This is a genomic window from Vibrio sp. Sgm 5, assembly GCF_026241575.1.
GTDB classification, from domain to species: domain Bacteria; phylum Pseudomonadota; class Gammaproteobacteria; order Enterobacterales; family Vibrionaceae; genus Vibrio; species Vibrio jasicida.
This window is the reverse complement of the sequence record NZ_JAPHPY010000025.1, coordinates 1-57,377: the sequence shown is the minus strand read 5'-3', so window position 1 is coordinate 57,377 and position 57,377 is coordinate 1. Positions and strand designations below refer to the sequence as shown.

At 45.6% G+C, this 57,377-nt stretch carries 58 protein-coding genes; 29 read left to right on the top strand and 29 right to left on the bottom strand.

Annotated elements, in window-relative coordinates; translation table 11 throughout:
- Positions 1–285: 285 nt before the first annotated feature.
- Entirely contained in the window at positions 286–1,425 is a 1,140-nt protein-coding gene (gene lldD / locus OQJ86_RS14960; RefSeq protein ID WP_005439035.1) for an FMN-dependent L-lactate dehydrogenase LldD, read from the top strand.
- A gap of 74 nt (positions 1,426–1,499) precedes the next feature.
- Here the strand turns inward: lldD and OQJ86_RS14955 are convergent, their stop codons facing one another.
- Both OQJ86_RS14955 and OQJ86_RS14950 read right to left on the bottom strand, forming a co-directional pair.
- A complete protein-coding gene (locus OQJ86_RS14955; protein ID WP_265988255.1) occupies positions 1,500–2,555 on the bottom strand; it encodes a glycosyltransferase family 9 protein in 1,056 nt (351 codons plus the stop codon).
- Positions 2,556–2,646: 91 nt separating this feature from the next.
- Positions 2,647–2,994, bottom strand: a complete 348-nt coding sequence (locus OQJ86_RS14950; protein ID WP_005439037.1) for a helix-turn-helix domain-containing protein — start codon at positions 2,992–2,994, stop codon at positions 2,647–2,649.
- 351 nt (positions 2,995–3,345) lie between these two features.
- On the opposite strand from OQJ86_RS14950, the gene OQJ86_RS14945 reads away from it, so the two are divergent.
- On the top strand, positions 3,346–4,443 hold the full coding sequence (locus OQJ86_RS14945; protein ID WP_042601212.1) for a mechanosensitive ion channel family protein: 1,098 nt from the start codon (positions 3,346–3,348) through the stop codon (positions 4,441–4,443).
- A gap of 70 nt (positions 4,444–4,513) precedes the next feature.
- Here OQJ86_RS14945 and OQJ86_RS14940 read toward each other — a convergent pair whose 3' ends face one another.
- Positions 4,514–5,233 (bottom strand): carbonic anhydrase, encoded by a 720-nt coding sequence (locus OQJ86_RS14940; RefSeq protein ID WP_038868445.1) that lies wholly within the window; start codon positions 5,231–5,233, stop codon positions 4,514–4,516.
- A gap of 574 nt (positions 5,234–5,807) precedes the next feature.
- On the opposite strand from OQJ86_RS14940, the gene OQJ86_RS14935 reads away from it, so the two are divergent.
- Positions 5,808–6,788, top strand: a complete 981-nt coding sequence (locus OQJ86_RS14935; RefSeq protein WP_265988254.1) for a cytotoxin — start codon at positions 5,808–5,810, stop codon at positions 6,786–6,788.
- Positions 6,789–6,918: 130 nt separating this feature from the next.
- Here OQJ86_RS14935 and tdh read toward each other — a convergent pair whose 3' ends face one another.
- The 9 genes from tdh to OQJ86_RS14890 form a co-directional block, all read right to left on the bottom strand.
- The gene (gene tdh / locus OQJ86_RS14930; RefSeq protein ID WP_265988253.1) at positions 6,919–7,950 is read right to left on the bottom strand and encodes an L-threonine 3-dehydrogenase; all 1,032 of its coding nucleotides are present in this window, start codon (positions 7,948–7,950) and stop codon (positions 6,919–6,921) included.
- Positions 7,951–8,154: 204 nt separating this feature from the next.
- The gene (locus OQJ86_RS14925; RefSeq protein ID WP_038868427.1) at positions 8,155–9,348 is read right to left on the bottom strand and encodes a glycine C-acetyltransferase; all 1,194 of its coding nucleotides are present in this window, start codon (positions 9,346–9,348) and stop codon (positions 8,155–8,157) included.
- Positions 9,349–9,560: 212 nt separating this feature from the next.
- The gene (locus OQJ86_RS14920) at positions 9,561–11,888 is read right to left on the bottom strand and encodes a putative bifunctional diguanylate cyclase/phosphodiesterase (protein WP_265988252.1); all 2,328 of its coding nucleotides are present in this window, start codon (positions 11,886–11,888) and stop codon (positions 9,561–9,563) included.
- Entirely contained in the window at positions 11,885–12,817 is a 933-nt protein-coding gene (locus OQJ86_RS14915) for a transporter substrate-binding domain-containing protein (RefSeq protein ID WP_038868423.1), read from the bottom strand. Before OQJ86_RS14915 ends, OQJ86_RS14920 begins: the two co-directional genes overlap by 4 nt.
- A gap of 63 nt (positions 12,818–12,880) precedes the next feature.
- Positions 12,881–14,287: an aminotransferase class V-fold PLP-dependent enzyme gene (locus OQJ86_RS14910; RefSeq protein ID WP_039975774.1), complete on the bottom strand. Its 1,407-nt coding sequence runs from the start codon at positions 14,285–14,287 to the stop codon at positions 12,881–12,883.
- Between the two features lie 491 nt (positions 14,288–14,778).
- A complete protein-coding gene (locus OQJ86_RS14905; protein WP_265988251.1) occupies positions 14,779–16,173 on the bottom strand; it encodes a sensor histidine kinase in 1,395 nt (464 codons plus the stop codon).
- A gap of 43 nt (positions 16,174–16,216) precedes the next feature.
- On the bottom strand, positions 16,217–16,948 hold the full coding sequence (locus OQJ86_RS14900; protein WP_045423064.1) for a response regulator transcription factor: 732 nt from the start codon (positions 16,946–16,948) through the stop codon (positions 16,217–16,219).
- A 146-nt stretch (positions 16,949–17,094) separates the two neighbouring features.
- Positions 17,095–17,790: a spondin domain-containing protein gene (locus tag OQJ86_RS14895; RefSeq protein WP_265988250.1), complete on the bottom strand. Its 696-nt coding sequence runs from the start codon at positions 17,788–17,790 to the stop codon at positions 17,095–17,097.
- 9 nt (positions 17,791–17,799) lie between these two features.
- Positions 17,800–18,483: a spondin domain-containing protein gene (locus OQJ86_RS14890; RefSeq protein ID WP_151515308.1), complete on the bottom strand. Its 684-nt coding sequence runs from the start codon at positions 18,481–18,483 to the stop codon at positions 17,800–17,802.
- Between the two features lie 288 nt (positions 18,484–18,771).
- On the opposite strand from OQJ86_RS14890, the gene OQJ86_RS14885 reads away from it, so the two are divergent.
- From OQJ86_RS14885 to OQJ86_RS14875, 3 genes are all read left to right on the top strand, one after another.
- Positions 18,772–19,245 carry a hypothetical protein gene (locus OQJ86_RS14885; RefSeq protein WP_265988249.1) on the top strand — a complete coding sequence of 158 codons (474 nt, stop codon included), beginning with the start codon at positions 18,772–18,774 and terminating at the stop codon, positions 19,243–19,245.
- Positions 19,246–19,322: 77 nt separating this feature from the next.
- On the top strand, positions 19,323–20,252 hold the full coding sequence (locus OQJ86_RS14880) for a LysR family transcriptional regulator (protein WP_265988248.1): 930 nt from the start codon (positions 19,323–19,325) through the stop codon (positions 20,250–20,252).
- Positions 20,245–20,628, top strand: a complete 384-nt coding sequence (locus tag OQJ86_RS14875; protein ID WP_265988247.1) for a VOC family protein — start codon at positions 20,245–20,247, stop codon at positions 20,626–20,628. The genes OQJ86_RS14880 and OQJ86_RS14875 overlap by 8 nt, the downstream gene beginning before the upstream one ends.
- Positions 20,629–20,679: 51 nt before the next feature.
- On the opposite strand, the gene OQJ86_RS14870 is transcribed toward OQJ86_RS14875, so the two are convergent.
- The 5 genes from OQJ86_RS14870 to OQJ86_RS14850 all read right to left on the bottom strand — a co-directional run bounded on the left by OQJ86_RS14870 (position 20,680) and on the right by OQJ86_RS14850 (position 24,578).
- Positions 20,680–22,119: a PepSY-associated TM helix domain-containing protein gene (locus OQJ86_RS14870; RefSeq protein ID WP_104034069.1), complete on the bottom strand. Its 1,440-nt coding sequence runs from the start codon at positions 22,117–22,119 to the stop codon at positions 20,680–20,682.
- A gap of 155 nt (positions 22,120–22,274) precedes the next feature.
- The gene (locus OQJ86_RS14865; RefSeq protein WP_104034070.1) at positions 22,275–22,634 is read right to left on the bottom strand and encodes a hypothetical protein; all 360 of its coding nucleotides are present in this window, start codon (positions 22,632–22,634) and stop codon (positions 22,275–22,277) included.
- Positions 22,635–22,807: 173 nt separating this feature from the next.
- Positions 22,808–23,197 (bottom strand): cytochrome b562, encoded by a 390-nt coding sequence (locus OQJ86_RS14860; RefSeq protein WP_005436021.1) that lies wholly within the window; start codon positions 23,195–23,197, stop codon positions 22,808–22,810.
- Between the two features lie 100 nt (positions 23,198–23,297).
- Complete coding sequence (locus OQJ86_RS14855) at positions 23,298–24,050, bottom strand: phosphatase (RefSeq protein ID WP_265988261.1); 753 nt, start codon at positions 24,048–24,050, stop codon at positions 23,298–23,300.
- Positions 24,051–24,137: 87 nt separating this feature from the next.
- Complete coding sequence (locus tag OQJ86_RS14850) at positions 24,138–24,578, bottom strand: SRPBCC family protein (RefSeq protein WP_038868406.1); 441 nt, start codon at positions 24,576–24,578, stop codon at positions 24,138–24,140.
- Between the two features lie 256 nt (positions 24,579–24,834).
- On the opposite strand from OQJ86_RS14850, the gene OQJ86_RS14845 reads away from it, so the two are divergent.
- Positions 24,835–25,020, top strand: coding sequence for a hypothetical protein (locus OQJ86_RS14845; RefSeq protein ID WP_038876398.1), 186 nt, complete (start codon positions 24,835–24,837; stop codon positions 25,018–25,020).
- 7 nt (positions 25,021–25,027) lie between these two features.
- Positions 25,028–25,738: an EAL domain-containing protein gene (locus OQJ86_RS14840; protein ID WP_038876399.1), complete on the top strand. Its 711-nt coding sequence runs from the start codon at positions 25,028–25,030 to the stop codon at positions 25,736–25,738.
- A 6-nt stretch (positions 25,739–25,744) separates the two neighbouring features.
- Here the strand turns inward: OQJ86_RS14840 and OQJ86_RS14835 are convergent, their stop codons facing one another.
- Together OQJ86_RS14835 and OQJ86_RS14830 are read right to left on the bottom strand one after the other, a co-directional pair.
- Positions 25,745–26,695, bottom strand: coding sequence for an XRE family transcriptional regulator (locus OQJ86_RS14835; RefSeq protein ID WP_265988246.1), 951 nt, complete (start codon positions 26,693–26,695; stop codon positions 25,745–25,747).
- A 356-nt stretch (positions 26,696–27,051) separates the two neighbouring features.
- Positions 27,052–27,990 carry a DMT family transporter gene (locus OQJ86_RS14830; protein WP_265988245.1) on the bottom strand — a complete coding sequence of 313 codons (939 nt, stop codon included), beginning with the start codon at positions 27,988–27,990 and terminating at the stop codon, positions 27,052–27,054.
- A 143-nt stretch (positions 27,991–28,133) separates the two neighbouring features.
- Here OQJ86_RS14830 and OQJ86_RS14825 point away from each other — a divergent pair, with 143 nt between their 5' ends.
- From OQJ86_RS14825 to OQJ86_RS14815, 3 genes are all read left to right on the top strand, one after another.
- Positions 28,134–29,024 carry a LysR substrate-binding domain-containing protein gene (locus OQJ86_RS14825; protein ID WP_038876406.1) on the top strand — a complete coding sequence of 297 codons (891 nt, stop codon included), beginning with the start codon at positions 28,134–28,136 and terminating at the stop codon, positions 29,022–29,024.
- A gap of 127 nt (positions 29,025–29,151) precedes the next feature.
- A complete protein-coding gene (locus tag OQJ86_RS14820; protein ID WP_265988244.1) occupies positions 29,152–30,192 on the top strand; it encodes a S1 family peptidase in 1,041 nt (346 codons plus the stop codon).
- A 123-nt stretch (positions 30,193–30,315) separates the two neighbouring features.
- Positions 30,316–32,541, top strand: a complete 2,226-nt coding sequence (locus OQJ86_RS14815; protein WP_265988243.1) for an EAL domain-containing protein — start codon at positions 30,316–30,318, stop codon at positions 32,539–32,541.
- Positions 32,542–32,564: 23 nt separating this feature from the next.
- Here the strand turns inward: OQJ86_RS14815 and fliJ are convergent, their stop codons facing one another.
- Genes fliJ through OQJ86_RS14775 form a run of 8 tightly spaced genes read right to left on the bottom strand, consistent with a single transcriptional unit; the run spans position 32,565 to position 40,595 of the window.
- Positions 32,565–33,005 (bottom strand): flagellar export protein FliJ, encoded by a 441-nt coding sequence (fliJ, locus tag OQJ86_RS14810; protein WP_265988242.1) that lies wholly within the window; start codon positions 33,003–33,005, stop codon positions 32,565–32,567.
- An 8-nt stretch (positions 33,006–33,013) separates the two neighbouring features.
- On the bottom strand, positions 33,014–34,366 hold the full coding sequence (fliI, locus tag OQJ86_RS14805) for a flagellar protein export ATPase FliI (protein ID WP_045398758.1): 1,353 nt from the start codon (positions 34,364–34,366) through the stop codon (positions 33,014–33,016).
- Entirely contained in the window at positions 34,359–35,114 is a 756-nt protein-coding gene (fliH, locus tag OQJ86_RS14800; RefSeq protein WP_265988240.1) for a flagellar assembly protein FliH, read from the bottom strand. The genes fliI and fliH overlap by 8 nt, the downstream gene beginning before the upstream one ends.
- A gap of 4 nt (positions 35,115–35,118) precedes the next feature.
- Positions 35,119–36,138: a flagellar motor switch protein FliG gene (locus OQJ86_RS14795; protein ID WP_038868389.1), complete on the bottom strand. Its 1,020-nt coding sequence runs from the start codon at positions 36,136–36,138 to the stop codon at positions 35,119–35,121.
- Entirely contained in the window at positions 36,101–37,852 is a 1,752-nt protein-coding gene (fliF, locus tag OQJ86_RS14790; protein WP_038868387.1) for a flagellar basal-body MS-ring/collar protein FliF, read from the bottom strand. The genes OQJ86_RS14795 and fliF overlap by 38 nt, the downstream gene beginning before the upstream one ends.
- Positions 37,853–37,855: 3 nt before the next feature.
- The gene (fliE, locus tag OQJ86_RS14785) at positions 37,856–38,212 is read right to left on the bottom strand and encodes a flagellar hook-basal body complex protein FliE (RefSeq protein WP_265988239.1); all 357 of its coding nucleotides are present in this window, start codon (positions 38,210–38,212) and stop codon (positions 37,856–37,858) included.
- A 14-nt stretch (positions 38,213–38,226) separates the two neighbouring features.
- Positions 38,227–39,558, bottom strand: coding sequence for a sigma-54-dependent transcriptional regulator (locus tag OQJ86_RS14780; protein WP_265988260.1), 1,332 nt, complete (start codon positions 39,556–39,558; stop codon positions 38,227–38,229).
- Positions 39,558–40,595, bottom strand: coding sequence for an OmpA family protein (locus OQJ86_RS14775; RefSeq protein WP_265988238.1), 1,038 nt, complete (start codon positions 40,593–40,595; stop codon positions 39,558–39,560). The genes OQJ86_RS14780 and OQJ86_RS14775 overlap by 1 nt, the downstream gene beginning before the upstream one ends.
- A gap of 386 nt (positions 40,596–40,981) precedes the next feature.
- Between OQJ86_RS14775 and OQJ86_RS14770 the strand changes: the two genes are divergently transcribed.
- From OQJ86_RS14770 to lafA, 9 genes are all read left to right on the top strand, one after another.
- Positions 40,982–41,800, top strand: a complete 819-nt coding sequence (locus OQJ86_RS14770) for a FliM/FliN family flagellar motor switch protein (protein WP_045499022.1) — start codon at positions 40,982–40,984, stop codon at positions 41,798–41,800.
- Positions 41,797–42,165: a flagellar motor switch protein FliN gene (fliN, locus tag OQJ86_RS14765; protein WP_265988237.1), complete on the top strand. Its 369-nt coding sequence runs from the start codon at positions 41,797–41,799 to the stop codon at positions 42,163–42,165. The genes OQJ86_RS14770 and fliN overlap by 4 nt, the downstream gene beginning before the upstream one ends.
- Before the next feature lie 18 nt (positions 42,166–42,183).
- Positions 42,184–42,951, top strand: a complete 768-nt coding sequence (gene fliP, locus OQJ86_RS14760) for a flagellar type III secretion system pore protein FliP (protein WP_265988236.1) — start codon at positions 42,184–42,186, stop codon at positions 42,949–42,951.
- Positions 42,952–42,962: 11 nt separating this feature from the next.
- Positions 42,963–43,232, top strand: coding sequence for a flagellar biosynthesis protein FliQ (gene fliQ, locus OQJ86_RS14755; RefSeq protein WP_038868373.1), 270 nt, complete (start codon positions 42,963–42,965; stop codon positions 43,230–43,232).
- Entirely contained in the window at positions 43,232–44,008 is a 777-nt protein-coding gene (fliR, locus tag OQJ86_RS14750; RefSeq protein WP_038868371.1) for a flagellar biosynthetic protein FliR, read from the top strand. Before fliQ ends, fliR begins: the two co-directional genes overlap by 1 nt.
- Positions 44,005–45,132 carry a flagellar biosynthesis protein FlhB gene (gene flhB, locus OQJ86_RS14745; RefSeq protein ID WP_265988235.1) on the top strand — a complete coding sequence of 376 codons (1,128 nt, stop codon included), beginning with the start codon at positions 44,005–44,007 and terminating at the stop codon, positions 45,130–45,132. The genes fliR and flhB overlap by 4 nt, the downstream gene beginning before the upstream one ends.
- 31 nt (positions 45,133–45,163) lie before the next feature.
- Positions 45,164–47,254 carry a flagellar biosynthesis protein FlhA gene (gene flhA, locus OQJ86_RS14740; protein ID WP_038868367.1) on the top strand — a complete coding sequence of 697 codons (2,091 nt, stop codon included), beginning with the start codon at positions 45,164–45,166 and terminating at the stop codon, positions 47,252–47,254.
- A gap of 19 nt (positions 47,255–47,273) precedes the next feature.
- Positions 47,274–48,044 carry an EAL domain-containing protein gene (locus OQJ86_RS14735; protein ID WP_265988233.1) on the top strand — a complete coding sequence of 257 codons (771 nt, stop codon included), beginning with the start codon at positions 47,274–47,276 and terminating at the stop codon, positions 48,042–48,044.
- 236 nt (positions 48,045–48,280) lie between these two features.
- Positions 48,281–49,150 (top strand): lateral flagellin LafA, encoded by an 870-nt coding sequence (gene lafA, locus OQJ86_RS14730; RefSeq protein ID WP_038868362.1) that lies wholly within the window; start codon positions 48,281–48,283, stop codon positions 49,148–49,150.
- Positions 49,151–49,259: 109 nt separating this feature from the next.
- On the opposite strand, the gene OQJ86_RS14725 is transcribed toward lafA, so the two are convergent.
- Complete coding sequence (locus tag OQJ86_RS14725) at positions 49,260–49,550, bottom strand: hypothetical protein (RefSeq protein WP_265988232.1); 291 nt, start codon at positions 49,548–49,550, stop codon at positions 49,260–49,262.
- Positions 49,551–49,965: 415 nt separating this feature from the next.
- Between OQJ86_RS14725 and fliD the strand changes: the two genes are divergently transcribed.
- The 9 genes from fliD (at position 49,966) to OQJ86_RS14680 (ending at position 56,588) form a co-directional block, all read left to right on the top strand.
- Positions 49,966–51,303, top strand: a complete 1,338-nt coding sequence (gene fliD / locus OQJ86_RS14720) for a flagellar filament capping protein FliD (RefSeq protein ID WP_042604860.1) — start codon at positions 49,966–49,968, stop codon at positions 51,301–51,303.
- Positions 51,304–51,322: 19 nt separating this feature from the next.
- Positions 51,323–51,709: a flagellar export chaperone FliS gene (gene fliS / locus OQJ86_RS14715; RefSeq protein ID WP_038876432.1), complete on the top strand. Its 387-nt coding sequence runs from the start codon at positions 51,323–51,325 to the stop codon at positions 51,707–51,709.
- Positions 51,693–52,013: a hypothetical protein gene (locus tag OQJ86_RS14710; protein ID WP_038876435.1), complete on the top strand. Its 321-nt coding sequence runs from the start codon at positions 51,693–51,695 to the stop codon at positions 52,011–52,013. Before fliS ends, OQJ86_RS14710 begins: the two co-directional genes overlap by 17 nt.
- The gene (locus OQJ86_RS14705; RefSeq protein WP_265988231.1) at positions 52,010–53,068 is read left to right on the top strand and encodes a flagellar hook-length control protein FliK; all 1,059 of its coding nucleotides are present in this window, start codon (positions 52,010–52,012) and stop codon (positions 53,066–53,068) included. Before OQJ86_RS14710 ends, OQJ86_RS14705 begins: the two co-directional genes overlap by 4 nt.
- Before the next feature lie 22 nt (positions 53,069–53,090).
- Complete coding sequence (locus OQJ86_RS14700; protein ID WP_038868346.1) at positions 53,091–53,600, top strand: flagellar basal body-associated FliL family protein; 510 nt, start codon at positions 53,091–53,093, stop codon at positions 53,598–53,600.
- Positions 53,601–53,612: 12 nt separating this feature from the next.
- Positions 53,613–54,341, top strand: a complete 729-nt coding sequence (locus OQJ86_RS14695; protein ID WP_038876441.1) for a FliA/WhiG family RNA polymerase sigma factor — start codon at positions 53,613–53,615, stop codon at positions 54,339–54,341.
- A 9-nt stretch (positions 54,342–54,350) separates the two neighbouring features.
- The gene (gene motA, locus OQJ86_RS14690; RefSeq protein ID WP_038876444.1) at positions 54,351–55,208 is read left to right on the top strand and encodes a flagellar motor stator protein MotA; all 858 of its coding nucleotides are present in this window, start codon (positions 54,351–54,353) and stop codon (positions 55,206–55,208) included.
- Positions 55,208–56,200, top strand: a complete 993-nt coding sequence (locus tag OQJ86_RS14685) for a flagellar motor protein MotB (RefSeq protein ID WP_265988230.1) — start codon at positions 55,208–55,210, stop codon at positions 56,198–56,200. Before motA ends, OQJ86_RS14685 begins: the two co-directional genes overlap by 1 nt.
- A gap of 100 nt (positions 56,201–56,300) precedes the next feature.
- Positions 56,301–56,588, top strand: a complete 288-nt coding sequence (locus OQJ86_RS14680; protein WP_038868338.1) for a hypothetical protein — start codon at positions 56,301–56,303, stop codon at positions 56,586–56,588.
- 27 nt (positions 56,589–56,615) lie between these two features.
- On the opposite strand, the gene OQJ86_RS14675 is transcribed toward OQJ86_RS14680, so the two are convergent.
- Complete coding sequence (locus OQJ86_RS14675) at positions 56,616–57,188, bottom strand: hypothetical protein (RefSeq protein ID WP_038876446.1); 573 nt, start codon at positions 57,186–57,188, stop codon at positions 56,616–56,618.
- Positions 57,189–57,377 lie beyond the last annotated feature (189 nt).

The following is a 57,377-nucleotide window of genomic DNA, read 5'->3' as shown; positions in this document are numbered from 1 at the left end:
TACGCAGGGTTTCCCCGCCCTGCACTTTCTCTGGCACAGCGGTCAGCACTACTACCCCGACACTTTTGATGTGGCTTGCTGCATCAATCCCCCGACCGATGTGCCAGTCTTTTTCAGTGCAGATAATTGATTGTTCTGTGTATGGAATGTCTCACAGCTCAATCACTTATCTATACTCTATTCTGATGTCGACTGCCGAAAGGATGGCAGCCAGTGAAACACTGACAGAGCAGGTGCTCATTGACTCAGGACGCAATCTTAGAATAACAGCCAGGACACACGAATATGATTATCTCTGCTTCTACAGATTATCGCGCTGCTGCGAAAGCCAAGCTGCCTCCATTCCTTTTTCATTACATTGATGGCGGTTCATACGATGAGCGCACGCTAAAGCGCAACACTGATGACCTGGGTGACGTTGCATTGCGTCAACGTGTTCTGCGCGATATGAGCGATCTAAGCCTAGAAACGGAAATCTTCGGCGAGAAGTTGGCAATGCCAATCGCGCTAGCGCCTGTTGGTCTGACCGGCATGTACGCGCGACGTGGTGAGGTTCAAGCAGCAAAAGCGGCAGAAAAGAAAGGTATTCCTTTTACCATGTCGACCGTATCCGTTTGTCCAATTGAGGAAGTGGCACCTGCGATTGAACGCCCAATGTGGTTCCAGCTGTATGTTCTAAAAGATCGTGGCTTTATGAAGAACGTACTTGAGCGCGCTAAAGCCGCTGGTGTAACAACGCTGGTCTTCACGGTCGATATGCCAGTACCGGGAGCGCGTTACCGTGACATGCATTCTGGTATGAGTGGCCCTAATGCGGCGATGCGCCGCGTATTCCAAGCGATGCGTCACCCAAGTTGGGCGTTGGATGTCGGCGTATTAGGTAAACCTCACGACTTAGGTAACATCTCAACTTACCGGGGCGAACCAACCAAGTTGGAAGACTATATTGGCTGGTTGGGCGCAAACTTCGATCCTTCTATCTCTTGGAAAGACCTAGAGTGGATTCGTGACTTTTGGGACGGCCCGATGGTCATCAAAGGTATTTTGGATGAAGAAGATGCAAAAGACGCGGTTCGCTTCGGTGCTGATGGTATTGTTGTCTCGAATCACGGCGGTCGCCAACTTGATGGTGTCCTTTCAACAGCAAAAGCGCTGCCAAGCATTGCAGATGCCGTAAAAGGTGACCTGAAAATTTTCGTCGATTCAGGTATTCGTACTGGTTTGGATGTCGTTCGTATGTTGGCACTTGGCGCAGACTGTACGCTGCTTGGTCGCTCTTTTGTATACGCACTCGCAGCCCAAGGCGGTGCTGGCGTAGAGAACTTGCTTGACCTTTACGACAAGGAAATGCGCGTAGCAATGACGCTTACAGGAGCGAAAACCATCTCTGACTTATCGCGTGATTCTTTGGTGAAGATTCCTTAGGCAAATCGCCCTAAACCATGTTCATACAAAAAGTGACAGCCTATTGTGCTGTCACTTTTTCATTTCATCCGACGTTACGCCATTCTTAACACAGGCTCAAACTCGGCTTGTTCCTCCGAAAGAAACAATCGAATCGCATGGCATTTCTCTCCCATCAATCCGAATCGCTGTGGGCACGTCTCTGTATAAAAACCAAAGCAAGTCGCACCTGCGGCATCCGCTAAATGCAGCGGCCCCGTATCACAGCAAAGAAAGCCATCAAGATAACGCAACGTTGCACCCAATTGACGCAGGTCCTTGCATGCCAAAGTGCGGGAGTCTTTTAATAGTGGCTGCTGGATATCTGGGCTTAATACCTCCACCCAATTCACACTTTGACCTTGCTTGCGTTCAAATTCGGCCAGAATGGTTAACCAAGCATGATCACTGAGTTTTTTCTTGCCTCGCGCACCACGGAAGAAAGCAAATGTTGGCTTGCCTTCTTCGCGTAATTTACGTGCTTGCTGAATACCAGAGGAAAGCTCTTTTGAATCAAACACAATATGATGGTCTAAGGTGTTATCAAGTTCATGTCCCATCGCTTCAAGGATAGAAAGTGGCTTGTAGGCACCGTGACGAAAAGGCGAATCGGCGACCGAGGAGTGAGTAAATACTTGCTCTGTTTTAACTTTCTTAAAAGCGATCTTGTTCTTCGCCGGAATCAAAGCGGAAAGAAAAGTGTCACACGCGCCCGCCGTTGGAGCGAACAACAAGTCATATCTCTCTCGCTTTAACAAACGGATAGTCGCAAGTACTTTATCTGGCGATTTGAATGACAAGTTGGAGTAATTAATCTGATTGATGCCAAGATTCTTGAAGACTTCCCCTTGCCAAGGCGAATTCAACAATAGATCAACTTTCGCATCTGGATATAAACGCAGAACCTGATGAACAAAGGGAAGCAGGAAGTACATATTTCCGATACGACTATTGTTTCTCACGATCAAAATACGTTTCACCTGATCGTGGGGCATTGGGTCGTGAACAGTGAGAGAGTCGTCATTCAACCAACCTGCAAGTTTAGGCTCAAGTTGGTGCGTCAAACGACGACGTTGTTTATCGAAATTACGGAGAAAAGTCTTCACAGCCATTCCTTTCATTCAAAGGGACATCATGGCTGCTAGTTTTATCAGTAGAGATGTGAATAAATTGTCTACGACAAAAAATACACGGATGGATCGGTTAGTTCACCGTGTGTTCGTATTCGATCACAACTTGGTTGCCTTCAATGAAGACATTACGGATTTCACCATCTACGGTGATACGGTTTTGTAGGTACACGGAGCCCGAAGAAGAAATATCGCGTTTGCTCATAGATGGAATCACTTGACCAGGACGAACGTGCAATTGTTCGCAAAGTTGCTTCACGAAGCCAAGTGTTAGCGGAGCATTCCCACGTAACAATGCAGAGAACTCATGCAAGCTTAAACCTAGGCGCTTTGCCATCTCCATTTGGGTGAGGTGCATTTTTGCTTTTTGCGACATCCAAATGTCGTAGAGCGCATTTCTATCTAGCTCTGTGAATTCCATGGTTTATCTCCGTATGTCAAAGTGACACTAAAGTCTCATATTTGAGCTTGATAAATGTTAGCGATGAGTCAAAGAACCTACAATTGATGGTTCGAATGATAGCGCTTATCTTTCAAAGTTCGAGTTTCATCACACCCGAATAAAGGGAATAACACATTAATCACATTTAGCATTAGGATTCATACCCTTGTAATTATATATAAGTCATTAATGCAACTCTAAACAGCGAACGGACTTCTCCCTCTTTCTTATCGACGAAAACACATCATGCAACATGCATCATTTGTTCTAGGGCGAACATGTAAACTCTGCTACCTTTCACTCATTGTTATATAAAAAGAAAATTCAACTATGCCGCAGTGGTTTACCGAACTTCAAAATTACGTCATGGCCAACCACCAAGACTGGAGCAGCAGTGTATTATTCATCACTGTTGCCAGTTTTTTCGCTTGGATCGCTTGGCGCGTTTTATATTCTCGCCTAGCAATCCTGTTTGAGAAAACCCCATTTCATTGGGACGATTTATTACTGGAAGCACTTAAGACGCCAATCAGTACGTTAATATGGTGCTGGCCAGCAACCGTCTCGCTTGGCATTGTGCTACAAAGTGAGTTAGGAAATGAATTCAACTGGTTAAGTACGCTGAAACTTATTCTGGTTATTAGTATTCTCGTTTGGATTGTGATGCGTCTTATCACCAATGTAGAAGACTACGTTCTTGAACAGAAAACGCGTGACGAGACAACCGTACAAGCCGTGGCTAAAGTCGCTCGCCTGTTCTTTATCATCATCGGTGTATTGACCGTTATGCAGGCGTTCGGTCTTAGCCTATCGGGTTTACTGACTTTCGGTGGTGTCGGTGGTTTGATTGTCGGTTTGGCAGCCAAAGATCTTCTATCAAACTTCTTTGGTGGTTTGATGATTTACTTCGACCGTCCATTTAAGGTTGGGGATTGGATCCGCTCTCCCGACCGTCAAATAGAAGGAACGGTAGAACGTATCGGCTGGCGTATGACCAGCATTCGCACTTTTGATAAGCGCCCACTATACGTACCAAACTCTGTATTCAGTAACATTGTGGTAGAAAACCCATCACGCATGCTAAACCGTCGAATCTTCGAGACGATTGGCTTACGTTACGACGATGCCGCTAAAGTACCCGCAATCATTGATGCGGTTCGCGATATGCTCAAAAACCACAAAGACATCGATACGCGCCAAACGTTGATCGTAAACTTTGATGCGTTTGGTCCATCTTCACTCAACTTTTTCATCTATACCTTCACCAAAACGGTGAACTGGGTTCGCTACCATGAAGTGAAGCAAGATGTTCTCCTGCAAGTCATGACGATCATTAAAGAGCACGAAGCAGATATTGCGTTCCCAACACAAACACTCAAGCTCGACCCAATTCAAATGGCCAAAGCACAAGAAGACCACCACTTATAAAGTCAAAGTCTAAAAATCACAAAGCCCGCTCTTTTAAAAGCGGGCTTTTTCTAGTTGGTCTTATCAACCGTTATTGTTGCGCGAGGATCGTACGTGCATTCAACGGTTGAATTGGACGGTTGTTTTGCCCCATTGCTTTCGCAAACTCTTTCACCTGTTCTGGGGAGATGGTTTGTGTCTCTTTGATCACCAACCAACGCACACCTTCAGAACACGGTGGCGTGGTTAGAGAACCATTGAAGCGGTAGTAGTCTTTATCACTTGGGATTAGGGCATCAGCATCAAATGGGACTTGGATGGCTACATCCTGATCTTTAGTTGGGATGTTAGCGAGCAGCTTAGCGAGATCTGGGTTCGCGTCACCCAGTTTAAAGAACACCGCCACAACAGCCAGATGGCCTGCTTTATCGGCATGCACAAAGTGTGCTTCTAGTGGGTATTCTTTACCATCTACATGGTTTTCAGATGGCGTATGGAAGTGGAATTGTTTTAACGTAAACTCTTTACCATCAATAGTGAGCGTGTTTTTGCCTTCTAAACTGGTCTGTAAAGTGTGGCCGTTATTCAGCAGTGAAATCGCCTTACCTTCGTAATCAAAATCCAGTTTTTCTAGCTTGGCTTCAGTCGCTGATTCAATATTAATCGGACTTTGATTTTGACCTTTCGCACATTCAGAAGCGAACTCCCCCCAATTTGCAGGGCCGTGCTCACCCTCATACCCCCAGTTTGCCGCGTTTGCTGAGCCTGCAAATACCAATGCTAAACCAAGTGCTGTCAGTGACTTTCTCATTTTCATTTCCTTTTTTTGATTATTGATTAATGAACCGTTTTTATATACCTACGTTCATCGCATGCAGTATTAGCAAAGGAATGACAGAATTGGATTAGCTAGCACGGTGCAATCTATGTTTACCTGCTAATTTTGGAAATGATCTCTACATTTTATGTAATTGATAAGTCGACGATTAGAGAGCGTAAAGGTACGGCTACGTACAAAAATGTCACAGCAGAAGATCACCCTAACCTACGTTTAGAATACGTAAGAATATAAAATTACAACAGCGATTAAACCATTAAAACACCACTAGATATATAAATAACAAGATTATATTCATGTGCTATTTCTTTTATTATCTTAATACCCCCATTGAGATATTAATAATTAAAATAAATCAAAAGAGACACATAAAATATTATTATTAGTGTTTTAACCTATCAAAAACAAACCTGATCACATAGTAAAACTTAAAATACAATTTCATTTTGAGCTTTTTATTAGTAAATATCACCTTTTATACAGTCACCTACTGATATATCGACAATCATTGGTATTCTCTTATTTATTTCTTATTGGAATGCCTACCATGCGATATCAATCAGCACCTGTTAATACTGAAGAAACGCAAGAAACAACAATAGAAAGAGCTGCGCGACAGCAGCAAGAACGCAGAGCTGAATTAACTTATTCATCAAGCGACTATAAGCGCTGGAATGATAATCGAGATAAAGTAGTCGCGGACCGTAAAGTAGAAGAGCAGAACAACCATATTCACGTAGGCGAAGAACGTGAGTTTCTCGATGCAATTCTGTCACCGATGCCGACATCAAGAAAGGAAATGATCAATGCGACCGGAACACCTGTGCTGCCGTCAGACTTGCTAGGCTCTAGCTTTAATAACCAATGCGTCAGCGCAGAGATCGTTGCTCACCAGATGACATCTCTCAGCCCAGCGACAAAGAAAGAAGTAGAAGAAAGTGGTGAGCTTGTTTTCAGTGGCATGCAATATAAACACGCACATGGAACAGTAGGCACTATCGAAGTCATTGATACCTTCGCAGGGCAACAGCCCGACAAAAAAACATCACAGATGGCCTACTGGGTCGCGCAAGGCAAGTATCTCGATATACCTAAACACCCTGACCCTCATCGCGGTCATTTGTATGTTTTCACACCAAACTTCAGCGGCTGCTCTTTTGTTGTTGATGATTGGAGTGATGATCTAATTAGGGTTTATCACGTGGAAGGCAGCAAAGAAGATAAGCAATACAATGACTTGAAGGACCATCGCTACGGTTTAATCAATTATATGAGTTTTCGCGACTACGGTTTCTACCAAAAAGGGAACACCACCATCAAGAGTGTGAATGGCTTTGCGTTTATGCGCTACAACATTCAAGCTCGTCATTGGGAAATCCATTATCAAAAGCAAGAGCATGCACCTGCACTTGGGCGGCCAACGACTTCGGCTAAAACATTATTCTCCTCAGAAAAGCACACTGTAAAAGTCATGGTTTCGAAGGAATCTCGTGTGGTTGAAACGGGAACCATCGCGATAAACCGCTAAGGCTGAATTAATAGAAAATAAGCAGTAGCGAGTTTCAAACCAACTCGATAAAACAAAAACGCCCCAAGGTTAACTTGGGGCGTTTTTATTAATCTTATATCAAGAGGTTTTAGGTTGCTTTATCGCGACCTTATTCCCAATCAAGAATAACCTTGCCTGACATACCGCTACGCATGACATCAAAGCCTTCTTGGAAGTCATCAATCTTGTAGTGGTGCGTGATGATTGGCGATAGATCCAGACCAGATTGGATCAGTGAGGCCATCTTGTACCAAGTTTCGAACATTTCACGGCCGTAGATACCTTTGATCACCAAGCCTTTGAAGATAACTTGGTTCCAGTCGATACCCATGTCTGATGGTGGAATACCTAGTAGTGCAATACGACCACCGTGGTTCATTGTGGTTAGCATTGAGTTGAATGCAACTGGGTTACCAGACATTTCTAGACCTACGTCGAAGCCTTCTGTCATGCCTAGCTCAGCCATTACGTCTTCTAGCTTATCTTCTGCAACGTTTACTGCGCGCGTTACGCCCATCTTACGAGCAAGTTCTAGGCGGTATTCGTTCACGTCTGTGATCACTACGTGGCGAGCACCAACGTGTTTCGCGACTGCAGCTGCCATGATGCCGATTGGGCCAGCACCTGTGATAAGCACGTCTTCGCCTACTAGGTCGAAAGAAAGCGCGGTGTGTACTGCGTTACCAAACGGGTCAAAGATAGACGCTAGATCGTCAGAGATGCCTTCAGGGATCTTGAACGCATTGAACGCTGGGATCACTAGGTATTCTGCGAAGGCACCTTCGCGGTTAACGCCCACACCAATCGTGTTACGACATAGGTGAGTACGGCCGCCACGACAGTTACGACAGTGACCACACGTGATGTGACCTTCGCCAGATACGCGGTCACCGATTTCAAAGCCACGAACTTCCTGACCAATCGCAACCACTTCACCCACGTATTCGTGGCCAACAACCATAGGTACTGGAATTGTCTTTTGTGACCATTCGTCCCAGTTGTAGATGTGTACATCTGTACCACAGATAGCGGTTTTCTTAATTTTGATCAGAATGTCGTTATGGCCAACTTCAGGTTTATCAACCTCAGTCATCCAGATGCCTTCTTCAGGCTTTAGCTTTGATAGTGCTTTAATTTTCATAGTATTCACCAAACATTGCCCCGCTCTATGCGTGACAAAAAATTCTTTCATCTAATGCGTTTAAAGAAGAAATAAAGGCTTTGCCCATGAGCCGACTCAGAAGAGTTGGGAAAGCCTTTTTATCTTTAAACGTAAGCGCTTTTCTTCTTCTAATCTAACCCCTCCCCTCAGTTTTAGGAGGAGGCTAGGAAGAGGAAACGAAACTTAGATGATGCCCATGTCCTTACCAACTTGGATGAACGCGTCGATTGCACGGTCTAGTTGCTCACGAGAGTGCGCTGCAGACATTTGAGTACGGATACGCGCTTGACCTTTTGGTACAACAGGGAATGAGAAACCGATTACGTAGATGCCTTTCTCTAGAGCGCGCTCTGCGAATTCTGCTGCTACTTTTGCGTCACCAAGCATGATTGGAATGATTGCGTGGTCAGCACCACCCATTGTGAAGCCTGCGTCTTCCATACGAGTACGGAAGTGTGCTGCGTTTTCCCATAGACGGTCACGTAGGTCACCGCTCTCTTCTAGTAAGTCTAGAACACGGATAGAAGCGCTTACGATTGCTGGTGCAACAGAGTTAGAGAATAGGTATGGACGAGAACGCTGACGTAGCCAGTCAATCACTTCCGCTTTACCAGACGTGTAACCGCCTGAAGCGCCGCCCATTGCTTTACCTAGCGTACCAGTGATGATGTCGATACGGTCAACCACGTTGTGGTGCTCGTGCGTACCTGCACCTGTTTTCCCCATGAAGCCAACAGCGTGAGAGTCATCAACCATCGTCAATGCGCCGTACTTCTCTGCTAGGTCACAGATAGCCGGTAGGTTTGCTACTACACCGTCCATTGAGAACACGCCGTCCGTTACGATAAGAATGTGGCGAGCGCCTGCTTCTTTCGCAGCGATCAGTTGTTGCTCTAGCTCTTCCATGTTGTTGTTCGAGTAGCGGAAACGCATCGCTTTACATAGACGAACACCATCGATGATTGACGCGTGGTTTAGAGCATCAGAAATGATTGCGTCTTCTTTACCTAGGATAGTTTCAAATAGGCCCGCGTTTGCGTCGAAACATGACGTGTAAAGAATCGTGTCTTCTTTGCCTAGGAACTTAGAAAGCTTCTGCTCAAGCTCTTTGTGGATGTCTTGAGTACCGCAGATGAAACGTACTGAAGCCATACCAAAGCCGTGGTCATCCATGCCTGCTTTACCTGCCTCGATAAGCGCTGGGTGGTTAGCTAGGCCAAGGTAGTTGTTCGCACAGAAGTTAAGCACTTCTTCACCGCTAGAGATTTTAACCGCCGCTTGCTGTTGAGACGTGATTATACGCTCTGCTTTGTAAAGGCCTTCCGCCTTTACTTCTTCAATTTGCTGTTCAATCTGTTGGTAAAATGCAGAAGACATTCGCAATTCCTTCCTGTTTATAGTGTCGAGTTTTTACTCGATTAGAATTAGGTTGAGCCTTTGTGTGACGGGCATCACAGGCAATTACTTATCAATTAAGTGTAGTGTAATTCAAGGAAGGAAAAACGATTATCCCTCAAGGTGGAAAAGCATTAATGAATCCGAGGCACGAATCCAGTTAATGCTTTTCTATGAGGTTGTAATGAAAGGGATTATAGCCAAGTCGGCTTAGCTAAAAGTGCTTCAAAGTCCTTAGCGGGTAATGGTCGGCTATAGTGGAAACCTTGTCCGAACTCACAGTTTAGGTTTTTCAGGTAATCCACATGGCGTTGTTCTTCGATGCCTTCTGCAACGATCTTAAGGTTGAGCGCTTTCGCCATCGCAATAATCACGTTAACAAGCTCACGGTCGGATTCGTTCTCAAACATGTTCTGCAAGAAACTGCGATCGATCTTGAGGCGATCAAACGGGAACTTCTGCAAGTAACTTAATGCGGAATAACCGGTACCAAAATCATCAATGGTGAGCTTCGCGCCCAGAGTTCGTAAGTTATCTAGCATCTCCATCAGGTCACTGCTGTGGTTAAACAACAAGCTCTCTGTCACCTCTACATCGAACAATTCTGGAGACAACCCCGACTCTTCTATGTGCTGCTTGATCTGTTCGAAAAGTCGATCACAGTATCTAAACTGCACGCTTGAGAAGTTTACCGACACAAACAGAGGTGTAACGTCCTGCCATTTTGCCGCTTGTTGGCACGCTTGACGAATGGCAAACTCACCCAGTTGATGAATCAAGCCATTCTTCTCAGCAATCGAGATAAACTCTTCTGGATTCACAAAACCAAACTTCTCGTCATTCCAACGCATCAGGGCTTCTGCTCCAACAATCGCCCCGCTGTCGAGATCAATGATGGGTTGATAATAAAGCTCTAACAAATCCTGAGAAATAGCATGACGTAAGCGACTTTCCAAGTCTAAGAAACGCTGTAAATCTTGGTTCATGTTGTGGTCATAGAAGCAGAATGCATTACGGCCGTCTTGCTTCACACGGTACATCGCCATATCAGCACAAGCGAGTAGCTGCTCTGAATTATCGCCATCTTCTGGATAAACAGACATACCTACGCTAGCGGACAAGAAGAATTCATGATTTTGCCAAACAAACGGCTCGTTAAATACAGACAATACAGTTGCGGCAAAGCGCTTAGCACTGTCGGCATTGTCTAAGTCTGGAATCACCAATAGGAACTCATCGCCGCCAATTCGTGCCAACAAATCGGTTTTCCGCACCGCCTGATGAAGCCGCTCAGCACTCAGTTTGAGGATCTCATCACCAACAAAGTGTCCCATCGAATCATTGATTTGTTTGAAATGGTCAAGGTCGATGAACATCACCAGTACACTAGAGCCTGTGCGTTCAGCGCGTGACAGCTCTAAACCAAGGCGTTCAGAACCATAAACTCGATTTGGTAAACCGGTTAATGCATCGTGCTTGGCTTGGTAAGCCAACTCCATTTCTGACGATTTACGACGCTCTATCTCACTGGTTAAACGTTGGTTTTGCTGAGATAAGAAGTCTTTGCGCTTCTTCTCTTCTTCCAGTTTGATCTTCAGCTCAACACGTGTGTTATTAAGGTTGAACGCATACAACAAGCCAAACACAATCAAAATTGCGAGGATACTTAACCCGGAAATAAATATTCGAGACGTGTAGATATCGCGTTCGCTAAGTGACTCAAACCAAGCCATCAATTTAAAGTGATGGTGCTCGATTGGCACTTCGAAATAGATCTTCTCTTTTAGCTCTTGAGCCAGTGCTTCAGGCTCAGTGATGTTTTCCTGTTCCAACTTACGGCTGATAGAATCCCATACTTCCATTTCCACATTATTGATCTTCAGCACCATGCGACTGTAACTGTCTTCATGCTCCTGATTAGTCAGTTGGGAAATGACTACCTTCTCGTTGATATCCGCAATCAAATAGCCGACAGGTTTGCCTGAGAACATGACTTGCTTTATCACCTGGATAAGTACTTTGCCATCTTCACGCACCGCTCTGACTTCTTCACTGTGGTCGTGATCATTCAATAAACGCGAAGTATCAACACGATGATCGGACTTTTGACCTGTTGTGATAATGGTCGAGCCATCAAGACCTATCAAAGTTAACTGGTTGTAGATCAATTGATTATTGACGATTTTGGTTTCAGATTTCTCTTGCAGTTTACGTTTTAGATTGATCAAACTTGCGCCTAAACCATACTCCATCGACATGCCTGAAGCGAGGTTGGCAAAGAAGGTTTGTACCGTTTTATCGGTCGATAAATGGTCTATATCTTCACTGGCAATCGTAAATAAATTATCAAGGGTACCTGCATAACTTTTCACCTTTAGATCGAGTTCTCGATGCTGTGATTCTTTTAGTTTATGTTGACCTAAACTGGTGACCGTAATAATCATCGCCAAATAGAGCGACACCAATATCGCACTGACTGTGATGATCTTCTGACTTGATATTTTTTTTACAGACTTTCTCATATATCTTTCTTACTATCTTCTAAGAAGTAGTCATTATAAAAATAGTAAATAGACGGGTAGTATTTCTCGACCAAGGCTTGGTACGTCCCATCTTGCTTAATTGAATTTAAGTATTGGTTAAACGCGGTTTTTAATTCAGGAGAGTCCTTACGGAAGGCAACCGCCATTTTTTGGTTTTCTGATACTGGGCCAATGACTTTGATTTCCCCCGGCCACTTTTCAAGTGCAATCAATGTATCTGCAACATCAAGCAACGTACTTTCCGCATCGTTTTTCATTATGGCAGGCACCATTTCGTTCAATCGGCGCTGACCATCCGGCAAAATCACTTTTGCGCCGGTGTCATAGAGGTTATATAAGTTCGGGTCGAGACAAGAATGCTCCATCGCTAAGACTTCACGGCCTTTAATGAGTGACTTCACCATTGAAATATCGTCATCAATAGAACCTGTTGGCTTAATCGGAGTTAATGAAGAGTCGGTGCGTGCTACTAGCCAGACTGCGGATGGGAAATAGTCCTCCGAGAAATCAACAATTTGTGCTCGCCAATCAAGAATCGTGACGCCGTTAGCGATCAAATCGCCTTCAATCGCCATCTTTTCACCAACCATCAATTGCGCATCTTTGTATTCAACTTGCTGCCCAGTCAGTTTACCAACCACATTGTTCCATTGGGCTGGGACGTATTGGTAACGTACGCCAAGCGATTTAGCAAATCCCTTGATGATATCGACATCCAACCCCGTCAATGTTTGCATTTCACCTTGATCGATGTAGGAAACAAAGTTGGCATAAGGCACACCAATATGGCGTAACACGCCACTGTCCTTAATGTCTTGCAGATCGCCAGCAAAGGTCTGAATCGGTAGCAGCGTGACCATCCCTATCGCGAGAGTGGTCATGGTTTGCTTAATTGTTTTCACTGACATGATGAATATCCTTCTCTTTCACAAAGCGCCCAATTAAGGGCGCTTTGATACTTAACAACAGCGTTAGAACGAGTAGTACAGGTCGGCAATCGCTTCGATTAACCCTTCTACATCTCTCTCATCGTGGAACAAGTGAGTAGAGATACGCAGTGCATGCGTTTCAAACGAATCGTCTTTGTACAACTTGAAGCTTGTCGTACGAATGATGTAACCATAGTCCTCGCGAAGACGATCACGGAACAATGTTAGTCGTTCCTCATCCGTCACATCATCAAACGGGTTAAAGGTCGTCAGACCGCTGGTTAGTCCTTCCACGTTTGGTGAGTACATCTTCGCATAAGGTAACGCTTCACTAAGCAGCGTTTTACATTGGTCACTCAATTCTAAAATGCGTGCTTCAATTCGGTCACGACCAATTTCGTCCCACATTTTACAACTATCAGCAAGTGCTTGTTTTGACGGATAGTTATCGTTACCAATGTATTGCATTTGTAGCTGTTTGCCTAGGTAATCAGCATGAGAAAGCGATGAGTTGATCAACCACAATGGATTTTCACGATCGCTCCAGTACTCATTTAAACGGTTACCGTTATCACGTACATACAAGATACCTGTCGCTCCTGGACCACACTGCCACTTATGGCCAGATCCTGCATAGAAATCACAATCCATATCGTGAAAATCTAGGTCGAACATACCAACAGTGTGCGCGCCGTCAACTAACGTTGGGATGCGGTGTTGCTTTGCTAAAGAACAGATAGCTTTAGCAGGGAGAGTCGTACCGGTTTTGTAGGTAATATGAGAGAACACAATAAGGCGCACATTGTGGTGGGTTTCAATCGCATCGCGGAAGGCTTGAATGTAATCTTCTTCCGTGACGTTTTCTGTACCAGTGAAAACCGGAAGCTGAATTTCTACCACGTCCACACCAAAGCGATGTTTTGCCACGTTCATTGGTGACGTAGCAGCAACGTGTTCATGATGAGTCGTTAGAATGACATCACCTGGCTCAAAATGCAGGCCATTGATGATAGAACATAAGCCATCGGTGGTGTTGCGGCTTAGAATGATTTCATCTGGGTTAGCACCAAAGCCCGGCGCAACTTGCGTCACCATTTCAGAAACATGAGGCCAAGCACCAAACTTGTCTTTCATGTCCCACGGGTACTTAGCAACGATTTTATTGTTGTCTTCGTACCCTTCTAAAACATGTTTTGGCATCGAACCTGTCGTGCCGATATTCATGTAAGTCGTTCGTTTATCCAATACGAACTGCTTTTGTACTTTACGCCAGAAGCGTTTGTCGTTTTTTCTACCTAGTCCGTTGTTGCTCCAATCAATTTTCGGTTCTTTTGCTTGAACTGTACCGGAAAATGCGGAAGCACTGACGCCAGCCACAACTGCACCAGTTGCACCTTTTAAGAAATTGCGGCGGCTGCGATTAGTCTGAATAGATTCCTTGTCGCTCATCTTTTCGATCCTTGTCGGAAGTTTAGCCATATTATTAATTATGAATCCGTAACTATCTGTTACTAAACCATTATTACCTCATCACCCGATAGTTTAGATCTTTCAGCTGCCATTAAGTGACTTTAGTTCCACTTTTTCATTTCATATGATGATATAAGCAACAATTTAACCCCTTTACAATAAACAACTATAAGCATAATGAAATATTCATTGAAACACTTATCACAAACATAAAAGATGGCGCATTTTATAATCTTTGAATCGCGCAAAAATAAACGTTGTAATATTTTCATCACAATTTGGGCGCCAAGGTTAATATTTAAATTGAATACGTTAAATCTGTAACAAATTCAGGTTCATTCATTACAATTATTAAAGTGCCATCCAAATAACAAATCAATTGAATCATTGTCCGAGAAATAAATAAGGCCACTATGCACGCCAAAAGATAGCAGGATAAAGAAGGTCGATGAAAGTAATGCGCTTTTAAGCTAAGCCCCCGAAGACGGAAGTGATACGGCTCGCAAGGTAAATCGCTGTTGGTACTGAGAAGGGGTAACACTGGTTTCGAGGTAACTATGGTGCAGCATCAAAATAGACTGCACAATCTTCGTGCCGATGCCCAAAGAGCCACCTTCAGCATTCTTTTCGATATGGTTAATGAAGGTAAAATGAATTCGAGTCTTATCTTCACTCAAATGTGCTTGGCAATGCACTGCTGAACCAATTGGGCTGTGACGGAGTGCATTCTCCAATAAGTTAAGCACTAAACGCTCTAGCAACCCTTTATCGCCGACAGTTTTAATCTTATCTTCCACTTCAACTTTGAGTTCTACCGTTTTTCGTGAAAACTGGCTTTGCATTGTCTCAGCACATTCGGCCATTAAAGCGCTAAGCTCGACAGGGCAATATTCATAATTCGGCATTGGCGCTTCTTTTCTTGCCGCATCAAGTAACGAATGCAATTGGGTAGAGAGCTTCTCACAATTTCGGAAAGCGACGGCAATCAAAGGATCGGATTCCGGATGTTGCAAGCGCCACGTTTCCAAATAACCAAGCACGCTCGATAACGGCGTTTTCAGATCATGACTCAGTTGCAACAAGCTTTGACGACGATGAGACGATTGATACTCCAACTGTAAAAACTGTTGCTGAATGTGCTTCGCCATCATCTGATAAGAGTGCGCAATCGGTACTAGCTCTGGCACTTGGCGAGTAAAATCAGGTTGTAGTCGGAAGTCATGCTCGGCTTGTTGTTCAAGTTGATTGGTTACGCGCTCAATGGGATTCAGCAAGCTGCGTTTTACCAGCACATACGCACCCAATGCAAAACCCAAAATCGACACCAACACTAATCCTGCCAGCGCGATGTAAGGGGTATCGACTTGAGCATTGGCAATGGCGTCATGTCGGGTACTGCCAATCACCACGTAGAGATAACCGACCGTAGAGCCTAATTCCTCTATCGCCGCGACAGAAAAGACTTTGTGCTCACCACGATTGCGTGGGTCTTCACCCAAAATAGGAAAGGGTTGGTCATTTAAGAATTGCTTAATGGGATTGAGATCCACCGCTCCCATGATCTCCGCCCCTTCTGGTGCTGCATGAGTGGTGATGTTGCCTTGGCTATCGAGGAAGTAGATTTCAAAATCAGGGCCGATCAGCATGAGCGTATGAAAGATCGACTTGAGCGCTTTAGGGTTGTAATCCGTCCCGATCATCAGCGGATTGTCGTCACGCATGTGGCTAGCTAGCTCTTTATGCAGGCTTTGCTTAGTGCGCAACTCAATGGTTTCTTTTTGCCAATTGTAAGTCAGTGCAATCACCACCGCTGCGAGGCAGAACCACAAGCTAGTAAATACCACTAAGCGAGATTTGAAGCTCATCCTATCGCCTCCTTAAACAGCACTAATGACTGAAAGAGAAAAGTTATTGTCGTGGCTGAAACTTGTACCCCACGCCCCAGACCGTTTGAATAAAGTGATGCTCAGAGTCAGACAAAGACAACTTACTGCGTAGGCGATTTACGGTGCTACACACAGTGTGGTGATAACCAGAATGACTGGTGTTCCATACGTGATCGAGCAATTCATCTTTACTGTAGACTCTACCCGGACGAGTCGCGAGAAACTGCAGCAAAGTAAACTCCGTCGCGGTAAGAGTGACGTCTTTGTCGTTTAGGGATACTTGGTGCAACTCCGGAATAATTCTCAGCGGACCAAAATCCATCGCATCGTCTAGGACTTCATCTGCTACTTTGGCTTCTGCGGTTTGGCTGACTCTGCGTAGCACGTTTCGCACTCGTGCTTGGAATTCTAATACGCTAAATGGCTTAGTGATGTAGTCATCAACACCCGCTTCTAAGCCGTCAACCTTGTCCATTTCACCGTCTCTGGCTGTCAGCATGAGTACTGGGCTCCAATCTTGTTGCTGACGCAAATAATGGCAGATATCGAGACCATCACCATCTGGTAAACCTCGGTCAAGGATCAATAAATCAAAGGGTTGTTGCTGATATTGCGCTTTCGCATCGGCGACATTTGTGGCTCGCGACACTTGGTGTCCTTGAAACTTGAGATGCATCTGAACCAGTTCTGCCAAATCATCGTCATCTTCCACCAACAAGATGTTCGCGACTAAATTGATTGCCTGTTGTTCCATGGTCCTTTCCTTGCCTTCGAGTATCCTCACTTTGCACATGACCGGAACAAATTAGAAATTCTTTCAAAAAAGGTTCCGATGACGCCATGAGGGATAAAGCGCTCGGCTACAAGCGCTTTGGAAAGGAGACGTCATCGGAGCCTGTGTTACTCGACTCGAGTGATGGTGACTTTCGCACCTGGGTTCAAGAAACGATGGTTCGCAGAGAGTGCTGAGTTTGCTAATCCATCATCTTGGCTAATAACACCCGCATGGAAGGCAACAACGTCACTGCTGTCATTACGAGCGGCATTGAAACCCTCACCGCCACCTGCTGGACCCGGAATGGTTGCAGCAAGTTCATCGTTTGGCTCCGTACCGGAATCCCAAACGTTCATGCTCATCTCATAGCTTTCACCTACTGCGAGCGATTTGAGCGATAACCCCGTTTCGCCAACAAAGGCATCATTGGTATTCACAAACATAGACGCCACAGACAAGTAACCGTAACGACTAGGGTCAACCGTGATGGTGACTTCGTCCGATGCACCTGGCAACACCAATCCATTACCCGAAATACCTTGATAGACACTGTCATTACTATTCATCAATTCAATCAGCTCGGCGTTACTACCGCCTTCGGCAAGATGCTCAAGTTCAACAGATGCCGCTTGTCCAATTTCAAACAGTTGGTAGTCACCATTGTGAGTGAGTACCGCGAGCGGAGACATAGGTTGATTCGCAGTCAAGTTCGCCACGTTAACGGTGTAGCGGTACGATTTCACTACGTCATTATCATCATCGCTTGGACAACCGGCGAGCAAGCCGACTGAAGCTGCTACTAGTAAGATTCTGTATTTCATACATCCCCCTTACTTCACAACGATTGTGATGGTTGCGACTGGGTTTAACCAACGATGGCTACTGCTGTCTAGGTCACTGATGCCGCCAGATGGGTCGCTATCACCAAGGTTACCCGGATGCACGTGAACTTTATCGTTAGTTACCGTTGCTTCAACGCCTGTGCCGCCAGTACCAAAGGTAATGAAAGGTGGGTTTGGCATGCTAGATGCAAGTTCATCGTTCGCTTCTGTACCGGCATCGTAACTTCTTAGCGTTGCTCGGTATGTACCCGCTTCCGTTGGAATCTTCCAACTATCCAGACCGACAAAACCATCATTGGTTGGCAACAACATCGCGCTCAGAGAAAGATATCCGTGGTCGCCACTGTCCAAGGTGAAGGTGGTTGCAACACCCGGATTCAAAATACCACCAGCAGGGTTCTCTACCACAGCACCACCAGCGTTACCAATCACACTAGCAAGCCCAGAGATATCACCGCCTTCTGCCATTGCTTCTAGTTCTGGCGTTGCTGCTTGACCCGTTCTGAACATTTGAAGATCAGAACCATGTGCGGCAACAATAAGAGGCGTAAAGTAGATGCCTTTGGTTGCGTTTGTCACGGTGATTTCCAATTCCGCCGCATTCACTGATGCAGAGCCTAGTGCCATAGCGACTGAAGTCATGACGAGTCCGAGTTGGGTACGTTTTTTCATTGTGATTCCATCCTTTAATGAGGGTTGAACTACCCAAGCCCATGTGTACGGCTTTACTTCTTTGTTCGTGACTTGAGTAGGTTAAGCATTACGTTTCGAACGTTTTGCGTTCTTGCCTCTAAGAATGACGAGCAAATCTATCAGCAACTTCATCGAATTCTCATAAAATTCTCACAAGTTCTGTTCGAATTCTGTCAGCAGCACTTTTTTACTCTTAATCAGGTATTTACACGTCGCGCTTTCCCCTCCTACAATGCGGTATTCTCTGTTTAAATCACGATTCTCACCATGATTCATAACGTTCTGTCTGCCTACTATGGCGAAATCTACGGCATCGCTTTTTTCAACCACTACTTGAGCCATTACGCCCAAAGTGAACAACAAACGCTGTGGCAAACCTTGATTGAAGTGGAAGAACTCACCGCAGAAAAGCTCAAACCTGTACTGCTGACAAATGGCATGGATATCGAAAGTCGATACCAAGAGATGCTAGATAAAGGCTTGGCAGATGCAACCAAGTGGATTGGTTTACCATGGCAAGAGTTGGTGGCGACTCTTCTGAAGTGGGTAGAACCTTATGAGGTCAAATATCGAGAGTGGCATGAAGAAGTGAACGCTTCACAACAGTATTCAATCGCTGAGCGAGAAGCTATCGAATTGATTGCAGACCACGGAACGGCCATTTATCACTGTTGGCAGCAATACCATACTGGTGAATCTGGCTTGCCTGCACTCAATGCATTTTTGGCAAAATATCGTTAAAGCGAGACGGTGACACTTGAACCTCGTGAAACCGTACCAGACAATATCGTTATTCCGCTGCGCAGAACTGAACAATTATGGTTAATCCAAAACTCATTGCCCTACTTCCTGATCTTGCTTCGTTTATCTTGGTGGTAAACGAAGGCAGTTTTACCGCTGCTGCTAAACAACTCGGCGTAACGCCATCGGCTTTAAGTAAGTTGATCACACGGTTGGAACAAGCCCTCTCGGTCAAACTGTTTGAGCGCACGACTCGTAAGTTGATCATCACTCAAGCTGGGCAAAAGGTTTACGACCAAAGCATCGCAATGGTGAATGCCGCGCAGCAAGCCGTTGAGCTGTCTGCGGAAGATCATGCTGAGCCAACAGGCGCACTCACAGTGGCAGCCCCTGAAGCATTTCTTAATTCGGTGCTTCAACCGTTTGTATTGCCATTCCTAGAACGTTATCCAAATATTCAGCTTAAGCTGCGTGCAGCAGATGGTGAGATCGATCTTTTTCGCCAAGGTATCGACGTAGCATTTAAGCTCACCGACAAACCCGATGAGAATCTGGTACTCAAAGAGATCAGCAAGACCAATCTTGTTTTATGTGCCTCTCCAGATTACCTCACTAAACACGGTATGCCTGAGCATCCGACCGAACTTGAGCAGCACGATTGTATTTACCTTGCCGAGAACGACAAAGACAACATCTGGTCGTTCTTTAAAGAGGAAGCCTTTCATTCGATTGCAGTAAGCGGGCGTTACGCCGTCAACCATTCTCAAATGCGCTTGAACGGGGTTAAGTCTGGCTTGGGAATTGGGATCTTCCATGACTTCGTGATCAAAGACGCGTTAGAGCAAGGTGAAGTGGTGGAGGTGCTACCGGATTGGATGATCAAGAGTAACTACCACGGTGCTATCGCGATGCAGTATGCACAAACCAAATACATGCCTGCTCGTCTGCGCGTGTTTATCGACTTCGTTAAGGAGCATTTAGTCTCCGAGGAGGCTAGCCATGTTTAATGCCATTCATCACGTCGCGATCATTTGCAGCGATTATTTCAGGTCAAAACGCTTTTACACTGAAGTGTTGGGATTGAAAGTCATTGCCGAGAACTATCGCGAAGCCAGAGACTCCTACAAGCTTGACCTCGCTTTACCTGACGGCAGCCAAGTGGAACTGTTTAGCTTTCCGGGCGCCCCAGAGAGACCGAGCTTTCCCGAAGCACAAGGCCTGCGACATCTCGCATTTTTGGTTGATGATGTTGAACAAGTGAAAGCCTACCTAGAATCGAATGGCGTTGAAGTTGAACCAATTCGTATTGACGAATTCACAGGCAAAGCATTTACCTTCTTCCAAGATCCAGATAGCTTGCCGCTAGAGATTTACCAGAAATAAAAAGAGCCAGCACGTCGCTGGCTCTTTTACTATTCCACTCTTTATCTGTTACTAATTCAACGCCGTTTTCAGCTTCTCGACGCGGTTGAACAACAACCAATCCAATGCGAGTACTGTAACAATCGCCAAACCGCCCATCGGGAACGCCAGACACAATACTACCAACGTTACTAAGCCAAGCTTCCAAATGCCGTCTTGCTGAAATTTAGGTGGCGCACCCAGAGCTGCACTGCGACTAGGACGACGAATCCACCACATCACCACGCCTGTGATTGAGATTAAGATGAACGCCAAACAGAACACTACGTTGAGCACTTTGTTAAGCACACTGACATCACCTTGATGCAGTGACACACCTGCCGCCATGAACTTGGCAAATAGGCTGTAATCTTGCCACGTTACATCTACCAACAAGCGACCAGAATATTGGTCAAAGTGACTAGTGCGATCTTGTCTTGGGTCGGAGATATCGCCACCCATAGAGTTCGCTGCAACGGTGTAAACGCCAGTCTCAGAGCGTGGCAAAAACAGCTTATAGCCCGTAAAGCCCATCATTTCGGCCTTGAGGATGATATCATCAATGGAGAGCGCATCATGACTGCCTGCGTATGCCATCTCTTCTTTCATATTGGCATGATCATGAGCGGGTTTGTCTTTCGATTCTGGCACAGCAGCGAGCTCTAAGTTCCATGGCATCTCTTCTGAAGCACCGTGGTTGAGATCTTTGTGTGTCAGTGTGGATTCCGGTTTCTCACCCCATGTGTAATAGGTTGGGAAGGTATTCCACGCTTGCACCATTTTCGCACCCCAGATCCCTGCCCAAGATAAACCTGAAATCAAAAAGAACAACAGAACAATCGACAGCACACCACCTAAATTCGCATGCAGGTCACGCATCAAAATTCGAGGGCCATTGTTAAGGCGAATTTTCAAAAAGCCGGCGCGGCTTGCGTTGTCTCTAGGTAACCAAAGGTATAAACCAGACACCAACAGCAAAATCCCCAAACTTGCGGCGATTTCAATTAAACGGTCGCCTAGGTCGCCGATGAGCAAGGTGCCGTGAATGCTGTTCATCAGTTCATAGATGCTATCACCACGATCAATGGTGCCTTGTACGTCTCCTGTGTAAGGATTTACTGCAACAATCAGCGAGCTGCCTTCTTGGTTTTGAATCGAGAATCGGTTGGCAATATCGGCCGTTTTAGCAGGTACAAATTGAGTGACATTAAAATCGGGATACGCCTGCTTTACGGTTTCCAATTGTGCAGAGACAGTAACGGTTTTTTCGTGTGGTATGACGTGCAATGTCGTCTCGTATCGAGCCAGTTCGATTTCATCATCAAACAGCATCACCAACCCTGTAAGGGAAAGCATGAGCATGAACGGGATAACGAATAACCCTGCGTAGAAGTGCCATCGCCACGTCATAAAGTAGATGGATTTTGCGCGCGAGGCTTCCTTAAGTTGAGGCTTTGCCGAGTTTCTCAACATATGTATTTTCCTTTTTTCATAGTTAAACGCCCAAATTCAGCCAAAAGAATCCTGCACATACGCATTGGTATGCGACTCTATTTTGACTAAGGTTCGGGAGTACCACTGCTCGAAGTGGCAGTGTTGTTGGCTTTATTTACTTGTAATTGTTTTTGTTATGAGAAAAGGGAAACTGGCGGCGCTCTAGGAACTGGTGTTTCAAATCGCACACTTAGAGCCAAAAAAGCGTAGCTGTCAGAAATCACCAAGCTCTGTCTTGAAAGTATCGGTGTCGTTGGAAGTGTATCGTGATGAAAAGTCGAGAAGTGGCTAAAAGGACAAGGCTTACCTTTGTGGCTGACCGAATTGTCGCCCTCTTCTATCTGCACCAACTCAAAACCGTTCAGTGTACATAGCGTCGCCCACACCCCCATGCTGTTACCATGAGCATTGATAACAGGCATCAGTGTCACTAGTACCCAACTTAGAGCACTAGCAAATAACATGGAGCGGTAAAAAGGAATTAATCTACGCATAACGGTGACTTAACAAATTTCACACAGCGTAACCAATTCTGAGTGGTAGCTCAAAAACAGGATCAATAAGTGGCTGCTACCTCACAGGTTTTCTTGAATACCTCGATTGACAGGCACAAAAAAGCCCGCCGAAGTGGCAGGCTGATGGTCATTTCTTCAAGTTGAATAAACGGTTAGCTAAACAGTTTGCTCCAGATACTTGGGTTGCGTTTGTCATGGTACTCTTCACGAAGGCTATCGATTTCACGCAGTTGGTCTTTCGCTTCTTCTAGCTTACCCGCATCAAGATCCGCTTCAATCTTATCTAGCGTTACCGTCAGCTTGTTAAAACCTTCTAGGTAGATATCGAACTTCTCTGGTGGGTAATTGCCACGCTTAGATTGTTCAACGATCGCTTGCAAGCTATCAATCGCAGATTTCATGGTTTCAACATCAGACGCTTCTGCCGCCTGTTTGAATTCCATCTTCATCTGCTTCATGTTTTGTTTTAAGTCGACGGCTTCTGCCATTGCGTACGTTGAGCCTAACGCAATTACACACCCCAACACTAAAGGACGTAACATCTTCACTTCTCCATTGAATGCCGAATTCTGAGCCGGCTTTTTAATGCGAGCAGTGTAAAGCAATCCCTTAACACTTGCATAACCAAAAATGTAATCAAGTTTATGCGTTGCGAATCTCGTCATACTCTGCAATTGGCATACGGCCACGCAGCTCTAAGAAGGCTAAGAATTGTTGTGCTGAGTGAGTAATTACCTTGCTGCTATCGATGCCGACTCTATCCATTAACTCACCCACCAAGCCCAGGTTACCCACATCGTGGCAGAAGTGTGCATCACTGCCTGTGGTGAAGAAGACACCGAGCTCTTTACCGATTTGGGTAATCTCATGGCAACGGTCTACGCTGCCAACACGGCTGTTACCTTTCAATGTGGTGTTATTGATTTCAATCGCGACATTGTGCTCTTTAGCGCACTTCAGTACAGCTTCAAAATCGAAGTCAAAGTTGGGGTTACCCAAATGGCCTAGCGCGTCAACACGACCATTTTTGATGATGTTCAACAGCGCTTCAGTGTGCGTAGCACTGTCCGCTGGGCGGAACACTGGTTCATGAAAGCTAGCAATCACCCAATCCAAATTACGGTCAACGCTATCTGGAATATCGATGTCACCCTCGGTGTTCATGATGTTAGATTCAACACCGCGAATAATGGCAACGCCTTCAAGAAAGCGAGGCAGAATTTTCTGGTTAGAGAAGAACCAGTAATGAGGCGCACCCGGCATTGATTCCGCGTGGTCGGTCGTGCAAAACATATCCAGCCCGTTCTCTTTTGCCGATTTAGCGTTTTCAATCAACGTACTGTAAGCGTGACCGCTAGCGTACGTATGCGTGTGGGTATCAACCTTAAATTCCATCATCAACTCTCTTGGCGCACAAACTGGCGGCTATTGTATACCCACATGTCAGTGATCGTCAGCCCAATATTGGGACGAAATCTAATCTTATTCCTCACAGATCGTTTTAATCAGCGGCAATGCTTTCTCCCAACCATGATTGAACATCGACACAAAATCACTATGGGTAGAAATGGTGATACTGAGCAACAAGCGATCTTGCAGCACATCGATCTGGTAGATCTCTCGTGATCCGATCCACTTAGAAGCCAAGTCAGCGTCTAGTTGCTGCCTATTGTCTGGATTGAAGATGGCAACATGATGAAACTCAAGTTTATGCAATGGCAAAACAGTGTCCACTACTGCCCGAGTCCCCCCCATGTCTGGGTCGTAAAAGGTAATATCCCCTCCCTCTTCCCAGTCGCCATCAAATTGAGATTGCGGTGAAAAAGCTTGTGCCCATCGTTTGTACAATTCGATATCCGTCAGCACGCTCCATACGCGCTGCGGCGTGGCTGCAATCTCGACGTGATAATTTAAAGTCAGCATGTTCTCTCCCTTAGCTACTTTCTTGACGCTAGTTCATCCTGATTAAAAATCAAACAATTCGGTTGTAACCAGAAGAAGAATTGCGAAGCCCGACATCAATGGGGCAAGTTCGCATGCAAAGGAGCCACGAAGGCGACATTTAGCAGTCGCTGCATAATAAATACAACTCTGCCAACTCAATATTTGGTGCTTTTCATTAAACTTCGCCATATGGATCGAGATAGAAACAAAGCGAAGCACTAACAACGGACAAAACATGAACGGCTTAAAAAACGGTGAATTTCAATATATAAAACAATGCATTAATGAAATGAAGCCGGAACAATTACGCGAAATAAAAGGCGTAATTGAATTTAGAAGGAAAGCGTTAATCGATGAGAAACCGCTTATCTCTGACGAAGAGATGGAGTTTATCACCATCATGTTCAAGAAAATGGAATAGCAAACACATGTGTTTTTTGATTGAAGACTATTTAAACAAAAAAAACAACGGCATCAACCTCATCGACATCAATTACAAACTGCAAGAAATTGTCGATGAAGGCGGAGTAAACCTCGGATATGAGGTGCTTATTAACCCCGCTAATTTAACAGATAGCGCAGCAAACGAAGTGTATGATCGAGAAATCAAATACCCGCACATGAGCCGAGCATTAATCGCACGCTTAGATAGGTATATTGCTCGCCATGCATGCGACTTTAAAGGGAAACATCTATTCATAAACCTTGAGCGAAGTAACCTATGCGATAAATATTTGCTGTGTGATATCGTCATTCTCAAGAATAGCCTAGAAAATCTAAAGGCGAATTTGGTGATTGAAATAACGGAAAGAGATTCATGTAAGCGCTGTTCCGAGATCAGAAAAGGATTTGAGTTTCTGCAAAAACAAAAAGTGTTACTGGCCGTTGACGACTATGATTTAAACTCTGACTTTCGAGAAGAAGAGCTCCTTTCCGGCTTCTATCACTTCCTGAAAGTAGAACACTCTGATGAAGCAGATTACTACAAAAGAGTGCTGGCACTGAGCAAGAGGACACGAACAAAATTAATCATCGAACGTGTTGAAACGCAAGTGGCACGCAAGCAAATTACCCAAAGTGATGTCCAGTTCTGGGGTTTACAGGGGTTCTTGTATACCACTATCGCAGTGAGCCTTTGAGAAAAATCACTCCTGACGGAAGTCCTTGAGATTACATCTATTGCATTCTACAAAATTACACAATTCCAAACAGCGAAGTTTCTTTTTAATTTTTGGAATTAAAACAGGATTAGAAATTGATCTAATAATATCGAACTTCACAAGGTACAACCCCATTCTTTGGTTATTATCAACAGGGGGATAATATTTTATTTCTTCTGCGTTAAATACTTTTTTTGAAAACTCTAGAATGGGGTATCCGGCAATAAAAATATAGACATAATCTTTAGACTTACATTGCCTTATCAAATAATAACAAATAGCCTGAACAACTAGCTCAAAGAAATGCTCTGAATTCATAGCATGGCCCAACTTGACCAAACAACTGCGCTTTATTTCGTTTTCTGGAATAGGAATAAAAGATGGAAGATTATCTAACTTCTCTAAGTTTAAGATGCCAGCCCAATGTCCAACTATGTCACCTTGACTGTTTTTTAATAGGATTCCCTTGTATTTAACCTCATTTTTTAACGCGTACAATTCGTCAATAAAGCCACGTAGCGCAGACACATTGTCATAGAAGTCATGAAATAATTCGATATGTTCATAGTATGTGTGAGATTTAATTTCACTGGTCACTTTGTCTGGCATACGATTATAAGACAAAGCGGTTAACGAGAAATCAAACGCTTTTATAAGGTTCGTCAGGACTGCCGAGTAACGAGACGGGCTCTTTTGTTCATTTTCATCAATGGTAACGATGATGTCCGCAAGATCCTGTTCAAGAGACTTAGCAATAAGAAACTGTTTGTACAATGGAGGGACGACTTTTCCTGTTAGCCACCGACTTAATGTAATTGAGTCTAAACCTTTAAAGTCATCGTAATATGATTGTTGTAATATCGCGATCAACTCTTTTCTAGAAATTTCTCGCTCCTCTAACCAAGAAGCAAGTTCCCTTTCGAAATTGTAACTCATAATCTCACCACTAAAACTGTATTTTTATTTATTAGCGAACCTATTAACCAGTATCTTTGCCAATAACAAGCCATACAGTCATTCATGTTTTTCTTTCGAGATTTAACTATGACTGACTAAGATTAATAGATTTTAGTAATGAGTGGATCATACACTAAGATAATAAGGCGTCAGGTTAGCAGATCCTTCGATACTAAAAAACCGATGCTAACACAGTTGATTTTTGTTAAAGATATTATCCTATGTACACTGGAGGTTATTATAAGATAAAATACGAAACAGCTATTAATATAAAACATAATTTTTGAAGTCACTCTAAACAATATTGTCGAGAACGATTTTCCACTTAATGTTCATTAATCAATACGTTTAAACAAATTAACAGTTCGATTTTGAGCCTTATACGCAACTAATAACCGGACCCAACAAGTGTTCAGCACTGTCGCAAGGACAATCAAAGTCACGCCTATGATTTGTCTGTGGCTCATTTGGTCATCGAAAAACATCCATTGCCACACTGCGGTAAACAGTAGATTGGTGAAAATAAGCGGTGCAAGTTGAGAGCCACTGCTAGCTAACTGATACGCTTTCGAACGAAATACCTGTGTATTGATGATCAAAAGAGACATCAAAAAGACAAGCAATGTATTCGGTGTTTCAAATTCGTGTAATGAAAGCGAGTGCAATAAAACATTTGAATCATTGAAGAGCACCAGCGGTAATATCAGTAAAGCAGCGCAACCGAACGTCCAGAAGTTGATTTCTAGTGGCGACATGCCGCTCTTACTGGCTTTATAAAGTGTCAGCTGCGAACCCGAGTTAAACAAACCACCCGCCAAGCCCAATAACAGGTCAAATCGCCATGTAAATTCACCATCTGCGCCAGCCAACAGAATGACCCCAGTGAATGCCATAACCAGTGCCACTATGGTCGACATTCTAATTTGTCCACGCATAAAGAGTTTTTCAACGATAGGCATAAACAAAGGCCCTGTCGCAAACAACACCACACCTTCAACTAGGGTGAGCGTTTGCAAAGAAGCGATAAAGCACAACTGACACATACCAATACAAAAGGCACGAAGCAAAATGGGTTTAAAAGTCTTGCCAGTAGGGAGAGTCAGGTTTTTGAAGCGCAGCATGACCAATAAAATCAACGCCGGAGTGAAAAAGCGCAAGAAACTTAATAGGGTCACAGAAAGATCATTACTAAGCTGCTTTGCTAACAAGCCAGTAACAGATAAGCTTAATGTAGACATCAACATGAAGACGATGGGTTTGTTTTCTACGTTCATTGGATACTCCTTAATTCATGGAGTATTTTAGGCAAAGGCGTTAATCAGAAATAGCGAGTTATTTTAAACGCTAATGTAAGAAAAACTTACAGATTGAGAGTCAGCCTACCGCTAACTACAAAGGTAATAGGAGTGAAGACACTATGCGCAAATTAGTCCCATTGAAGTCGATCTATGCCTTTGTTGCTGTAGCAGAGACTGGCAGCATGACAGAGGCGGCTCAACTGCTCTCTGTTAGCCATTCCGCTGTTAGCCAAGCCATTAAATCTCTAGAAAACCAAGTCAACAAACCTTTATTTGATCGTGTTGGTCGCCAAGTTCGCCTCAATAATGAAGGCAAAAAATACTACCGAAAAGTAGCTCCGGCACTCGAACAAATCGTTGATGCCACCGAAGCCTTAATCCACGACCAAAATTCCAAACGGATAACACTTAATATGGTCAACTCACTTGCGTTGCACTGGTGGATCCCACGCATGTCGAGCTTGCAAGATTTCGCTCCTCAGTTAGATGTCCGCCTATCCAATCTGATTGGGCAGTTCCGTTTAGAGCAGGAAGGCATTGACGCCGCAGTGGTGCATGGCAGCCCTCAAGAGTGGCAAGATTACTATTGTGAAAAGTTGAGCGAAGATGAGTTAGTGTTGGTGTGCAGCCCCGAGTTACTAGCGCAACCTGATAACCGAGACATTCAACAACTGCTATCAACTTACCCCATTATTGAAGTCACTAACGATCGCAGAAAGCACGACTGGCAAGTTTGGGAAGAAGAGACAGGATTACTGCGGCCTACCAACAAAAAACCAATGACCTTCAACATGTCGATTCAAGCTGTGCAAGCCACAACTCGACGGCTGGGCTTATTGGTAACACATCGCTTGTTTGTGAAAGACGACATCAAATATGGACAATTAGTGGAATTGGGTGAGCCAATCACTAACCCCTATCAACAATTTTACTTTGTATGCCCACCCCATAAGCTCAAACAAGAGGCATTTCATTTGTTGAGATCTTGGTTGAGGCAAGAGTTCAGCTAATTCGAACGCAGCCCGTCGTTTCGTCGTCTATAGGCGTTATGAAATTTATTCGTTTCTGTAGTGAATAGATTAATGCCGGAATTGGTATAAAGTAAAAGAAGTACTTTTGAACTCCAAGGATGGCTTTATGAGGTTGTATCATGTCTTAATAAGTGGCGTTTTACTCATTGTGCCAATGACAAGCTCCGCAGAACAAGCAGTCAGTGCAAATGACTCGGATTTAAAAACGTTTATTATTGGCGGCCAACAAGCCACTGCCAATCAACTTCCTTTCTTTGCTCGCCTGATATTACACCGTACTGGCTCGAGTCAGTTTGCCAACATCTGTGGTGGTACCATCGTCAATGATAGATACATCATGACCGCCGCACACTGTGTCGAATCCGACGTGTTTACCGATGGTTGGACAATCGATGATCTTCGAGTTTTAGTCAAAAACCCAACCATGAATGATGTGTTTGTTGAAGAATTCAAAGACGTACGCGCTATCACGATTCATCCCGATTACAACGCGAGTAACTTGTGGATCAATGACATCGCGATATTGGAACTAACTCGCCCTATCACAGACAACGTCCAATCCATCACATTGCCACAGGACTTTGGTGACTACAGTAACCGGTCAGCGTTCCAAATCTTTGGCCTTGGTCAAACCTCTACCAACGATGCGACAGGACCGAATTACGTGCGCTGGGCAGAAATCCAACCTCTTACAGATTCACAATGTTCTTCACTGGTTTCAGGTTTTAACTCTCAAGAAAGTTTGTGTGCGAACGGCTTCCCAAACCAAGCTTACACGGGGATATGTAGTGGTGATTCAGGCGGCCCGTTAACGTATCAAGATGGTAGCGGTAATTATCAACAAATCGGTATCGTCAGTTACGGCTCATCGGTTTGTGAGTCCCCTGCCATTCCAAGCGTGTTTACTGAAGTGCTCAATTACACCCCTTGGATAGAAGCCCAAACCAGTGCTGGGGCGAAGACAAATTACGACGCTGCTTTAGCGGCAAGGGAAGATTATCACAGTCAAGGCGACTCTGGGTTTGACCCAGAAGACACCACAAGCAATGACTTCGGTAATAATGGCAGTGATGGTGGCTCTGTCGGTTTTGGCCTACTGACGCTTGGCAGCTTATTCGTATGGTTACGTCGCCGCCAGCCCTTGTAGCACGTAGCTTCATCCACAGTTACACTTTGTAGAATAAAAGCTCTAAAAGTACGTATATTCCAGTTCATTTGATGCCGATAATCCTGTTATTATCGGCTACCCAACTATTTTCAGATCAAACTAATGAATAATGCCGCATCGAGTCGCCATATGAGTGCGATGCTGTTCCTGACTCTCGGCGTCACGTTGTCCATCTTTGCTGGGTTTGCCCTCTCGCAAATGTTTGTTATCCAGAAAGATGCGTTTCAGCTTATCTCTGTGGTCAGCTCCGTGATGATCGTCAGCTGCTTGCGCTATCAATGGCGTGCACTGCCTGCCATTATTCTGAGTTTATTGGCTTACTATATCGGAACGGGGCGTAGTCTAGAACATGCCTTACTCTACGCTCTCACCGTCCCTCTATTGCCTTTTGTTTTTTCGAGTTTGTTCCACTACCTCAATAACCGCTCACTTCATCAACCAGCCGCACAACGGATCAGCTTATTTTTTGTCATCGTAGGCTGCTTGTTCCCGTTCGCAAATACCATAAAAATGATGCTGGTGAATACCTTCGTTGACGGGCGCTTTTTGAGTGCTGATTTTTTGTTTTATGCCACACTTGGCAATTACTTGACCCAATTACTCGTCACCCCAATTTTGTATGTAATGGTCAGCCTTATTACCGATACAGACACTCAATCTTATCTCGCACTCGATAAAAGGCTTAGGGTGTCCAACTCTCGCTGCCGGGAGTATTTAGCTTGGTTGGCAAGCTGCGTCATTTTATTTATTGCCGCCGCTCTTTCTTCATCCTCATTTATGCTCAACTCGTTAAGCTTCTTTGCGGTTTTACTGGTCGTAATTGGATTAGCCAAACACGGATTAATTCGACCTCTGTTTGTGGGCTCTCCATTCATTCTGTTGGTGATTCATGACGGCATCAGTCACTACAATGCCGACCGAATTTATGCTGACCAGTTTTATGGCCTGCTTGTCATCATTGCGGTATTGACCACGCTCGCGTATTTGTTGGGCGGTTACTCAGTGAAGCTCTTCGAGATGACTCAACGACAAATCCGCTCAGAAAGGATTGACCCGTACACCGGCCTGTCAAACATCGCTCAATTAAAAGAAGACATCATCCATCAGTCTTATTCATTGCTGATTTATCTCGACCTGACACCAACGTTGTCGATGCTGACGGACTTAGGTCATGAGGGGAAATCACAACTCATCATGCAATTAAGCGAGTTTTTATATTCGCGAAACGAAAGCATCAATCGTTGCTATCGTCCGCCTTTTTCCACAGGGTTGCTGAGTTTCACTCACTATTCCGATGTTGCAGAACAAGAGCTTCAAGAAGTCGTGGAATATTTAGAGAGCTTTCAGTTTTACTGGCGTGGAACGTCTGTCGCCTTGGTCTCACCAACCGTTTATTGCTCGGTCGTCAACCAAGGGCAAGATATTGAAAAAGTCGTATCAATTCTGTGCGATCAACCACCACAGAGCGACAGCAGCATTCATTGGGTCAACGTGCAATCTTTTGAAATGGACCGCGTCGACAAGTTGAACCACATTCAGCAAGTGTTTAAACGAGAACAGTTCGAACTGTTCTGCCAACCATACATGCGACTTTCAGGCCCTGAAGAGAGTAAACAAAGTTTTGAAGTGCTGCTTCGCCTAAAAGAGCAAGATGGAAAAGTACTGCCACCTTCCGCATTTTTTCCTTTGATCAATCAATTCGGATTGGAAATCAAACTCGATCATTGGGTGATTCTGAATACCTTCCGTATGCTGAGCGACAAAGTCAAAAACTGGGATACGATAGGGCATTGTGCTATTAACCTTACGGCTAAAACACTAAGCGCGGAAAACCTTGCTTCTCGTATCATTGAGAGTGCACACAGCTTCGATATTCCCTTAGATAAGATTTGTTTTGAGATCACCGAATCGTCAGCATTGATCAATGAACAACAAGCTATAGAGACCTTGAATCTTTTACGTAAACTCGGTTGTAAAATCGCAATTGATGACTTTGGCACCGGTTACGCAAGCTTTGCTTACTTGCGTCGTCTACCGCTGGATATCTTGAAGATCGAGGGAGCATTCGTTCGTGAAATCACAGAGAGCGAGACCGATCGTTTGATCGTCAGTTCGATTGCGACTGTAGCTAAAGAGATGCACTTAGAAACCGTCGCTGAATTTGTCGAAACTCCCGCACACAGCCTGATTCTACGAGACTTAGGCATCGACTTCGCACAAGGGTATGGTGTCGCGAAGCCCTTACCTATGAATACTTATTTGAATACATTGTTTGAAATCGAAGAACAAAGACAACATCTTACAAGGTCGGAAACGGTCACATTATGACGCTTCACGCTATCAGATTTCGTCTATAAGATTTTGCGCTTTAAGCGAGAGTTAATGATGTCTTCAATCAGCTTTTGCTCTTTCTTCAATTTTTCGTAGTTTTGCTTGTTGCACCAGCGTTCGAGGACTTTGTCTAACCCTTGAACTCGAGCATGTTTGTATTCAAGATGCTTTTGTACCGAAGCACACTCAGCCTGCATTACCGCTTGTTCTTGCTCATGGTGACGCAACATCTTTTGTAGCATATGGTCGACACGATTTAAGTTCATCAAGGTGGCACTATTGAGCACTGGCATTGTCAACGCCGATTGTCCCGCATGAACTTTAAGAGCGGAAAGCTGTTCTAACTGAACGGCAAGATGAGAGTGACGCTGACGCATCACATTTAATTGCTCCCCTACTCTATCCCGTTGCTTTTCTTCCATTTGGCGCAACTTGCCGACGGCTTTTAGCTTTGATTCCATTTGCTACCTCATTGCTGCTCACTTTGGAACATTTGTGCCAATGCGGTCAAACTGGTTGGGTAATCAATAGACTCATTTGCCGACTGCTGTAAGTACGCTCTAAGATGCGGATACATAGAAACCGACTGATCCAGTTCCGGATCTTGTCCTGGTTGATATCCGCCAAGTGGCAAGAGTTCTTTAACTTGAAGATAATTGGAGTACATTTGACGGAAGTTGTTCGCTATCGTGCTGTGCGCTTCATGGGTACAGGCGTTCATGCAGCGGCTTATCGATGCGTTAATGTCGATCGCTGGATAATGCCCTTGTTCTGCGAGTTGACGTGAAAGCACCACATGCCCATCAAGAATCGCACGTGCAGAATCCACAACAGGATCTTGTTGGTCATCCCCTTCCGCCAATACCGTATAAATCGCCGTCAAACTACCATGTGGATTTTCACTGTTACCTGCACGTTCCAACAGCTGTGGTAACACGCTGAACACTGAAGGCGGATAACCACGTGACGCTGGCGGCTCCCCTAAAGACAGCGCTATCTCACGCTGCGCCATTGCATAACGTGTTAAAGAATCCATCAGTAACAACACGTCTTTACCTTGGTCACGGAAATACTCCGCCACACGGTGACAAAGCAGAGTCGCGCGCAAACGCATCAAAGGGGATTCATCGGCTGGCGCGGCGATAATGACCGCTTTCTGACGGGCCTCTGGTGTTAAGTTACGTTCGATAAACTCTCGAACCTCTCGACCCCGTTCGCCAATTAAGCCGACAACAATAACATCAGCTTCGGTGTTTTGAGTGATCATCCCCATCAAGACACTTTTACCGACACCACTGCCCGCCATTAAACCAATACGCTGCCCTTTGCCAACGGTTAATAAACCATTAATGGCACGAACACCAACATCCAGCGGGGTATCGACAGGGCGTCGCTTAAGTGGGTTAATCGGTTTTGGTTCAAGTGAAACACGATCTCCCCCTTTAAGCGGCGCGCCATCATCGAAAGGTTCACCTAGACCATTCACTACTCGACCAAGCCATTGTAAGCTGAGTTGAACGGTACTATCGCCATCCAGCGGGATCACTTTTGCTCCCGCAAACAAACCACCTAGACGACGAATCGGCATCAAGTAAGCAACTGTATGATCAAAGCCGACGACTTGCGCTTCAATCATGTCGCCTTCTGCGGTTTCCACTAAGCAGCGTTGTTCAAGCTTGAATCGACAACCCACGGCTTGCAGCATTAAGCCGTTAACTTTGATTAGTCGCCCTGTCACTCGTGCAACCGGAATCGAATCGAGCGATGCGAGTGCATCACTCAAGCGTTCGTTCAACAACTCGTGGCTGGAAGTACTACTCATGTGCAGCATCAACCTGTGACAATACGGCTTCATCCAGCAAGTGTTGTTTCACGTTATCCATACAAGCTTGTAAGCGAGAGTCACAGCTCGCATCGGCTTCTGCATCCTCAGTCACTAACTGACACCCACCAACGGGTAACTCCGTGTTTGCGACAAGCTTCCAAGCGGTTGGCAAGTCAGCATTGATTTGCGTGATTCGCTCTAGGTCTTGTGGATTCAGATGTACAATCACGCTTTCTGCTTTGCCCGGCATAGCGGATAAGGTTTCATCCACCAAAGCCAAAATCTGTTGTGGCATCAGAGTCAGCTCAGCACGAATCACTTGCTGTGCAACCTTCTGTACCAATTCACAGATCATATGGCGTTGCTGTTGTTCCTTATCGCTTTGCCAACGCGATAATGCTTGGAACAACTCATGAACGGGTTTTGCCGCTTCCACAAAGCCTTGTTTGCCAGATTGCTCTCCAGACACAAATCCTTTTTGAAAGCCTTCTTTTTGGCCATCGAGCAGACCTTGTTGCTTGCCTTGCTCAATACCTTGGCGAATGCCCTCGTCATGCCCTTGCTGCAAACCTTGCTGAAACCCCGCTTCCAGCTGTTGTTGAACGTCGGCTTGAGTATCTTGCCAGCCTTGGTTCTCCATCGCGAAATCGTCTTCGATGTTCACAGGTTGCGCCAAAGGAGGAAAACGATGTAAGCGGTATCCACTTGGTGGTAATCGCATGGTGTTATTTGCTTTTTCTGCCATGGTCTTACTCCACTGTTGGCTCTTCGTAGAGCAGCAGCTGAATTTCACCCGCTTCATCCAACTCGCGCACCATCTGCATAATATCCTGACGCGCGCGCTGTACTCGGCTCAACACGACGGCTCCACGCAGCTCCATATCATCTTCCAACGCTTTCACCATACGTTGCGGCATAGAACGCTTGATCGCCTGTTGCAGTAGGATATCGGCACCTTTCAATGCTACCGCCCACAGTTCCAATGGGATCTGTTGCACCAACGCATCCATGGTTTCTTCGCGCTGACGGCCCAGCACCATGAAATCAAACATATTCTCTTCGATTTCGTTTACCACATTCTCGTCATGCAACTTAAGCATTTCCATCAAGGACGCGCGGTCGCCTTCAAATCGGTTAATGATGTCGGCAGCTTGTTTCACGCCCGACAACGGGGTGCTTTGACTTGCAGACACTTTCTCGATACAACGTTCCACCAATTCGTGCAAATCGTTCGCAACCTGATGGTCAATATCTTGCAACTGAGCAATACGGAACACGATTTCATCATGGTAGTCCTGCGGCAGGTGCTTCAAAACAGCCGACGAACTGTCTGCTGGTAAATACGCCAAGAAAATCGCCTGCATTTGCGGATGTTCGTTAACAATGAATCGCGCTAATGTCTCGGCCTCTACCCATTGTAAGCGCTGCATGTTGTTACGAATTTCATCGCCATACAGGTTGTTCAGCAGACCTTTTGCCAAATCGTTACCTAAAGCTTTGCGTAAAGTGTTCGACAAGTATTCTTTCGATGCGCCACGAATGCCGCTGTGCTCGCGAAAATCTTCAAAAAAATGCTGAATCACACCGCGAGCAGAATCACTTTTGATGCCATTTAACTTTGCCATCGCACGTGTCACTCGCTGGGTCTCATCACGGCTGAAGTGCTGCAACACTTTTGCTGCGGCATCCTCACCCATGCCCAGCAGCACGAGCGCGGTTTGTTCTACATAACTAAGCGTCTGCTTTGACGTTGACTGAGCTGTGTTCATTGATGTTTACCCATTGTTTCAGAATTTCGGCTACACGCTCAGGCTCTTCATTAGCAATAAGCTGTAGGTGTTTCAATTGGATTTCTAATGGAGAGCCGGCTGGCGGTAACATGTCGCTGTTGACGTCCAAACCAGAGGAGACGGCAATCCCTTTCTCGGACAGTCGGCGATTCAATACTTCTTCACGTTCACGCTCTTCACGCGTTTGCAGATTGTCGTATTGCGGCTCTTCCTGTGGTTCAGCAAACTCCAGCTCCTGTGACGGTTTATCAGCTCCAGTTAAGTGCATGATCAAAGGACGAAGCACAAAAAAGATCATCGCTAATCCCAACATCCCGCCAATCACATAACGCAAGGGTTGCTGTACGGTTGGGTCTTGCCACCAAGGCAGTGCTGGCGGCGCATCAATCTCGATTGGTGTGAAGTTGAAGCTCATCAAACTCAAACTGTCGCCACGAGTCGCAGAAATGCCGACAGCGTCCATGATCATTGTTGAGATTTGGGACTTGTCCGCTTCGCTCCATGCCACACCATCTGGTGATGCTTGTGAATTCAAGAGGACTGACACACTTAGCTTGTCAATTTGCCCCTGCTGATATTGAGTACGACGAACACTGCTGCCAACTGCGTATTGACGATTGATCTCTGAGCGCGCGTTAGTGTTTTGGCTATCGTTAGTTGGCGTTTCACCCGTAACCGGAGGTTGATTGCTTAGTGAACCAGGGATGCCCAAAGCAATTTGATCAATTGAGTTATTTTGAATGGTGTGTTCATTGCGAACCACTGGCGCATTATCGAGGATCTCTTGCGTCTCTTCGACTTGACTAAAGTCCATATCGGCTGCAACTTGCACGCGGAAGTTACTTGGGCCAACAATCGGCGTTAGCATGTCTGAAGCACGCTGGATGATTTGCTTCTCGACACTCTTTTGGTATTCAAGGTATTTAGCGTTAACTTTACCCGCTTCTGCAGAGGCAACGTCAGCACTCAATAGTCGGCCATATTGGTCAATCACCGAGACAAATTCTGCCTTCATTGCCGTCACACTACCCACCACCAAATTGATGATGGCTTCCACTTGTTCTGGCTTGAGATCTTCACCTGGTTTCAGTTCTAACATCACTGATGCAGAAGGGTTTTCTGTATTCTGGCGGACAAACAAGGTTTGACGAGGAATCGCTAAGTGCACACGCGCATTCGCGACTGCATTAAGCGACATGATAGTGCGTACTAACTCACCCTCTAAACCATGACGATAACGCGCCGTTTCCATAAACTGACTGGTGCCAAGAGAGCTGTCTTCTTTTAGCGAATCTAAACCCGTAGGCAATTTCGCTTTAACACCTTTTGATGCCAACAACATGCGGATACGAGCGACTTCACCTTCTGGCACTAATACTTGTCCATTTTGCTCTTGCATGCGGTAGCTGATGCCTTCGCTTTCCAGTACCGACACAATCTCACCGATATCAAAGCGCTCTTGCTGGCTGTAAAGCGGACGGAAACTTTGGGAAGAGCTCCATAACGCAACCACGATAATCGCAGCAACAATCGCGGCTAAAACCGCAGACAACACCAGATTGCGTTGGCTGCTAGACCACAACTGTTTGATTTTATTTGTGACATCATTCATCCCATTATTCGATGAAAGCGTCTGTGTCGTGCCGGAATGCATCGCAGAATTTCCGGCCACTTGAGTGGTAAGTTCTGACATGGATTACACCGGCATCTTCATTATATCTTCAAACGACATCACTACTTTGTTGCGCACTTGCATCAAAGCATTGAAAGAGAGACTCGCCTTCTGACTGGCGACCATTGCCCCTACTAAATCATTACTTTTACCCGTCTCAACGGCTGTCATTTTTTGACTGGCGACCAATTGGTGTTGGTTAACCGTGTCCAAAACGCTGGTCATTGCTTGCGAGAAAGACAATGGTGCATTCAAAGATTGCTGATCCAAAGGGTTAGCACTCACTACAAATTCTGGCGGCTGAACATGCGTTCGCATCGCCTCCATTTTCGACAGCATTAATTGCTCTGCTGAGACCGCATTGGTAGGTTGACTTGCCATCTACATTTCTCCTTTTAGGCAGCCGAGCCAAGCGCCGACTGTAAATCAATACCGTGTTCGCGCATTGCTGCAAGCTTGTAACGTAACGCTCGGGTAGACACACCCAAGGCATTTGCGGTTTTGGTCCGGTTTCCACCAAACTGACGTAATTTATCGAGGATGAACTGGAACTCAGCTTGCTTCTTCGCTTCAACATGACCAAAACTTGAGGTTGGCTCTGTGCAAGGGACTGGCGTCAGCAATTCAATTGGTAGCATCAGATCATGCGCAGTGATGTAATCACCGTGACGCATGACCAAAGCGCGTTGAATGACGTTTTCGAGTTCACGAATATTGCCCGGCCAGTGATATTGGCTTAGGGCAGCAATCGCATCTTGAGAAAGGTGACAGCGACTGCCATCTTGATATTTCCCAATAAAGAATTGGCTGATCGGTAAAATATCTTCTTTGCGTTCACGAAGCGGTGGCCAGTGCAGTGGCAAAACATCTAAGCGGTAGTAGAGATCTTCGCGGAACGTGCCTTTCTGCACTTCTTCACGCAAGTCTTTGTTGGTCGCAGCAATCACTCGAATATCGAGTTGAATGGCTTTGTGGCTACCAACGCGTTCCACTTCACGCTCTTGTAATACACGTAACAACTTCGCCTGTACCGCAGGTGACATCTCACCAATCTCATCTAATAAAATGGTGCCACCGTTGGCTTCTTCAAACTTACCGCTTTGGGAATTGGTCGCCCCCGTAAACGCCCCTTTAACGTGGCCAAACAGCACGGCTTCCAGCATGGATTCCGGAATCGCAGCACAGTTCACCGCAATAAAAGGCCCATCAAGACGAGAAGATTGCTCATGGACATAACGAGCCAGCACTTCTTTACCCGTTCCCGACTCGCCAGTGATCAATACACTGGCGTTGGTGCAAGCTGCACGATGAGCCAGTTGTAAAACTTGTTTACTGCGCCATGACTCTGCAACAATGTTCGCCAAAGGTTTACCCAGAGCCTCAACACGCTTAAGCAAATTGAGTAACTGATTGGTCTCAAAAGGACGAAGCAAATAATCGGTCGCACCGGACTTCATAGTCTCTGCGGCCAAAATACCTTGGTCTTGATCTACAATCGCAATCACGACACCCGAATTACGCTGTTTCTGATGACAAGCAACAAACTCGCGTACACACATATCCGGCAAGGTTGAGCTCACTAAGGTGATGCTCGCTCGCTCTTCCAGCAATGCACTTCGCCCAGTACGACTGTGCCTAGCGATATACCCTGCGCTCCCCAGTACATCCAGTACCGGTTGAGCAAGACGTTCATTTGGCTCAACCAACAAAATATCCGTTTTCGTCATCATTGAACCTTTACCTTCTCTTGTTGGGGTTGTTGTTTTACTTCTGAGTTGTTGTTAGCAAACTCGTTTTTGGTAATCACACGCTCGTTATCTCGAACTAAGCGCAACGTCACGCGGCGGTTCTTAGCCTGCCCTGCTTGGGTGTTATTGCTTGCAATTGGGTAGCGAGCTCCGTGCGCACGAACTTCAATCAAGTGAGGAGCAATGCCATTTGCAACGAGCTCATCTGCGACCTGTTGAGCTCGTTGGCGTGAAATCTTCAGATTAATTAATTGAGCACCAACATTGTCGGTATAACCGTCAACTAAGATTTTAGTGACGCGCTCATCAACAACAACATAACTATGCAAAGCGGCTAACGTGTTTTTTTGAGATGAGTTCAGTGCCTGTTGGCCAAACTGAAAAGGAAGAATCAGATCGCGAGCTTGAGAAAACGACAGCTTAGGTAACTGTTCTCGACATTGATTGAAAGACGCTAGTGCATGTTGGATTTGAATGGTTGGCAACGTGACACTATCTATGGCGGAAGGATTGCTTCCACTTAATGACAGTGTAACCCAATTACCTAATGCCATTTCAAGAATGAGCGAATCTGCACCAGTTAAGAACTCAAATCGGTGAGTAGGCTGCGCAAACGTATGCGATGCCTTTTCCTTCCTATAAAGCTCTTTATGCCACGGAGCACTCTGACTTCCTAACACAGCCTTTTCCCATTTATTGTTGTTATCTTGAACATCAGCAATAAAGAGAACTCGGTTATTTGGCTCTGCACGGAAATAAAACTTCCCCTGCGGAACAGTTGAATGCACTAAGTTGCATTCAAATTTATCACCCTTATATGACCAAGTGGAAATATCCATAGGTATTGTGACACCCCCACCAGCCAATGTGAAATTAGTTGATGATAGTCCAAACAAAAAAATTATTTTTAAAAATATAATTAAGCACCTTCCACCTTGATATATCTTACATACCTCTGACTTAGATGATTTAATTAAAAATGCCATTGAATTAGAAGATTCGGCATAGGTAATCATATTAATTCCCTATTCTGAAATATAAAAAATGGTCATTAAACGTTCAAAAAAGCTTAGCAAAATGCTTTAAAAATCAAACTTAACACCATAAAAACAAAGAGTTAAAAAACTCAAGCTCTAAAACTTATTCTATAACCAACGACTGCACTTGGTTGAAATAACAACGAATTAGCTCACTACTTGTTATAATTGTTAATAACTGATTTATTAGTTCAAACTACCGTTTTTTAATTTTTATTAAAAGTGCCTATGCTTCGATTAAAATCAACATATGAACTAAAGTCACAATCTTTAAAGTTGAAACTAAAAGAATCTAAAAAAGTCTGTGTATGCTGTGCGCAATTAAGTTAAAACAGTTTCGTTTGTTAAGGCACGGTAAAATATAAATGGAAAGTAGAGTTAATGAGCCTATTTCTGACATCAAATTGCTTGATGTAGAACTGCTAGGCAAGCCAATTCATATCATTCGTGAAAAGCTCGAAATTTTAATTTCAGAATCTTGTACTAGCCTGACCAACGAGTTACAAAATTGGCTCAGTTCCAACAAAATTGAGGCGACCTTAACTTCGGTAGATCTACATCGCTTCTCACCAACCTTGTTGGATAAAGACCAAACATCGAGCTATCTGCATCAAGAGGGTGGCATGGTCTTTATCCACAGTGATGCCCATACCTTAGTCAAGCTCGCCGACCGCTTTTATGGCGCAAGCAACGACCGCGCCTCGACCACGTTGACGGCCAGTGATCTTCGCCTTCAAGAACGCATCAGCCGTATCATTACCAACTGGCTTGCCCCCCAAGAGATGTGGCAAACCTGCGAGTACGAAACGCCGCGCGGAATTGGTTTGCATGCGGAACTTGCGATCACATTCGAAGACTACCAAGGTTCCATTCATCTCAAACTCGATAGCACATTAATCCAAACCTTAATTGAGCAGCTTGAGCTTCATACCGATGCTGATCTCTATCAACCGTTTTGTCGTTCATTGGAAACGACGCCTGTTCGCCTCAATGTCGTACTGAGCAAAAAGACCATGGCGCTCAGTGATGTAGCGGGCTTACAGCCTAACGATATTCTGCCTATCGAACTGCTCAATACCGTACCAGTCAGCATCGGTAATCAACCTCTTTTCACTGGTCGTGTTGCAGAACAAGACGGTCAGCTTGTATTGATTTTTAACCCAGATAAGGAATCGCAGCGATGAGCGAAGCGCAAGAGAACCAAGCATTCGACGCCGATGAATTAAATTTTGACGACTTTCAGTTAGAGGACTTTGAAACGAAGCAAGCCTTCAAACCGGAGCCTGCCGCTGAGCGCGATTTAAGCTTTTTCAAAAGCATTCCCGTCACTGTGACCTTGGAAGTCGCTAGCAAAGAAATCCAATTGGGGGATTTGATGAAAGCGGGCGAAGGAACCGTGATCGAATTGGATAAACTCAATGGCGAGCCTTTAGATGTAAAAGTAAACGGGTCTCTGATGGGACAAGCGGAAGTCGTGGTCATTAACGACAAATATGGTCTTCGTCTTATTGATGTACACGACTCAGCGTTGAGCGGTGTTGGACGCTAAATTCCGGTGGGTTGCGTAATGAATTGTCTGAGTGTTTGGCAGCGTCGTTTGCCGTTACTAGTATTGGGGTTGGTTGGCGTGCTGTTGTTTGCCTTCCCAGCCATGGCGGCAGATAACGGCTTGACCATTTTGTCGGTGTCCGATGGGGACACGCAACAAGAATACAGCGTTAAGCTCCAGATTCTGTTGCTCATGACCGCACTCAGTTTCTTACCAGCCTTTGTTTTGATGGCCACCAGCTTCACGCGAATCATTGTCGTTTTGGCGATCTTACGCCAAGCCTTGGGCCTGCAACAAAGCCCACCGAACCGCGTGCTGGTTGGCATTGCATTGACACTCACTCTGCTCATCATGCGTCCGGTTTGGACTGACATCTACGATAATGCCTTCCAACCTTACGACAACGGTGAAATTACCTTGATACAGGCGTTCTCCGTTGCAGAAAAACCGGTCAGAAACTTCATGCTGGTGCAAACGCATCAAAGTTCGTTAGAGCAGATGCTACGCATTGCCAATGAACCCATCGACCAAAACGTCGAGGATATTTCTTTCGCCGTTGTACTCCCTGCGTTTGTCATCAGTGAACTGAAAACCGCCTTCCAAATTGGCTTCATGCTGTTCATTCCGTTTTTGATCATTGACCTTGTGGTCGCCAGTGTATTGATGGCAATGGGTATGATGATGCTTTCACCTCTGATCATTTCATTGCCATTCAAGTTGGTGATATTTGTTCTTGTCGATGGCTGGGCAATGACGGTTGGCACGCTTTCCGCCAGTTTCGGTTAGCAGGAGGCAATATGACACCTGAGTTAACCGTTACACTGTTTTCTGACGCAGTATGGCTGATCATTTTAATGGTAGCAGTCTTAGTCGTTCCGGGATTGATCGTCGGTCTTGGCATTGCGGTATTTCAAGCCGCAACCCAAATCAACGAACAAACCTTAAGTTTTTTGCCACGTCTACTGGTCACCCTGTTGATGGTGATTTTTGCAGGGCATTGGATGCTACGAAAAATCATGGAGCTGTTTGATTTCTTGTTCCATAACATTCCGGGAATGATCGGCTAATGGCGATCACGTTTGCGGAACTGTCTGTGATTCTCGGTCAACTTTGGTGGCCGTTTTTTCGCATCGGTGCGGTCTTTATTTCCATGCCATTCTTTGGCGATGCGTTGATTCCAGTTTGGGTCCGTAGCTTACTCGCCTTCTCTATCGTGGTGATCACCGCACCACTGATGCCCCCCATGCCAGCAGTCGAACTGTTTTCTATGACTTCCTTGTTCCTTGCATTCGAACAAGCGATATGGGGGCTGATGTTTGGCCTTATTCTGCACATGCTATTCAATGTTTTTACCATGCTTGGTCAAATCGTTTCTTTGCAAATGGGCTTAGGCATGGCAATGATGAATGACCCAGTCAACGGCCTTTCGGTGGCGATTCTTGGTCGCATGTTCTTAATCTTCTCGACCTTATTATTTCTTGCTCTGGAGGGGCACTTGTTGGTTATCGACATCGTCATACAAAGCTTTGTCGTCTGGCCCGTTGGCTCTGGGTTAACCGCACTCTCGCTGAAAGGCGTGGTCAGTATTTTCGGCTGGATGTTCGCTTCTTCACTTGCTTTGGCTCTACCTGCCATTGTATCCATGCTGCTTGCAAACATTAGCTTTGGTGTGATGAATCGCGCCGCGCCTTCATTAAACGTTTACGCTCTGGGCTTCCCTATGACTATGCTGCTCGGTTTGTTCAGCGTCTTGATATCCGTTTCTGGTGTCCCTAGCCGTTACACCGCATTAGTGCATGACACCATTCGCCACTTGAATAACTTTATGTTGGGGGGCGCATGAGCGATCAGTCGTCACAAGACAAAACCGAAAAAGCCTCCCCCCAGAAAGTCAAAAAAGCTCGCCAGGAAGGACAAATTCCTCGTGCAAAAGAATTCACCACCGCAGTAATTTTCTTAGCGGTCGCCTTGTACTTTTACTCTCAGCTCAGCAGTATTTGGGAAAGCATGACAGGTATATTCCGTTACAACATGGCCTTAACCCGTGCTGATTTAGACAACCCAAAACAAATGGTAGAGCAACTTGGGCAGAGTTTGGCGCTCATCATTGAAATGCTATTGCCCCTCTTCACAGTCATCATTATCGTGACATTTGGCAGCAGCATGATCTTGGGAGGTTGGATGTTCCGACCAGCCAATGTGTTACCAAAGCTCTCCAAACTCAATCCTATTTCGGGCATCAAACGTATTTTCTCAACCCGCTCAGTTGTAGAACTGGTGAAATCGACGTTCAAGGTCGCGGTCATCTTTGGCATTCTCTATGGCTACTTAGATAATCACCTCCAGCCTTTACTTGGTATGCAAAATTTGCCGCTTAGCCAAGGCTTTTCAATGGTCATGTCGATACTGTTTGAAGGCTTATTACTGATGGGGGTTGCCTTACTTCTGTTTGGTGTGATTGATATTCCCTACCAACGTTGGGAGCACCTAAAAGAACTGCGCATGACGAAGCAGGAGCTCAAAGAAGAGTTCAAAAATAACGAAGGCCGCCCAGAGGTCAAACAGCGTATTCGTCAGATTCAACAACAGTTCGCGCGACGTAAAATCGACAAGATGGTGCCCACTGCAGATGTGGTCATCACCAACCCAACCCACTACGCAGTCGCATTGAAATACGAACCTTCACTTTCAGACGCTCCATTTGTGGTCGCAAAAGGCGTCGATGAAACGGCCATGCACATCCAACGCATCGCACGCGAGAACAAAGTCGAGATCATCAACTCGCCGCCACTGACTCGTTCGATTTATCACACAACCGCGATTGAGCAAGCCATTCCGAGCCAGCTCTTTATCGCCGTTGCACACATTCTTACGTATGTTTTGCAATTGAAAGCCTTTCGTAAAGGCGACGGACAAGCACCGACGCCTTTGCCTCATTTTTCAATTCCAAAGCATTTGCAGCACTGACTAACCCGCGTTTACCCAAGGACACGAAAGTATGCTTAACCGGTTAAAACAACTTCAATCCTCCACCAAAGGCTACATTGGTATTCCAATCGTCTTGTTGATGGTGCTGGCAATGGTCATATTGCCGCTACCGCCACTATTGCTGGATGCGCTGTTTACCTTCAATATTGTCTTAGCGATCTTGGTATTGCTGGTCAGCACCACGGCGAAGCGACCGCTCGACTTTTCGATTTTTCCAACCATTCTTTTGGTCGCCACGCTACTTCGCCTTACGTTAAACGTCGCATCTACCCGTATCGTCTTGTTAGAAGGCCATAACGGCAGCGATGCCGCAGGTAAAGTCATCCAAGCCTTTGGTGAAGTGGTGATCGGCGGAAACTACGTAGTCGGTATGGTGGTGTTCATCATTTTGATGATCATAAACTTTGTCGTGATCACCAAAGGTGGTGAGCGTATTTCCGAAGTATCCGCACGTTTTACCTTGGATGCGCTACCGGGTAAACAGATGGCCATCGATGCCGATTTAAACGCTGGCTTGATTGACCAAGAAACCGCCCGTCAACGTCGTAAAGAAGTGGCAAACGAAGCCGACTTCCACGGTTCTATGGATGGTGCGTCTAAATTTGTTCGTGGTGATGCGGTCGCAGGTTTGCTGATCTTGTTCATCAACATCATTGGTGGTATCAGCATTGGTGTGTTCGAACACGGTTTACCAGCATCAGAAGCCTTTAAGACTTACGCACTGCTAACCATCGGTGACGGCTTAGTTGCACAGATCCCATCGCTATTACTGGCAACCGCAGCCGCCATTATCGTTACTCGCATTAACGACAGCGATAACGGCATGTCGGAAACCATGCACAAGCAGCTTCTAGCAACACCTGCTACTCTGTTCACCGTTGCGGTAATCATGACCGTGATTGGTTTAGTTCCGGGAATGCCTCACCTCGCCTTCTTTACCTTTGCTGCCGTATTGGCGTTTGCAGGCTGGCGACAAAGCAAACAACCGGTTCAAGACCCACAAATAGAACAAGTCGAAGCCCTTTCTCAAGCGATGCAGGAAGAAGAAGCCGCACTGACTTGGGATGATATTCCACACGTCCATACCCTATCTTTGGCGCTCGGTTACCGTTTGGTGCACTTGGTAAACAAAGAACAAGGCGCCCCTTTGGCACAGCGTATTCGCGGTGTACGCCGCAACCTGTCTGAGCAAGTGGGTTTTCTGCTGCCAGAAGTTCGTATCCGCGACAACCTCAGCCTAAAACCAAACCAGTACACCATCGCGCTAAATGGCGAAGTAATTGAGCAAGGCTTGATTGAGCCAGAACGTTTAATGGCGATCGCCGTGGGGGAAACCTACGGTGAAGTCGACGGTATTTTGGGCAGCGACCCTGCCTACCAACTGCCTGCAGTTTGGATTGAACATCAAGATAAAGCCAAAGCACTGAATATGGGTTATCAAGTCGTTGACGATGGTACTGTCATCGCCACGCACATCAGCAAAATCATGAAAACCAATTTGGCTGAATTGTTTACCCATGACGATGTTGAAGCTATGACTCAACGACTCACGGCACAAGCACCTAAATTAGCCGAGGCCTTAGCCGCTGCACTGACCCCAGCACAGCAGCTTAAGGTTTACCGTCAGCTTCTGCTTGATCAAGTGCCTCTAAAGGACATTCGTACCATTGCTAACACCATGTTGGAGTCTTCTGAGAACACTAAAGACCCAATTTTACTTGCGGCAGATGTACGCTGCGCACTAAAACGTACCTTGGTGAACTTGGTCGCAGGACAAAAGAACGAGCTCAATGTCTATGCGCTTTCAGACGAGTTAGAGCAAATGTTGATGACCTCTCTGCAACAAGCACAAGCTGCGGGCACCGTGATGCTAGACAGTTTCCCGATAGAACCGAACATTCTTGGTCAGTTCCAACAAAACTTGCCTTTAATTCGTCAACAACTCAAGCAACAGGGCTTACCACCAATCTTATTAGTGATGCCTCAGTTACGCCCATTGTTGGCTCGTTATGCTCGTACCTTTACTCAAGGACTCGCGGTATTGTCCTACAATGAAATCCCAGAAAATAAACAGATCAACGTGGTAGGAAACCTTGGTTAATCTCATATCAACGAAAGCGATGTACGATTATTTATGTGGCCTTGCGCTGCAATACATTGTCACGGACGACGACCAACTGGTGTTTGATGCACTCAAGCACAACGACATTCAACACGCCTGTCAGGCCATCCGTGAAACTAAAACTGGCGAGGTGGAATACCAACACCTTACGTTGCGCTTTGGCCTACGCGGCGAGCAGAGTGTCTATCAGTTTCAGTTATCAGAGCAAATGCAATATTGCTTAGATCTGTACAGCTTGTACTTAGCTCTAAGACAGACTCAATTCCAACTCGAAACGTTTCACCCTGATTTAATCAGCAATGTGGTGGTTCCCATCCGCATTGATGCCCTGCTCTGGCAGCCTGGTGCGCACTTCTTGAATCAGATGATTCAGTTCCATAATGCGGCCTTTCAACATGTTATCCCTTCCCTTCAAGCCGATGAGACCCTATGTCTGCACGATAGAGTGACTCCTTTGGTAGAACAATTGAAAGAGAACGCCTTTGCCTTGTGGTTTGAAGTCTCGACACATCAAACACACTTCGAGCGCATCACCGAATTTGCCCCTGATATGATCAAACTGTCCGTGACGATGGAAAACAAACAAGAGCAACATGCATTTCTACCCATTGCGCGATTTTTAAGGGGTAACCACATTTCTTGGGTTGCCGGGAGAGTCGCAAGTCAAAGTGAACTCAACCGCTATCGATTACTTGGTGCGAGTTATTACTTCGGCTATTTCAGTGATATTCCCACCTCATTGTCGTTTAAATCGTTTGATGATGAATAAACCACCCAAAAGCAAAAGGGCGAATTCCGAGACAAGAATTCGCCCTTTTTTCTGTCTAATTAACCTTAAACAGTCAATATTCTGGAATGTAAGTCACTAAAAACCATCAAACTAGCGCTTTTCGATAAAATTTTTAAATTTCCAATTAATCATTAAAACGAATCGACCGCCTCTAGTTAGTGAGCAAGGGAGAATCCCGAAGCCTGAAAGAATAGTGAAAAACTAAGGAGACCAAGATGGCTTTATCTATGCATACTAACTTCGCATCGCTTGTAACTCAGAACACGCTGAACAATACAAGTAACCTACTTAACACGTCTATGGAACGTTTGAGCACGGGTTACCGTATCAACTCAGCAGCAGACGATGCAGCAGGTCTACAAATTGCTACCCGTCTTGAGTCTCAAACTCGCGGCATGAGCGTTGCAATGCGTAACTCGCAAGACGGCATTTCAATGATGCAAACTGCGGAAGGCGCGATGGATGAAATGACAAACATCGTATACCGCATGAACGACCTAGCAACACAGGCTTCGAACGGTTCTGTATCGGCAAACGACCGCACGGCACTAAACGAGGAATACCAGCAGCTAGGTGAAGAGCTCGCGAACATCATGGACTCAACGAGTTTTGGTGGTAACAAGCTTCTACAAGATGCTGGTACATTTGGTGCAGCAGCTGTTAACTTCCAAATTGGTACTCAAGCAGGCGAACAACTTGAAGTTGACGTATCAACGCAAGTGCAAGCAATCAACGCTTCAATCGGCACATCTGGTGCACTAGCAGTTGGCGACCTAACATCTGAAGCAAATGCTCAAACTGCAATGACAGCACTGACTGGCGCGACCGGTGATGCAGGTCTTCTAGGTCAAATCGGTACTGCACGTTCAGCATTGGGTGCGAACATCAACCGTCTTGAGCACACAATGACAAACCTAGGCAACATGGTTGAAAATACGTCAGCTGCGAAAGGCCGTATCACTGACGCTGATTTTGCCGTTGAATCTTCAAACATGACGAAGAACCAAATGCTAATGCAAGCAGGCACAACGGTTCTTTCTCAAACAAACCAATTGCCAGGTATGGCAATGTCGCTACTTCGTTAATCAACGATTAAGCTCAGTAGCCCCCAATAAGGCTGTTGATTTAATCCGTCCGAAAGTCAAACCTCCCAGTATTTGGGAGGTTTTTTTTGTTCTTAATGATGCCAAACACTTAGCGACGAATATAGATACCGCTAGCATCACGGGTTTGGTTTGCAGTTGGGACACGAAAACCCGCTTTAAGCATGGTGTTAAGTAGCACCTTATTAAACAGCTCCAATTCAGCCGATTCAACACCACGGTCACGTTGGTAGCTTTTTAACTCAGGGAAACGAGAAACCGCTTCAATACGGATGCTTGCCAGCTCCTCGGCATTAATGTTCTGTTTACTGCGCAGTTTGGTTCCAATAAATGCCTCGTAAGCACGTGCACACTTCATCAGTCGTAAAACAAATTCATTCATTACTGTCGTTCTTTTAATTTTTAATTGGGGGAAATAGCCAGACGTAAGCAACCACAAAAATTGCAGGGGCATAAGATAACAAAACTTCACCTTCCGACAGGGTCAGAAAAATCCGAATCCTTTAGCAGTAAACACCGAAATCTGCTCACTATGCGTACATCAGCATAGCCAGTCATTTCTCTCCTATTTAATTAAATCATTTGCTTATTCTGGTCGCCTTTTCTCTTTGGGAAACCCCGGGAATTACCAAGGGGAAAGCGGAACCATCAAGGTGGAAAAAGCGCTTCCTCTCAAATAGCAAAAACCACTGCAAGATGCTGTTATATATACAAATAAATAACAGGCACGCATCTTGCGATTGTTCATTTATTACTGGCACAAGACGCCAAATACAGATGAGAGAGGGAGCGACCTCATGAGTTCATTAGATCCAATCACCATGGCAACCCAGTTCGCCACGTTAGATGTTCAGCCATTTCAACAACGCTACCAGTTTCAAGCGGATAAATACCAAGCTCAACTGACAGCACTAGGAAAAGTAGAAAGCGCGCTGCGTGATTTCCGTACAGCCGTCAATGAGATGAACAGCAGCACCAGTAGCATCATCAAGAACACGGCGACGCTCTCTCAAGATGGGTACTTCTCGGCTAACGCCGATGCCAATGCCATGTCGGGCAACTACCAAATTTTCGTTGAGCAAGTCGCGACCTCACATCAACTCTCTACAGGCATGCCAGCAAATTTGGATGCCACAACAGAAATACCGACCACAGGCACATTGGAATTCACCATTGATGGCGAAACCATGACGTTGGATCTATCAACTGTTGATACCGATGGGGATGGCAAAGCAACCGTGACTGATTTAGTCAGTGCTATCAATAACAATGCTGACAATCCCGGTGTCAACGCCACATTAGTGCGCTCAAACGGTCAAACGCATTTCATGTTGTCGAGCACTGAAACAGGCGTTGCGAACACCATCAATGTAAACGCCTCTGGCACGGGGCAAGCTTGGTTTGAAGATGCCTTTACCAACACAACTGAAATCAGTAAACCACAAGATGCCGTGATTTGGCTCGGCGCGGAAGGCACCGGACTTCAGTTGACTAACGCAAGTAACACCTTTGAAGGCGTGATTGATGGCGTCGACATCACGGTCACGAAAGCACAAACCTCAGGTGAAGCGGCAGTAGGGCTGGGGATTGGCGCTGACAGCGAAGGCACAAAAGAACAACTCAATAAGTTTGTTGAAGCCTACAACTCTCTGGTTTCGACGCTTGATGAATACACTCAAATCGGCGGTGAAGACAAAGCTCGTGGCGTGCTCGCCAGTGACCCAACGCTACGCTCAATTGAAAGCCAGTTGACTAATTTGGTGCGCGGAGAACATGGTGGAATGCGACTGAATGAAATCGGCATCACCCTAGACCGCAGCGGAAAAATGAAAGTGGACCAAGATAAGTTTACCGAAGCACAGAAGAACAACAGTGCTGGATTAGAGGCGATGTTTAATGGCGACGGAGCCTTATTGGATTCGCTCGATGATATGGCGGAACCTTTCCTAAAATTCTCATCTGGCACCTTTAATTCACGTAAAGACGCCCTGCAAGCCAACTTAGACCGCATCGAGGACAAGCAAACTACGCTAGAGCGTAAATACGAGATGTCGTACAACCGCTACCTATCCCAATTTACCCAAATGAACACCTTAATGACGCAAATGAACCAAACCATGTCGATGTTTGGTTAAGCCTTTAGGAGAAATAATTATGCTCATGGATTCTGGCTACGACTCATACCAACAAGTCGATCTGGATGCGCAAGCCGCATCCGCCAACCCACACCAACTGGTGGTGATGTTAATTGATGGTCTACTTGATGAAGTTGAACGTGTTCGAGGCCATCTCGCAGCCAATCGTCTGGCAGAAAAAGGCACAGGCATCAACAAATGCATGAACATCTTAATTGGTTTAAGCAGTGCCCTAGATGAAGAAAATGGCGGCGAAATTGCAGAGAACCTACGCCAACTGTATGACTTCTGCCAAGTTGAGCTGTATTACACCAGCGTGCAAAACGACGCAACCCGTTTAGACAATGTCGAACGAGTAATGGGCAACATTCGAGAAGGATGGGTGAATTTTGGACAGCAAGCATAAAGTGTCGCCAGAGCGATTTCGCCACTTATCAAAACTGATCCAAATCGCCACAAAAACGGCCGATTGGCCAGCACTGAAACGCTACGACCTACAGTTGCGTGAACTGCTGATCAGTCATAAGCCGTATCTTAAAGATCCAAAACTCGCTCCTGAAATTCAGCGGGCAAAAGCGGTGCATGCGTGCGCTTTCACCGCTCTAGAAAAAGCCACCAGCGAATTAAAACAAGAGATGAGCAAGGTGAATGATCAACAAGAACGAGCGATGGCTTATCAGCTCGCAATGACGATGGAGCTCACGCAATGATGGTAACCAATTCAATGCCTGCAAGTGCGCCTTCTCAGTCGTCAGCAGGGAAAATCTCACAAGCGCGTTCAGAGCAAGGCTTTTCGCACCTCGGTTCAACCGCGGTAAACCAACAGCACCAAACCAACGCACCTCTTGTTGTTGCGGGGTTCCGTTTAAATGCGCAAGCCTTACCGACGGAAGTTACCCAGCCAAAAGCTGATACATCGGAACTCAACGCTGAAGTGACCTCAGCTGAAGCATTGCTGATTGCGGTTCCTGCCACCATGGATCTCGCCACTCAAGCGCAAGCCCTAATCCAAGGAATGAGCAAAACCGCGGTTAAGCAAGGCGAAACAAATCAACTTGCGCAAGTATCGGCAGGTAATGCGTCTCAAAGCACAAATGTCGGAAACCAAGTAAACCCAATGCTTAACACCACTGTGCAGGAGAACCAAAGCCCCCCTAAAGCCAGTGCAACGAGCGTATTAAAGGTATCAGCTTCGGACTTGCAAACTCTACTTAATCAACCAGCTCAAGGGCAAGTGCTAGCGGCCAACTCACAAGCGCAAACAGCAACAGCGGCAGCGCCGCATTCGAACCCAAGCTCACCACTAGCAGCTACTCAAGCTCAAGGCGCGGAGTGGGCGGCCGTACGTGTTGATACCAACTCTAGTAAATGGGGTGAACAAATGATGCAGGTTTTACACGATCGTGTGACCTTACAAGCGCAGCAAAACTTGCAAGAAGCCAAAATTCGCTTAGACCCACCAGATCTCGGTAAATTGGATTTATTGGTTCGTGTCGAAGGGGATCGTTTGAGCGTGCAAATTAATGCCAACACAGCCGCTACGCGTGAAGCATTAATGCAAGTGTCCGAGCGTTTACGTGCTGAGCTTCAAGAGCAGAACTTTGTTCATGTGGATGTCAATGTCGGTTCGGATCAAGGTCAAGACCGTCATGACCATGAGAGCCCACAAGAAGACACCACTATTTTTGCGGCTCGTGAATCCGGCACTTTTCAATCAAATACAACAACAAACTATTCAGAGCATTGGCTGAACACTCAAGCCTAATTAATCATCGAGGAAAAAGGTTATGACCAAACAACAAATGATCGCCCTGTTTATCGCCATGATCATCACCAGTGCCCTCGTTTCGGCCGCCACGGTGGTTGGCGGTATTTGGTACATAAATAAAAGTTCAGAATCCGCCTCATCGGAATCAGGCGTCAGCGCTTTTTTGGAAGATTCTCCACTCGCGTTCTTAACAGCAGAAGAACCTACCAGCAACGGACCGAGTTTTCACCCATTGGACAAAGTGGTGCTGACTATCAAAGGTAAAAAGCAGACGCACTTTGTAATGCTGGAACTGGCCGTAGAAACACGTCGTCCAGAGCGCATTAAGAACATCGATAACTACATGCCAATGGTACAAAACTCATTGCTCAAGCTGTTCAGCGATAAAACCTTTGATGAGCTACAGCAGGCGGGGTCTATCGATATTCTGCAAAACGAAGTCAAAGAGACCCTACTCTTAGCGTTTGCGAAAACTGACATCGTGCGTGATATCGATGATGTTCTATTGACCAAATACGTTGTGCAATAACGGAGCACGACTATGTTGGAGATGAACTTACAGGAAAGTTATACCGCGACGGAGGAAGTGAATACACCGTCTCGCCAGATTGACGAAAACGCACTGCTGCAACGCCATCAAATCATGGTGAAACGCGTCGTAAACCAACTCCGCGTTCATGCTACTTCGCATTGCAGCATTGAAGACATGCAGCAAATTGGCCTAATTGCGCTCGTCGAAGCAGGACGTCGTTATGGGGATGTGGATGACACACACTTCCCCGCTTTTGCCGTTTGTCGGGTTCGTGGCGCTATTTTAGACGAGCTTCGCCGCTTAGATTGGCGCTCACGTAAGACCCGTCAACAAGCACACGAACTAAACGACGTCACACGTGACCTAACCCGTGAACTTGGCAGAATGCCTACCGATGCCGAGATCATTAAAGCACTCGGCACTGATGAGCAAGACTTTTACAACCGCCAAAATGCAGCGCTGGCGGGCGAAATGCAGAGCCTTGATCAATTAATGGAAACAGGGGGAGACAGCCACTTCGGCGGTCAATACGACGGGATGGAACATGAACATATTCGTCGTAGCTTAGATTGCGCACTTAGCAAAATGTCGAAGCGCGACCAGTTGCTACTGACTCTGTTTTATCAACACGAACTCAACCTACATGAAATCGCGCTCGTGCTCGATCTGACGCCACCTCGCATCTGTCAGTTGCACAAACAAGCGCTTAAACAACTCAATCAATTAATGTCCTCTTAGGAGTCAAAGATGCAAAAGTTTTTTGGAGCCATTACCGTCCTGTTGTGTGTCTTTGGTGGATACATGTGGGCAGGAGGTAAACTTGGTGCGATTTGGCAACCGGCCGAGTTTCTGATCATCATCGGAGCCGCAGCTGGCTCTCTGATCATCGGTAACCCGCCTCAAGTGTTAAAAGAAATGCGTCAGCAAGTGCGTGCAACGATTTCTGGCCCGCGTCAGGAATACGAGTACTACATGGAGCTGATGGCACTACTGAATAACCTGCTAGAAACCGCACGCAGTCGTGGTTTTAAATTCCTAGATTCACACATTGAATCACCGGAACAAAGTTCGATCTTCCTCGCGTACCCAAAAGTGAGCAACGATCATCGCCTTATTTCGTTCATTACCGACAATTTACGTTTAATGGCAATGGGACAAATGTCGCCTCATGAATTAGAGGGACTGCTAGAACAAGAAATCGAAGCCATTCAAACCGAGATGTTACTGCCTTCACGCTCAATGCAGCGCACTGCAGAAGCACTTCCCGGATTCGGTATTCTTGCCGCAGTCGGTGGCATCATCATCACCATGCAAGCCATTGATGGTTCCATTGCGCTGATTGGTTATCACGTTGCCGCTGCCCTCGTTGGTACGTTCATTGGTATTTTTGGTTGTTACTGTTGTTTAGATCCACTCAGTAATGCCATGGCTCAGCGAGTCAGACGAAACATGACGGCTTTTGAATGCGTGCGCGCCACCTTGGTTGCTTACGTCGCGAAGAAGCCAACATTACTCGCCATCGACGCTGGCCGTAAACACATTCAGTTAGACATCAAACCAACTTTCAACCAAATGGAGAAGTGGCTAGCTGAACAGGAGGGATAATGCAAAAACAAGAACATGTGGTGTTCAAACGCGCGAAAGCACATAACCATGATGAGTTTCATGGTGGCGCGTGGAAAGTCGCGTTTGCCGACTTCATGATCGCGTTGATGGCGCTGTTTCTTGTCCTTTGGGTCATGCAAGTGGTCGACAAGGAAGAGCGCAAAGCCATTGTCGCGCACCTTCATAGTTCGAGCGTTTTTGATAAGAGCTACGGTAACCCTTTCGATACCTCACAAAGTATCTCTCCTATCGACTTGGCACAGGACTCTTCTGTGCCAAGCAAACACAACTCAAACCACGTCGTCAGTTCCTTCTTCCAAGGTGATGGCGATGGCCCAGAGATTGACTCGCTTGTCCCAGGCAATTTCGACACCCAAGAGCAACTTGCTCTACTGGCTAAAGTAATTGATGAAGTCGTAGGTCAAATCAGCGCGCAAGGTAACGTGAATGTCACCATTACACCGCAAGGGTTGCGTATTGTGCTGCAAGATGATTACAAACAGCATATGTTCAGCCGAGGTGGCGCCGAGTTGACGCCTTTCTTTGAAGACTTATTACTTGCTTTAGCTCCAGTGTTTGAGCGCATCAGTAACCCAGTCATCATCAGTGGGCACACCGATTCTACTCCGTTTAAAAAACGCTTTGGAAAGCAATCTAACTGGGCGCTTTCGGCTTCACGAGCGGATGTCGCGAGAAACACCTTAGTCGAGGGTGGCATGCCGGATGAGCGTGTGATGCAAGTGACAGGCATGTCGGATCGCGCGTTACTTAATCCTGACGAGCCCGATTCGAGTGAAAACCGTCGTATAGAGTTATTTATCCTGACCACGCCAGCCGCGCAAGTGCTAGAGACCTTCTTTGGTAATCAAGAAGACAGTGAACTACAGAAAGCCAAGCAAAAGGCAGAATTTAACCAACCCGTGATCAGACAAGAAGTGATTCGCTATTCGGTGGACTCAGAAACGCCAAAAGCGAAAATTCAAGACCTCTAAAATCAAAAAAGGTCACAACAAATACATGGTGTGACCTTTCATCTCGATTGCTGTTTGCATTGCTAATAATTGTTGCTATCACTGTTTAGTTGAGTTCGATATGCCTGTACGCGCGCCCAATAAAACCCAAAAAGATTCGCTCAAAAAAGCCTTTCTTTGGCTGATAATTTTTGATTATCTGTTGCTGGCATTCTTTCTAACTCAACTGCCAAGCCTTAATCTGAATAGTGGCACCATGATCAGCTTATTATTGGTCGTGTATAACATTTTGCTAGTTTCGCTTTGTTACCAACGCACCAGTAAGCAAGACTCTTACATCATTTATCCCGTACTCTCTGCAACGCTACTGGCATTCGTATGCTTTTTGTATTTCTTCTTTTTGGTGTGAATCTTGGGATGCTGTCGCATTAAAGCATCAACTTAATGGTACCATTTGTACGTTTTTAACTGAGTGGCTATCTAATGGCGCTGCACAGTTAGTGAGCGTTCCAACATCAATACGACTCGTTTTTGAAAAAGCCACAATCACGTCAATACACGCTTCCTCATTTTCTGCTACCGATGGGTTGGCACTGATAAAAGCGCGAATTTTGTCCACATAAACCGGATGATCTAAATAAAGGCTCGCCAGCTTTTTTCTACCGATATAAGTATGTTGGTGCTCCTCGCCAATTGGGGACAGCTTATTCTTATGTTCATGCACTAAGTGGTAATTACAATTGTTGCAGCTTCTCACCTGAGTAAGCGTTAAGGTATTTTCTTCGTCTTTGAATACCTTGATGTCGGTTTGAGTTTGGTTGAGAGCAGCATGACTCTTTGTATCGGCTTTTGAATACTCTAACTGCCCTAACAGGTCGGTATTTTTGCTCACTAAGAAAGCCACATCTACCCCAGAAGCACTGATAAGGTGGCTATCAACGGGAGTGGCACTTGAGCATCCATTTAGAACGACCAATCCAAAGAGAAAAGTAAGTAGTTTTGATTTCATATAGGAATCCTTATTGAATGGAAGAAGTCATTTAAAAAGAATAAAGAAACCAAAGACGGATTAATTGTCATTGCATGCCTACCAGAATCCACCCAAAATAAAAAACCCAGCATTATCGCCTGTCTCTTATACACAAATCCCCAAGCTTGTAGCTTGGGTATTTTTTTTGAACTCTTTCACGTGTGTGTG

Coding starts and splice junctions, on each gene's coding strand:
- OQJ86_RS14935 (WP_265988254.1), top strand. CDS start 5,808: ATGCGATATCAATCAGCACCTGTTAATACTGAAGAAACGCAAGAAACA.
- OQJ86_RS14700 (WP_038868346.1), top strand. CDS start 53,091: ATGACCAAACAACAAATGATCGCCCTGTTTATCGCCATGATCATCACC.
- OQJ86_RS14770 (WP_045499022.1), top strand. CDS start 40,982: ATGGAAAGTAGAGTTAATGAGCCTATTTCTGACATCAAATTGCTTGAT.
- fliI (WP_045398758.1), bottom strand. CDS start 34,366: ATGAGTAGTACTTCCAGCCACGAGTTGTTGAACGAACGCTTGAGTGAT.
- OQJ86_RS14940 (WP_038868445.1), bottom strand. CDS start 5,233: ATGAGAAAGTCACTGACAGCACTTGGTTTAGCATTGGTATTTGCAGGC.
- fliN (WP_265988237.1), top strand. CDS start 41,797: ATGAGCGAAGCGCAAGAGAACCAAGCATTCGACGCCGATGAATTAAAT.
- OQJ86_RS14680 (WP_038868338.1), top strand. CDS start 56,301: ATGCCTGTACGCGCGCCCAATAAAACCCAAAAAGATTCGCTCAAAAAA.
- fliJ (WP_265988242.1), bottom strand. CDS start 33,005: ATGGAATCAAAGCTAAAAGCCGTCGGCAAGTTGCGCCAAATGGAAGAA.
- OQJ86_RS14900 (WP_045423064.1), bottom strand. CDS start 16,948: ATGGAACAACAGGCAATCAATTTAGTCGCGAACATCTTGTTGGTGGAA.
- OQJ86_RS14845 (WP_038876398.1), top strand. CDS start 24,835: ATGAACGGCTTAAAAAACGGTGAATTTCAATATATAAAACAATGCATT.
- OQJ86_RS14835 (WP_265988246.1), bottom strand. CDS start 26,695: ATGAGTTACAATTTCGAAAGGGAACTTGCTTCTTGGTTAGAGGAGCGA.
- OQJ86_RS14880 (WP_265988248.1), top strand. CDS start 19,323: ATGGTTAATCCAAAACTCATTGCCCTACTTCCTGATCTTGCTTCGTTT.
- fliF (WP_038868387.1), bottom strand. CDS start 37,852: ATGTCAGAACTTACCACTCAAGTGGCCGGAAATTCTGCGATGCATTCC.
- OQJ86_RS14955 (WP_265988255.1), bottom strand. CDS start 2,555: ATGGCTGTGAAGACTTTTCTCCGTAATTTCGATAAACAACGTCGTCGT.
- OQJ86_RS14905 (WP_265988251.1), bottom strand. CDS start 16,173: ATGAGCTTCAAATCTCGCTTAGTGGTATTTACTAGCTTGTGGTTCTGC.
- OQJ86_RS14685 (WP_265988230.1), top strand. CDS start 55,208: ATGCAAAAACAAGAACATGTGGTGTTCAAACGCGCGAAAGCACATAAC.
- OQJ86_RS14890 (WP_151515308.1), bottom strand. CDS start 18,483: ATGAAAAAACGTACCCAACTCGGACTCGTCATGACTTCAGTCGCTATG.
- OQJ86_RS14695 (WP_038876441.1), top strand. CDS start 53,613: ATGTTGGAGATGAACTTACAGGAAAGTTATACCGCGACGGAGGAAGTG.
- OQJ86_RS14675 (WP_038876446.1), bottom strand. CDS start 57,188: ATGAAATCAAAACTACTTACTTTTCTCTTTGGATTGGTCGTTCTAAAT.
- OQJ86_RS14705 (WP_265988231.1), top strand. CDS start 52,010: ATGATGGTAACCAATTCAATGCCTGCAAGTGCGCCTTCTCAGTCGTCA.
- OQJ86_RS14895 (WP_265988250.1), bottom strand. CDS start 17,790: ATGAAATACAGAATCTTACTAGTAGCAGCTTCAGTCGGCTTGCTCGCC.
- OQJ86_RS14915 (WP_038868423.1), bottom strand. CDS start 12,817: ATGTCAGTGAAAACAATTAAGCAAACCATGACCACTCTCGCGATAGGG.
- OQJ86_RS14850 (WP_038868406.1), bottom strand. CDS start 24,578: ATGCTGACTTTAAATTATCACGTCGAGATTGCAGCCACGCCGCAGCGC.
- OQJ86_RS14830 (WP_265988245.1), bottom strand. CDS start 27,990: ATGAACGTAGAAAACAAACCCATCGTCTTCATGTTGATGTCTACATTA.
- OQJ86_RS14795 (WP_038868389.1), bottom strand. CDS start 36,138: ATGAACACAGCTCAGTCAACGTCAAAGCAGACGCTTAGTTATGTAGAA.
- OQJ86_RS14825 (WP_038876406.1), top strand. CDS start 28,134: ATGCGCAAATTAGTCCCATTGAAGTCGATCTATGCCTTTGTTGCTGTA.
- tdh (WP_265988253.1), bottom strand. CDS start 7,950: ATGAAAATTAAAGCACTATCAAAGCTAAAGCCTGAAGAAGGCATCTGG.
- OQJ86_RS14820 (WP_265988244.1), top strand. CDS start 29,152: ATGAGGTTGTATCATGTCTTAATAAGTGGCGTTTTACTCATTGTGCCA.
- OQJ86_RS14840 (WP_038876399.1), top strand. CDS start 25,028: ATGTGTTTTTTGATTGAAGACTATTTAAACAAAAAAAACAACGGCATC.
- OQJ86_RS14725 (WP_265988232.1), bottom strand. CDS start 49,550: ATGAATGAATTTGTTTTACGACTGATGAAGTGTGCACGTGCTTACGAG.
- OQJ86_RS14815 (WP_265988243.1), top strand. CDS start 30,316: ATGAATAATGCCGCATCGAGTCGCCATATGAGTGCGATGCTGTTCCTG.
- flhA (WP_038868367.1), top strand. CDS start 45,164: ATGCTTAACCGGTTAAAACAACTTCAATCCTCCACCAAAGGCTACATT.
- fliQ (WP_038868373.1), top strand. CDS start 42,963: ATGACACCTGAGTTAACCGTTACACTGTTTTCTGACGCAGTATGGCTG.
- OQJ86_RS14950 (WP_005439037.1), bottom strand. CDS start 2,994: ATGGAATTCACAGAGCTAGATAGAAATGCGCTCTACGACATTTGGATG.
- OQJ86_RS14735 (WP_265988233.1), top strand. CDS start 47,274: ATGTACGATTATTTATGTGGCCTTGCGCTGCAATACATTGTCACGGAC.
- fliR (WP_038868371.1), top strand. CDS start 43,232: ATGGCGATCACGTTTGCGGAACTGTCTGTGATTCTCGGTCAACTTTGG.
- OQJ86_RS14775 (WP_265988238.1), bottom strand. CDS start 40,595: ATGATTACCTATGCCGAATCTTCTAATTCAATGGCATTTTTAATTAAA.
- fliP (WP_265988236.1), top strand. CDS start 42,184: ATGAATTGTCTGAGTGTTTGGCAGCGTCGTTTGCCGTTACTAGTATTG.
- lldD (WP_005439035.1), top strand. CDS start 286: ATGATTATCTCTGCTTCTACAGATTATCGCGCTGCTGCGAAAGCCAAG.
- OQJ86_RS14855 (WP_265988261.1), bottom strand. CDS start 24,050: ATGGAATTTAAGGTTGATACCCACACGCATACGTACGCTAGCGGTCAC.
- fliD (WP_042604860.1), top strand. CDS start 49,966: ATGAGTTCATTAGATCCAATCACCATGGCAACCCAGTTCGCCACGTTA.
- fliH (WP_265988240.1), bottom strand. CDS start 35,114: ATGGCAGAAAAAGCAAATAACACCATGCGATTACCACCAAGTGGATAC.
- OQJ86_RS14910 (WP_039975774.1), bottom strand. CDS start 14,287: ATGAGCGACAAGGAATCTATTCAGACTAATCGCAGCCGCCGCAATTTC.
- OQJ86_RS14925 (WP_038868427.1), bottom strand. CDS start 9,348: ATGTCTTCTGCATTTTACCAACAGATTGAACAGCAAATTGAAGAAGTA.
- OQJ86_RS14865 (WP_104034070.1), bottom strand. CDS start 22,634: ATGCGTAGATTAATTCCTTTTTACCGCTCCATGTTATTTGCTAGTGCT.
- motA (WP_038876444.1), top strand. CDS start 54,351: ATGCAAAAGTTTTTTGGAGCCATTACCGTCCTGTTGTGTGTCTTTGGT.
- OQJ86_RS14860 (WP_005436021.1), bottom strand. CDS start 23,197: ATGTTACGTCCTTTAGTGTTGGGGTGTGTAATTGCGTTAGGCTCAACG.
- OQJ86_RS14920 (WP_265988252.1), bottom strand. CDS start 11,888: ATGAGAAAGTCTGTAAAAAAAATATCAAGTCAGAAGATCATCACAGTC.
- OQJ86_RS14945 (WP_042601212.1), top strand. CDS start 3,346: ATGCCGCAGTGGTTTACCGAACTTCAAAATTACGTCATGGCCAACCAC.
- OQJ86_RS14870 (WP_104034069.1), bottom strand. CDS start 22,119: ATGTTGAGAAACTCGGCAAAGCCTCAACTTAAGGAAGCCTCGCGCGCA.
- lafA (WP_038868362.1), top strand. CDS start 48,281: ATGGCTTTATCTATGCATACTAACTTCGCATCGCTTGTAACTCAGAAC.
- OQJ86_RS14875 (WP_265988247.1), top strand. CDS start 20,245: ATGTTTAATGCCATTCATCACGTCGCGATCATTTGCAGCGATTATTTC.
- flhB (WP_265988235.1), top strand. CDS start 44,005: ATGAGCGATCAGTCGTCACAAGACAAAACCGAAAAAGCCTCCCCCCAG.
- OQJ86_RS14885 (WP_265988249.1), top strand. CDS start 18,772: ATGATTCATAACGTTCTGTCTGCCTACTATGGCGAAATCTACGGCATC.
- fliE (WP_265988239.1), bottom strand. CDS start 38,212: ATGGCAAGTCAACCTACCAATGCGGTCTCAGCAGAGCAATTAATGCTG.
- OQJ86_RS14780 (WP_265988260.1), bottom strand. CDS start 39,558: ATGACGAAAACGGATATTTTGTTGGTTGAGCCAAATGAACGTCTTGCT.
- fliS (WP_038876432.1), top strand. CDS start 51,323: ATGCTCATGGATTCTGGCTACGACTCATACCAACAAGTCGATCTGGAT.